Here is a 56,548-nt window from a genome sequence, read left to right as displayed (position 1 = left end):
CTGCCGATGAAGCAGCGTTACCGGGAAGTCATGCAATGCCTGGAGCACGTCCAGGATGCACTGGATGCCGCTGACATCCGGGCGGCGATTGCCTGCAAGCAGCTGTACACCGATCGCGAGGAAGTCACCTGCCATGTGCGGGTGCTGCATGCGGGGAGCTACCGGGTGCAATAGTCCGTGGCGCCTGGCAGTCTTATCGCGGCGGGACGCTGCTCCCACCGTTTCAGTACAGATCGCGCTTGCCCTGGTGGGAGCGGCGCCCCGCCGCGATGGAGCCCGGTAACTGGTAAGAGCCAATGCTTTTGCGGATAATCCCCGCATCGCAATACAGGACCAGCCCGACATGAGTAACGCCGTATCTCCACCTTCAGCACAACTCGATGCCCGTGGGCTGTTCTGCCCGGAGCCGGTCATGCTGCTGCACAATGCCGTGCGCGATCTGCCGGCGGGCGAGTGCCTGGAGGTGCTGGCCACCGATCCGTCCACCCAACGCGATATTCCGCGCTTCTGCAGCTTTCTCGGCCACCAGTTGCTCGAGCAGCAGGAAGTGGCCGGGGAGTTTCGCTATCTGATCCGCAAGGGCGCCGCCGCCTGACGCCCCCTCACTTGCGCAGCAGGTGGCTGCTGTCCAGCGGGAAGTTGCGCTTGCGCCGGCCACCGACTACCGCCAGGCGGATCGACAGGAACAGTGCCGCAGCTGTCAGGCCGATGATCAGGCCCTTCCAGAACCCCGCCGGCCCCTCGGCCGGCCCCCATAGATCGGTCAGACCCAGCACATAGCCACTGGGCAGCCCGATCAGCCAGTAGGCGATCATGGTCAACAGCATCGGGATGCGGGTGTCCTGGTAGCCACGCAGTGCGCCGGCGCAGGCCACCTGCACCGAATCGGAGAACTGGTAGAGGGCGGCATAGAGCAGCAGGCTGGTGGTCAGCGCCAGCACCTGCGGGTCATTGGTGTAGATGTACGGCAACACATCAGCCAGCAGGTAGATGAAGCAGGCCGCCAGGGTGGCGAACAACAGCGCCACGGCGATACCGACCTTGGCCGCGAACAGCCCGGCCCGGGCACCCTGCATGCCGAGGTTGTGGCCGACCCGTACGGTGATCGCCAGGCCCAGGCTGAAGGGCACCATGAACACCAGCGAGCTGAAGTTCAGGGTCACCTGGTGGCTGGCCACCACCACGGCGCCGAGGCTGCCGATCAGCAGGGCGATCAGCGCGAACATGCTGGTTTCGGAGAACAGCGAGATACCGATCGGCAGGCCCAGCCCCAGCAGGTTGCGCTGCACGCTCCAGCGCGGCCACTCGAAGCGCTCGAACAGACGGCAGGCGTCATAGATCCTGGTGCGCTTGAGATAGACCAGCATGCAGCCGAGCATGAACCACATCACCACGGTGGTGGCGACGCCACAACCGACGCCGCCCATGGCCGGGAAGCCGAGCTTGCCATAGATCAAGATGTAGTTGACCGGGACGTTGAGGATCAGCCCGAGAAAGCCGATCACCATGCTCGGCTTGGTGCGCGACAGCCCATCGGTCAGGCCGCGCAAAGCCTGGTACATGCCGATCGCCGGGAAACCCAGCGCCACGGCCCGCAGGTAGGCCACGGTCTTGGGCATCAGTACCGGATCGATCTGCGCCCAGTACAGTATCGGCTCCACGGCGCACAGCGCCAGACCGGAAAGGATGCCCAGGCACAGGCCGAGCCATAACCCCTGGCGCACCAGCGGGCCGGTGTCAGCAGGCCGGCCGGCACCGTTGCTGGCGGCGACCTTGGAGGTGACGATCATCAGCACGCCGGTCAGGAACAGGAAGGTCGGTACCCAGAACGAGTTGCCCAGCGCCACCGCCGCCAGGTCGACGGCACTGACCCGTCCGGCCATGGCGGTATCGACGAAGCCGATCAGGGTGTGCGACAACTGCGCTGCGATGATGGGCAGCGCGAGCCAGATCAGCGCGCGCAATTCTGTTACACTGCGGCGCCAGCGGGACGGGGTTTCTCGGATAGTCATCTGGGTACTACATCTGCGGGAAAAGCAGCCCATCCTATCAATTTGCCGGTTATTGTCCACCACTCGATGACACACCACTGCCAGGATCTGATCCGTCTGTTCGCCGCCTGCTTCGCCGATGAATTCAACACCCGGCTGGTCGGGGGTGGGGCCGAGCCGATCTACCTGCCGGCCGATGCGCACGAGCCGATGCACCGTATCATCTTCACCCATGATTATTACCGCAGTGCGCTGCACGAGATCGCCCATTGGTGCGTTGCCGGGCAGGCACGCCGTCAACTGGTCGATTTCGGCTACTGGTACGCGCCGGATGGGCGCAGCAGCGAGCAGCAGAACGCCTTCGAGCAGGTCGAGGTCAAGCCGCAGGCGCTGGAGTGGCTGTTCTGCGAGGCCGCCGGCCATCCGTTCCGCGTCAGCCTGGACAACCTGAGTGGCGAGGCCACCGATCCCGGCCCCTTCAAGTGGCGGGTCATCGAGCAGGTGCAGAGCTATCTGGATAACGGCATTCCGCAGCGTGCGGCGCGCTTCGTCGATGCGCTGCTGGGGCATTATCGTCCGGGTGCCACGCTGCAGCACCAGGCGTTCAGTTTCGAGCGGCTGTGACCCGATACGCCGGCGCCTGGCTGGACAGATGCCGGATGCCTTCCGACAATGCAATCAAACCCTGCGGAGCAGACACCGATGCACATAGTCGCTGATGAAAACATTCCCCTGCTGGATGAATTCCTCGCCGGATTCGGGCGCCTGACCCGGTTGCCCGGGCGCCTGATCGATCACACCTCGGTCAGCGACGCGGATGTGCTGCTGGTGCGCTCGGTGACCCAGGTCAGCGCCGCGATGCTGGCCGGCACGCCGGTGCGTTTCGTCGGTACCTGCACCATAGGTACCGACCACCTGGACCTGGCGGGGCTGGCGGCGGCGGGTATCGAGGTCGCCAGCGCGCCCGGCTGCAATGCACGGGGGGTGGTGGAGTATGTGCTCAGCTGCCTGCTGACCCTGTCCGAGCGCAGCGCCAGCGCCTGGCAGGACAGGACCGTCGGCATCATCGGGGTCGGCGAGGTGGGCGGGCGCCTGGCGACCACGCTGCAGGCACTGGGCATCCGCTGCCTGCTCTGCGATCCACCGCGTGCCGAGCGCGGCGAGCAGGGCTTTGTCAGCCTGGATGAGTTGCTCGGCCAGAGTGATGTGATCAGTTGCCATGTCCCGCTGACCTCCAGCGGCGCCCATGCCACCCGGCATCTGCTCGACGAGCAGCGCCTGCGTGCGCTGCGCCCCGGCACCTGGCTGATCAACAGCAGCCGCGGCCCGGTGATCGACAATACCGCCCTGTCCCGGGTGCTGCAGCAGCGCAGCGATTTGCTGGTAGCGCTGGACGTCTGGGAAGCCGAGCCGCTGGTCGATCCGCAGCTGGCGGCCCGCTGCGCACTGGCGACGCCGCATATCGCCGGCTACAGCCTCGATGGCAAGTTGCGTGGCACCGCCCAGATATACCAGGCGCTGTGCCGCTTCCTGGACGTGCCGGTTACGCTCAGCCTGGAGCAACTGGCACCGCGAATCGGAGCGGGGGAGTGGAGTGTGGAGCCGGGTACGCCGCCGGACTGGCTGCTGGCCAAGGCGCTGCGCCAGGTCTATGACGTGCGTGACGATGATGCCCGCCTGCGCGCCATGCTGGGGGGGGCGGCATCGGAGCAGGCCAGTCGGGAAGGGTTCGATCGGTTGCGCAAGGACTATCCGTTGCGCCGGGAATGCAATCTGCTGCGTATCAGGACCGCCGCATCCGAGCCACAGGTGGCCCGGAGATTGCTGGCGGCCGGGTTCGTGTCAGCGGGCTCCGACTGAGCGGGGCGCCACCCATTGCTGTTCCAGTGCTTCACAGGCCTGCTGGATCATGCGTTCGGTAATGGCAATCTCCCGACCGTGTTCATCCACCAGATAACCCCGTGCCTGCAGAGACGGGCGGGGTAGGTGATCGGTCAGGGAACGCTGCTTCTGCTGTACCTGTAGACTCATGGAATTTCTCCAGATCAGTTCTCATCGGGTAAGGTGTCGGCAGCTCTGCGGTGCCTGACACAAAGCAAAGCATAGACCAGTCTTGTGACTACCGGATGACAGAAAGTATCCCCGCAGGCGCTGTAGGACGCTGGTTTCAGGCTGCCAACCCAGGTCATGGTTCATCCGGTGACAAGCGAAACCGCAGGGGAATCAGTAGCTTGTCTTCAGAAGTTGCAGCAGAGGATGAGACTCTGAAAAAAAGCCCCCGCACAGGGCGGGGGCTGGTTTACCACTTGCTCGATCAGCGATAGTTGCCGGCGCGCAGTGCGGCGATACGCTGCTCCAGCGGCGGGTGGGTCATCAGCAGGCCGGCCAGCCCATTCTTCAGGTTGCCGTTGATGCCGAAGGCGGTCATCTCGCCCGGCATCTCCACCGGGATACCCTGTTCGGCGCGCAGGCGCTCCAGGGCGGCGATCATGTTGCCGCTGCCGGTCAGCTGCGCCGCGGCCGCATCGGCACGGAACTCGCGCTGGCGTGAGAACCACATGACGATGATGCTGGCCAGGATGCCGAGTACCAGTTCGGCAGCGATGGTCGCGATGAAGTAGCCGATACCGGGGCCGCTACCCTCGTTCTTGAATACCGCGCGGTCGACGAAGTTGCCGATGATGCGGGCGAAGAACATGACGAAGGTGTTCACCACGCCTTGGATGAGGGTCAGGGTGACCATGTCGCCATTGGCCACGTGGCCGACTTCGTGGGCCATGACCGCCTTGATCTCGTTCGGGCTGAAGCGCTGCAGCATGCCCTCGGAAACAGCGACCAGCGAGGCATTCTTGTTCCAGCCGGTGGCGAAGGCGTTGGAGGCGCGCGACGGGAAGATCGCCACCTCCGGCATGCCGATGTTGGCGTCGCGCGCCAGTTCGGCGACGGTATCCACCAACCACTGTTCCTGGCGGGTCTGCGGCTGGGTGATGACCCGGGCGCCGGTGCTGCGCTTGGCCATCCACTTGGACATGAACAGGGAAACGAAGGAACCGGCGAAGCCGATCACCGCACAGAAGATCAGCAGCGAGGTCAGGTTCATCCCGCCCTGGCCGTCGTGGATACTCCCCACGCCGAGCAGGCTCAGGGTAATGCTGGCAACCAGGACGATGGCAAGGTTGGTCGCCAGGAAAAGCAGAATACGCATCATGTAAGTGAAGCTCCTATGGATACATGGGGAGTATATTTGGGGCTGGCGGCACGGGATTCAATCGACAGTCTGTTTCAAAGCGTGTCGAGTCGGGTTGCTCACAACAGCCCCGGGTTGTCGAGCGCCTGCTCGACGACAGGTTTCAGCGCACTGGGAACAACAGGTGCAGCGCCTGAACGCGGGCCGGGGCGTTGACCCCGGGTTAGCGTGCGAGGGCTTGCAAGGCAATCTACTGCTTGTAGCTGTGCAGGAAATTGGCGATGCGCCCGATGGCCATTTCCAGGTCGTCCTTGCGGGGCAGCGAGACGATGCGGAAGTGGTCCGGCCACGGCCAGTTGAAGGCGGTACCCTGGACAATCAGGATCTTCTCCTGCAGCAGCAGGTCGAGCACCATCTTCTCGTCGTTGTGAATCGGATAGACCTTGGGGTCCAGCTTGGGGAACAGGTACAGCGCGCCCTTGGGCTTGGTGCAGCTGACGCCGGGGATTTCGTTGAGCAGTTCCCAGGCGGTATCCCGCTGCTCCAGCAGCCGGCCACCGGGCAGGATCAGGTCGTTGATGCTCTGGTAGCCGCCCAGCGCGGTCTGGATCGCATGCTGGGCCGGCACGTTGGCGCACAGGCGCATGGAGGACAGGATCTCCAGTCCTTCGATATAGCTGGCGGCGCGCTGCTTGGGGCCGCTGATGATCATCCAGCCGGAACGGAAGCCCGCCACCCGGTAGGACTTGGACAGACCGTTGAAGGTCAGGCACAGCAGGTCCGGTGCCACCGCCGCGAAGGAGTCGTGCTCGACGCCGTCGTAGAGAATCTTGTCGTAGATCTCGTCGGCCAGTACCAGCAGCTTGTGCTCGCGGGCGACCTCGGCCAGTTGCTCCAGTACCTCGCGCGGGTACACCGAACCGGTGGGGTTGTTCGGGTTGATCAGCACCATGGCCTTGGTGTTGGGGGTGATCTTGCTGCGGATATCCTCGATATCCGGATACCACTCCGATTGCTCATCGCACAGGTAATGCACCGGCTTGCCGCCGGACAGGCTGACGGCGGCGGTCCACAGCGGGTAGTCCGGCGCCGGGATCAGCACTTCATCGCCGTTGTTCAGCAGCGCCTGCATGGCCATCACGATCAGTTCGGAGACACCATTGCCGAGGTAGATGTCCTCGATACCGACACCCTGGATCTGCTTGGTCTGGCAATAGTGCATCACCGCCTTGCGCGCGGAGAACAGCCCCTTGGAGTCACTGTAGCCCTGGGCAGTGGAGAGGTTGAGAATCACGTCCTGGAGGATTTCCTCGGGCGCTTCGAAACCGAAGGGTGCCGGGTTGCCGATGTTCAGCTTGAGAATCCGGTGACCTTCCTCTTCGAGGCGCTTGGCATGGCGCAGGACCGGCCCGCGAATGTCGTAGCAGACATTGGCCAATTTGTTGGACTTGCTAACCTGCATGATACTTACCTGTAAATCATCGGTTGATGAGAATGGGGCTGTGACCGCGAAAGCAAAGCGAGCATGATACGACTGCGATTGCAGCGAAGAAAGCCCGAACGACAACCTTGTGGAGGAAATCATGGATAAAGTGATCAAAACGGACGATGCCTGGCGTGAACAGCTGAGCGACACGCAATATCAGGTGTGTCGTCTGAGGGGCACCGAGCGGCCTTTTTCCGGTGAGTACCATCGCAAGGGCGAACCGGGCCTGTACCACTGCGTGTGCTGCGATGCGCCGCTGTTCGATACCGACACCCAGTTCGATGCCGGGTGTGGCTGGCCCAGCTATTACGCTCCGGTCAGCGAGGACGCGGTCACCACCACCGAGGACTACAGCCACGGTATGCACCGCACCGAAGTGCTGTGTGCCCGCTGCGATGCCCACCTAGGTCACGTCTTCCCCGACGGGCCGCCGCCCACGGGGCTGCGCTATTGCATCAATTCGGTGTGCCTGCGGCTGGAACCGAGGGCGGCCTGAGCGGCTGTGGGGCAGGCGAGCCCGCTGGCTGTTGACCCACCGGTCGTTTTCCTCTTCCATAGCGGGCGCAACAGCACACCATCCACTTGCCAGGAAACCAGCCATGTCCGATATCACCACCGCCGACTTCATGCAGCGTGTCGTCCGCTTTCTCGATCGATACGAGCAGAGCCTGCCGCCGGTACAGCCGCAGATAGACTGGAGCGAGGTACGGGCGGCGCGTTGGGTCGGGCAGGGTGACAGCGGCTGGCTCAAGCCATTGCAGCTCACCGCCGGGCATGGACTGAGCGATCTGGTGGGAGTGGACCGACAGAAACAGCTGCTGCAGGCCAATACCGAGCAGTTCGTCAAGGGCCTGCCGGCCAACAACGCCTTGCTGTGGGGCGCACGGGGCACCGGCAAGTCGTCACTGGTTCGGGCACTGCTGGCCGCCTGGGCGGACCAGGGCCTGCGCCTGATCGAGATCGACAAGGGCGACCTGGTGCACCTGCCGGCGCTGGTGGCGCAGATCAGCGGGCAGCCGTGGCGCTTTCTGCTGTTCTGTGATGACCTGGCCTTCGAGGCCGGTGACAACGCCTACAAGACACTGAAGACGGTACTCGACGGCTCGGTCGAGGCGACCCCGGACAATCTGCTGCTGTATGCCACCTCCAACCGTCGCCACTTGCTGCCCGAGCAACGCAGCGACAACCTGGCTGCCAGCATGGTCGATGGCGAGCTGCATCCCGGCGAGGCGATCGAGGAGAAGATCGCCCTGTCGGACCGTTTCGGCCTGTGGGTGTCCTTCTACCCGTTCACTCAGGATCACTACCTGGATGTGGTACGCCACTGGCTGACCAGCATGGCGCAGGAACTCGGGCTTGAGTGGCAGTGGGACGAGGAACTGCAGAAGGAGGCCATCCGCTGGGCCCAGGCGCGCGGCAACCGCAACGGGCGCTGTGCCTGGCAGTTCGCACGGTCATGGATCGGTAAGGCGCTGCTGGTCGGGCACGACATTGACCGGCCGGGCCGCATATAAGCCAAAACCGAGCTGGAACAATTGCAACACCAGCATGCTGGCCAGTGCCCATTGCCAGTGACCACTGATATCGCGCAGCAGGCCGAGGGAGAAGGGCCCCAGTGCCGCGAGCAGGTAACCGATGCTCTGAGCCATGGCCGACAGCGCGGTGGCCTGGACCGGGTTGGCGGCCCGCAACACGAAGAACGACAGTGCCAGGCTGAGCGCGCAGCCACAGCCCACCCCGATCAACGAGGCCCACAATAGCGCCGCTGAAGGATGCAACCACAGCCCGGCAATGCCGACGAAGGAGGAGGCGAAGGTGCCCAGCACCAGCAGGCGCTGGTTACGCATCCTCGCCGCGAGCATGGGTACGAACAGGTTGAAAGGGATGCTCACCAGATTGATGAGCGCGGTAGCGGTGCCAGCCTGATGGGCATCAAGACCGCTTTCCAGCAGGATCTTGGGCAGCCAGGTGGCCATGGAATAGAAATAGAAGGATTGCAGTCCCATGAACAGGGTGATGGCCCAGGCTACCTTGTCGCGCCAGAGGCTGATCCGTGTCAGCTGGCCGAGCCTTTCCACACTCTTGACCCGGAGCATGGGCAGCCAGAACAGCAGGCAGAACAGCGGCAGCACTGCCCACAAGGCGACCGGATAGCGCCAACTGCCGAACTGCTCCATCAGCGGTACCGCCAGATACACTCCCAGGCCGGCTCCCAGACTCAGGGTTACCGAATACAGGCCAGTCATCAGCCCGACCTGGCGCGGGAAAAAGGATTTGACCAGGCCGGGAATCAGCACGTTGAGCACGGCGATCGCCGAGCCCAGCAGCAGCGTACCCAGAATCACCAAGGGGTACTGTTCCAGCAGGCGCAGGGTGACCCCGAGGCTGATCAGCAGCAGGCCGGCAATGGCCAGCTGTTGGGGAGCCCAGCGCCGGGACAGCCAGGGCACGGCTATGGACACCACGCCAAAGCACAGCAGCGGCAGGGTAGTCAGCAGGCTGAAGGCGCTGGCGTTGATGGCCAGGGTGTCGCGGATTTCCATCACCAGTGGGCCGACCACCACCAACCCGCCACGCAGGTTGGCGGCGGCCAGCAACAAGGCGGCAATGGCGAGAGTGGCAATGAGAGGGCGGCCGCTGAACGGACCACCGGGTCGGGTTGTTACTGTCATCGCTTGGGCCTTCAGGAGTGCGGAGTGGGCAGAGCGGGTATTGCGCAAGGTGCTGGATGGTACTCCCTCTGCCCCTTCAACTCCACAGGTTGCCGGCGGCGTTCAGTTCAGCAAGCGGGTGAGGCGCCGGACGATGTCATCGATCTGAGCGTCGCTGCAGATCAGCGGCGGCAGCAGGCGGATGGTTCTGCCCCGGGTGACGCTGATCAGCAGGCGCTCCTGCGCCAGCGCCCGGTACACCAGTTCCTCGCATGCTCGATCCAGTTCGATGCCGACCATCAGGCCCTGCCCGCGGATACCGACGATACCGGGGGCGCCATGCAGTCCGGCGCGCAGCCCCTGCAGCAGGCGCTCGCCCAGGCGAGCGGCACGCCCGGGCAACTGCTCACGCTGCATTACCTCGATGACCGCGCAGCCGACCCGGCAGGCCAATGGACTGCCACCGAAGGTAGAGCCATGGCTGCCAGGGGCCAGCAGGGTGGCGGCCTTGCCCCGAGCCAGGCAGGCGCCGATGGGGAAGCCATTGCCCAGCCCCTTGGCCAGGGTGATGACGTCCGGCAGCACAGCGCTGTGCTGATAGCCGAACCAGGCACCGGTGCGGCCCATACCGGTCTGCACCTCGTCGACCATGAACAGCCAGTTGTGCTCATCGCACAGCCGGCGCAGGGCCTGCAGGTAGGCTGGGGAAGCGGGACGCACACCACCTTCACCCTGCACCGGCTCGACCAGCACGGCGACGATATTCGGCGTGGCTGCGGCAGCCTGCTGCAGGGCCCCGATATCATCGTAGGGCAGGCGTACGAAGCCGGGCATCAGTGGCTCGAAGCCCCGGTGCACAGCAGGGTTGCCAGTGGCTGCCAGGGTAGCGAAAGTGCGCCCATGGAAGCTGTTTTCCATCACCAGCACCTGGGGCTGGGATATGCCCAGGCTGTTAGCGTGCAGGCGGGCCAGCTTGAGTGCGGTCTCGTTGGCTTCCGCGCCGGAATTGCAGAAAAAGCCCCGCTGCATACCGGAGAGTGCACAGAGCTGTTCGCTCAGTCGCTCCTGCCAGGGAATGCCGAACATGTTGGATGTGTGCAGCAACAGGTCGGCTTGCTCGGCAAGGGCGCGAGCTACCTCGGGGTGGGCATGGCCGATATTGGTGACCGCGACCCCGGCGATGGCATCGAGATACTCGATCCCATCCTCGTCCCACAGGATGGCGCCAAGGCCGCGCACGAAGGATAGCGGCTGACGGGTGTAGACGGGCATCAGAAAGGAAGAGGTAGCGGGCATGTTCAGCATTCTTTCGGCAGGTTGGCAGGTGTGAAGATCGGGTTGCTGTAGAGCACGCGCACGCCGTCAGGGCTGCTTTCCAGCACGCGCTGCTCGCTTCTGGCAACAAACAGCTCAAGGCGGTAGCCCTCCGTTTCCGGCAGGCGAAGGGCAAGCTCGGCTACGGCTTCCAGCGACCAGGGGAGGGAGGAGTCGAAATGGCCCAGCAGCCGGTCATGGCGATGGATTATGAGTCGATGGGTATGCATGGTGTCACTCTGTAGGCAAGGATGAGTAAGGGCTTCACTGCTCTGGTGCAGTCGGCCAGTAATGGCTGTCCGGCGTGGCGCGTGCACCGAATATCGCCTGGCCAACACGCACCACCGTGGCTCCTTCCTCGATGGCGATCTCGAAGTCACCGGACATGCCCATCGACAGCTCATCCAGCCCGATGCCGACAGGCGCGCCCTGTCGCAACCGATCACGCAGATTGCGCAGCAGCACGAAGCAGCGGCGCACCCGCTCGGCCTCGCTGGAGAACAGCGCCAGTGTCATCAGTCCGCGTACGCGCAGTGCCGAGAATGCAGGCAATGCCTGTAGGAAGGCCGGTACGTCCTCAGGGGACAGGCCGTACTTGCTGGCCTCGTCGGAGGTGTTGACCTGTACGAACACATCCAGCGAGCGCCCCTCGATCTGCAGGCGGCGATCGAGAGCTTCGGCGACTCGCAGACTGTCCAGCGCCTGGAATTCGCTGGCGAAGCGCGCCACCAGCTTGGCCTTGTTGGTCTGCAGATGGCCGATGACCGACCATTGCAGGTCGGTCAGGTCCTGCATCACCTGCCATTTCTGATGGGCTTCCTGCACCTTGTTCTCGCCCAGCATCCGGCAACCTGCCGCGTAGGCCAGCCGCAAACTGGCTTCGGGCTTGGTCTTGCTGACCGGCAGCAGGCGCACACTGGCCGGATCACGGCCGGCACGCTGGCAGGCCCGATCGATGCGCGCCTGCACCGCGGCCAGGTTATGGCGGAAATCCTCGACCGTGGTGGCCTGGGGATAACGGCCGTGCCGGTCATGATGGGTTTGGGTGTCGGAAGACTCGATCATCAGCTTGCTCGCCTGCAAATCAATAGATAGGTTGCAAAGGCTGTTTATAGCCCTAAAATGGACTGGTGTCGCCATCCACTTTTTCATGAAGATACAGACCAATTGTTCAGAAACGCCCAGCTTGAGTCGGTCAAGGCCTGGATCAACGATCCGGCGCAGGGGGCTTTGCCGCTGCATGCGCGCATCCAGCGGGCCATTCGGCAACTGATCCTCGACGGCGCGCTCGATGTGGGCAGGCCATTGCCTGCGTCACGTGCCCTGGCCAAGTCGCTGGAGGTCTCCCGGGATACGGTCGAGTCGGCCTACAGCCAGTTGCATGCCGAAGGTTTCATCGAGCGACGCGTCGGTAGTGGCAGTTTCGTGTCGGAGCGAGCGCAGCAATTGCCAGGACGGGGTAAGCCGCATCATGCCGCGGGCGGCAAGGCCTCGCCGCGTCTCAGCCAGCGCGGCAGTGCGATATTCAGCAGTGGTGGCCTGCGCGACTTCCTGACCCCACGTCCGTTTGCACCTGGCGTGCCGGAAACACGCAGCTTTCCATTGCAGACCTGGGAACGTCTCGAACGGCAGGTATTGAAGGAGTATGGCACCCGGATACTGCTGCACAGCCCACCCCAGGGTATGGAACCATTGCGCCGCGCCATCGCCGACTATGTCAATCTTGAGCGTGGCGCGCGGGCTACGCCGGATCGGGTGCTGGTGCTGACCAGTTCCCAGCAGGCACTGAGCCTGTGCGCGAGCGTGCTGCTCGATGCCGGCGAGCGGATATTCATCGAAGACCCCGCATACCACGGGGCACGCAAGGCATTCGATGCCGCCGGATTGGAATGCGTACCCATCCCTGTGGATGCCGACGGCTTGCGGGTGGAACATCTGGCCCAGGTGTCAGCCGCCACGAGGGAGGCGCCCAAAGCGGTATTCCTGACACCCTCACACCAGTTCCCGAGCGGGGCGACACTGGCACTGGACAGGCGGCTGGCTGTCATCGAATGGGCCAGGCAGCACGAAAGCTGGATCATCGAGGACGACTACGACAGCGAGTTCCACTACGAGGGCAAGCCGACCGCCTGCGTGCAAGGGCTCGATCCGCATGAGCGGACGATCTATATCGGTACCTTCACCAAATCGCTGTTCCCCGGCCTGCGCATCGGCTACATGGTGCTGCCATCGTCCCTGGTCACTCCCATGACCGTGGCGCGCACCCTGCTGGATGGGCACAGCGCGCCGATTCCGCAACTCACCCTGGCGCGTTTCATGGAGGGCGGACACCATGGTGCGCATATCCGGACGATGCGGGCCCTCTACGCCAAACGGCGCGACGTGCTGGCCCAACTGGTACACGAGTATCTGGCCGATTACCTGGAACCACGGGTACCGGCAGGGGGCATGCAGATGCCCTGCGTATTCACCCGCGATATTCCTGAGCGCGAAGCTGTGGCCTCGGCACGCCAGGCTGGCATAGACCTGTTGGGGTTGACGGCGCTGCATGCGTCCAGCCGGCACCAGGCGGGTTTTCTCATGGGATTTGCCGCCCATGCGCCACATGAGATGGAGGCCGCCGTGAAGACGTTGGTGAAGGTGTTGAGGGCGCTGACCAGCCAGTCACCCGCATAGCTCTGTTCGGGGTGTTGCCTGACCGTAGGTTTCTGAAAAAAGAGGAAGTGGAGCGGGTGAAGGGAATCGAACCCTCGTCGTAAGCTTGGGAAGCTTCTGCTCTACCATTGAGCTACACCCGCAGCGCGACGCATTTTACGCAGGTTTGTCCGGGTTCGGCAATCTATTGTGCCGGGCCGGTGGGACGTACCTGCTCGATGATGAAGCGGCTGTGGATGGTCGCTGGCATGCGTGACAGGGAAATCTCCAGATTCTGCGCCGGTACCTGGTAGGTCATGCGGGTGGTCAGCAGGTGCAGGGCGGATTTCAGCAGTTCGATGGTCAGCCATTCGCCCGCGCAGCGATGGCCGTGGGAATACTCGCCGCCACCCTGGGGGATGAAGTTGAAGGGGCTCTTGTCCCAGTTGGCGAACTGCTCGGGGCAGAAGCTGTCCGGTTGTGGCCAGGTTCGTGGGTCATGGTTGGTGCCATGCAGGTCCAGCAGCATCCAGTCGCCGGAGCGGAAATGATGGTCGCGCCAGGTGAATGGCTGGCGCACGAGGCCGCCGACCACCGGAAAGAATGGATAGAAGCGGCGGACTTCCTGGACGAATAGCTCGGCCAGGCCCGGCTCGCCATTGCCCAGGCGTTCCCGGTATTGCGGATGCTGGTGCAGGGCCAGGGCCGAGAAGGTGATATAGCGGGCCACGGCGACCACCGGGCGCAGCAGGTTCAGCAGCTCCACGGCGGCGGTCTTGTAGTCCGGATGATGGCCATGCAGCGCGGTATGGTGGGCGATGACTTCCAGTGGCGTATGCGGCCGGTCGCCGCTGGATTGGCTGCGTGCTGCGCGGATCTGCTGGCGTGCCCAGCGTTCGGTGCGCTGGCGCAGCAACTGGCCCTTCCAGTTGCGTGGGCCGATACTGCCGGCCCCTTCGATCATGGCTGTCAGTTCGGCGGTGCGCTGCTGGAGTTCATGTTCATCGAGGTGGATACCGACCCAGCGGCATACGCTGTGGCAGAGAATCCGCTCGACCTCATCCTGCAGAGTCACCGATGGCTGGCCCTGCCAGCGGGGTATCTGACGCTGCCATTGCTCCTCGAACAGCGTCATCAGCTGCGCCAGACGGGCCGGCCCCATCAGACCCATGAACATCTCCTTGCGTCGGGCATGTTCCTCGTCATCCAGCGTCAGCACGCTGCCGTGATCCTGCAGCAACGACAGGGTGGTCGGCGGCATGGCGCGCTGGCGGGTGAAGCGACCGGGGACGTAGAGCATGCGGGCGGCGTCCTCGCCGGTCAGGCAGTAGACCGGTCGCAGCATGATGCGGGTCTGAAAGATGTCGCTGCGGTACTCCCGACAGTGCTCGGAAATGAATCGATAGCCGTTGTCGAGGAACGCCTTGCTGCTGTCGAAGGCGGAGGTGCGGGGGATCTGCATAGCATGGCTCCCGGCAGGATGCGGTCGGTGGTCGTCAGAAATTTGGAAAAGAGGCTGGGAGCAAAGTTCGGTTTTTATGCGGACGCCGGCGGGTGCCGGGCCGTTGACGGGTATTGCGGGTCGCGTTGCCGGTGCAACCCGCAATAGCAGTGAGGCAGCCGTTGCGGTTTTACAGGCGTGCTGCCCGCATCAGCCGACGATAGCTGTCGCGGCGCTTGGCCTGGTCGTAGATGGGACTGTTGACGATCAGCTCGTCGGCACCGCTACGCTGCAGCAGGTCGGCCATCTGCTGGGCGACGCTCTGTTCGTCGCCGATCAGGGTGCCGGCCAGGGTCGAGAGCACCTGGTGGCGCTCATGGGGTTGCCACAGCGCGTCCATGTCTGGCACCGGTGGGCGCAGTTGCCCGCGTTCGCCGCGGATCATGTTGAGGAACGATTGCTGGTGCGAGCTGGCAAGGTAGTGCGCCTCGTCCCGGGTCTCGGCGACGAAGGCGTTGATGCCGAGCATGGCCAGTGGCTGTTGCAGCTCTGCCGAGGGCTGGAAGTTGTCACGGTAGTTGCGCATGGCGGCCATCATGTAATCGGGCGAGAACTGGCCGGCGAAGGCAAAGGGCAGGCCGAGGCTGGCGGACAACTGGGCGCTGAAGGTGCTGGAGCCGAGCAGCCAGATCGGGACGTTGAGGCCGGCGCCGGGTACGGCCACCAGTCGCTGACCGGGTTCCGGCTCGGCGAAGTAGTAGCGCAGTTCCTCCAGCATCTGCGGGAAGTCTTCCCCATCGGTGCGGCCGCGGCGCAGAGCGCGGGCGGTGGCCATGTCGGTACCCGGGGCGCGGCCCAGGCCCAGGTCGATACGGCCCGGATAGAGCGACTCCAGCGTGCCGAACTGTTCGGCGATCTGCAGTGGTGAGTGGTTCGGCAGCATGATGCCGCCCGAGCCGAGGCGAATGCGTTCGGTGCCGGCGGCCAGGTAGCCGATCACCACCGAGGTGGCGGCACTGGCGATGCCGGTCATGTTGTGATGCTCGGCGACCCAGAAGCGATGGTAACCCTCTTGCTCGGCGAAACGGGCCAGCTCCAGGCTGTTGCGCAGCGCCTGCGCCGGGGTCGAACCGAGGGTGACCGGGCAGAGATCGAGGATCGAGAGCGGTACGGCGGAAGTCATTATATTGGCTCCGGGACAACGGGATGTGTCGGCCATGCTAACCCTGTGGGGCGGTAGAGCATAGCCCTGGGCGGATATCCGAATGGCACTCTACTCCGTCATCCTCAGCGCAGGCTGAGGATCCAGGGTGTTGGTTGGCTCGGAGTGGCTGGTGGATCCTTCGCCTTCGCGAAGGATGACGGAAGTAGAGAGGGGGATGACGGGTGCAAGTGGAAGGTGACGGAGTGAGGGTGAGGACGGGGCACGCTGTGCCCTGCTCAGTTTTCTGGATATCTGGCTCGGTTCTTGCTTGAGTGAAGATGTGCGGAACTTTTGCGTCATTTTTTTGTTTCGGGGATCCTCAGGGTAATGGCCGTCAATCACAGTCAAGTCATCAATTCCATGCGCGGCAACCTGGCGGGGCTGCGCCATGGCAGCCTGGGCGTGCCGATCCTGCTGCTGGCGATGCTGGGCATGATGATGCTGCCGGTGCCGCCGTTTCTGCTCGACGTATTCTTCACCTTCAACATCGCGCTGTCGCTGGTGGTGTTGCTGGTCTGTGCCTATGCGCTGCGGCCGCTGGACTTCGCCGCTTTCCCGACCATCCTGCTGGTCGCTACTCTGCTGCGCCTGGCGCTCAACGTGGCCTCGACCCGGGTGGTGCTGCTGCACGGGCATGAGGGCGGGGATGCAGCAGGGAAGGTGATCGAGGCCTTCGGTGAGGTGGTGATCGGCGGTAACTTCGTGGTCGGTCTGGTGGTGTTCATCATCCTCATGGTGATCAACTTCGTGGTGGTGACCAAGGGCGCGGGGCGGATTTCCGAGGTCAGCGCGCGTTTCACCCTGGATGCCATGCCGGGCAAGCAGATGGCCATCGACGCCGACCTGAATGCCGGCCTGATCGATCAGGCGGAGGCCAAGACCCGTCGCCAGGAAGTCGCCCAGGAGGCGGACTTCTACGGCTCGATGGACGGTGCCAGCAAGTTCGTGCGTGGTGACGCCGTCGCTGGCCTGCTGATCCTGTTCATCAACGTCATCGGTGGTCTGGTCATCGGCATGGGGCAGCATGGACTGGGTTTTGCCGAGGCCGGCCGGATCTATATCATCCTGACCATCGGTGACGGCCTGGTGGCGCAGATTCCGTCGCTGCTGCTGTCCACCGCCGCGGCGATCATGGTTACCCGGGTGTCCACCTCCGAGGATATGGGCGGCCAGGTCAAGCGGCAGATGTTCGCCTCGCCCAAGGCGTTGGGTATCGCGGCGGCCATCATGATCGTCATGGGCCTGGTGCCCGGCATGCCGCACCTGTCGTTCCTCAGCCTGGGTGCCCTGGCGGCCGGCGGTGCCTGGTATATCGCCCAGCGTCAGAAGGCCAAGGCCGAGGAAGAGCAGGCCGCCGAGGAGCAGAAGGCGCAGCTGCCGGCGGCGCCGCGCCCGGAAACCCGTGAGCTGGGCTGGGATGACGTGACGCCGGTGGACATGGTCGGCCTGGAGGTTGGCTACCGGCTGATCCCGCTGGTCGACCGCAGTCAGGGTGGGCAACTGCTGGCGCGAATCAAGGGCATCCGCAAGAAGCTGTCGCAGGATCTGGGCTTCCTGATGCCCTCGGTGCATATCCGCGACAACCTGGACCTGGCGCCGAACGTCTACCGCATCACCCTGATGGGCGTCGGCGTGGCCGAGGCCGAGGTGTACGCCGACCGCGAACTGGCGATCAACCCCGGTCAGGTTTTCGGTGAGATCAAGGGTATTCCCGGCAAGGACCCGGCCTTTGGCCTGGAGGCGGTGTGGATCGAACCGATGCAGAAGGACCAGGCTCAGTCGCTGGGCTACACGGTAGTGGATGTCAGCACCGTGGTGGCCACCCATCTCAACCAGATCCTGCACAAGCACTCCCACGAGCTGCTCGGTCACGAGGAAGTTCAGCAACTGCTGAAAGTGCTGGCCAAGGCCTCGCCGAAACTGGCCGAAGAGCTGGTGCCGGGCATCATCTCGCTGTCCGGACTGCTCAAGGTATTGCAGGGCCTGCTGCAGGAGCAGGTGCCGGTGCGCGATATCCGCACTATCGCTGAGGCGATCGCCAACCAGTCGGGCAAGAGTCAAGATACCGGCGCGTTGATTGCTGCGGTGCGCGTCGCGCTGTCCCGCTCCATCGTCCAAGGCATTGTCGGGCTTGACTCCGAGCTGCCGGTGATCACCCTGGAACCAAGGTTGGAACAGATATTGCTTCAGAGTCTGCAGAAGGCCGGGCAGGGCAATGATGACGGTATTCTGCTGGAGCCGGGGATGGCGGAAAAGCTGCAGCGCTCACTGGCGGACATGGTGCAGCGCCAGGAAATGCAGGGCAAGCCGGCGATCCTGCTGGTGGCTGGACCGATCCGCAACATGATGGCGCGGTTCGTGCGTTACGCGGCTCCCGGCGCCCATGTGTTGTCCTACCAGGAAATACCGGACAGCAAGCAGGTCACCATCGTTGCCACGGTCGGACAGAATTGATTTAACAGGGTGAGATCAGGCCATGAGAGTCAAACGGTTTTTTGCGGCAGACATGCGTTCGGCAATGAAACTGGTGCGCGACGAGATGGGCGCCGATGCCTCCATCATCGCCAACCGGCGGGTGGCCGGTGGTGTCGAGCTGACGGCGGCGCTGGATTATGAAGCGCCACGGCTGACGCCGCCCACCCCTGGCCTGGATCTGGAGCTGAAGAAGACCCAGGAGCGCATCATCAGCGCCCGGGCCAGCCTGCAGGATGGCGAGCGCCCCAGCGAGGGGCCCAGCGTCAACCGTCAATTATTTGGTGACAGCATGCGTCAGGCTGCCGAGCAGGGCTCGTCCGTAGCCCGCGATCTGCTGCAGCGCCTGCACAGCGAGCGCGCCGCACCGCCTGCCGAAGCGCCGGTCCGGCCGGCTGCCGCGGCCTCCGGCGACAGTCTGGATGTGATGCGTGCGGAAATCGCCGGCCTGCGCGACCTGCTCGAATCGCAACTGGGCGGCCTGGCTTGGGGGCAGGTCAACCAGCAGCAACCACGTCAGGCCAGCCTGTGGCGCCGTCTGGTGCATCTTGGCCTGCCGGCCGAGCTGTGCAAGGAACTGCTGGCCAAGGTGGCTGATGTGGCCGATGTCCGCCAGGCCTGGCGGCTGCTGCTGGCGCACCTGGCGCAGGGCATTCCGGTGATGCGCGAGGAGTTGATCGAGCGCGGCGGGGTGATTGCCCTGGTCGGCCCGACCGGCGCTGGCAAGACCACTACCCTGGGCAAGCTGGCGGCGCGCTATGTACTCAAGCATGGCAGCCAGAATGTCGCGCTGGTGACCATGGATACCTACCGTATCGGCGCCCACGAGCAACTGCGCACCTTGGGCCGTATTCTCAATGTGCCGGTGCGGGTGGTCGATGAGCAGAACAGCCTGAGCGAGGTGCTGAACGAGTTCGGCAACAAGCGCCTGGTGCTGGTCGATACCGCCGGCCTGCAGGCGCAGGACCCGCAATTGCGCGGTCAGCTCAGCGAGCTGGCGGCGCAGGGCGCGCGCATCAGCACTTTGTTGGTGCTGGCGGCCACCAGCCAGTATCGGGTGCTCAAGGCGGCATGGCACAATTACCGCTGCTGCAATCTGGCCGGCTGCATTCTGACCAAGGTCGACGAGGCCGCCACCCTGGGTGAGTCGCTGGGGCTGGCCATGGAGCAGGGTCTCCCGGTAGCCTATGTGGCTGATGGCCAGCGCATTCCGGATGACCTGTCCCGCGGTGTCGGGCACCAATTGGTCAGTCGCGCCGTAGGTCTGGCAGGTAACGAGATGGCCGAGGACCAGACCATGGCCGACGTTTTTGCCGGTATACTGCATAGTCAGCGCGCAAGTTAACGATTTCGATAAGGGCGACAGCATAGATGGGCAATCATTCGGTTCAGGTAATCGCAGTGACCGGCGGCAAGGGTGGCGTGGGCAAGACCAATATCTCGGTCAATCTTGCCCTGGCGCTGGCCGAGCTCGGCCGTCGTGTGGTGCTGATGGATGCCGACCTCGGATTGGCCAACGTCGATGTGCAGCTCGGCCTGCGTCCCAAGGCCACGCTGGCGGATGTGCTGGCAGGCAACTGCGACCTGCGCGACGTGCTGGTGGCGGGGCCGGGCGGTATCCGCATCGTGCCGGCGGCCTCGGGCGCGGCGGACATGGTCAACCTGGGGCCACGCGAACATGCCGGGCTGATCCAGGCGTTCAGCGAGATCGGCGATGACCTGGACGTGCTGCTGGTCGATACCGCTGCCGGTATCGGCGATTCGGTGGTCAGCTTCGTGCGCGCCGCCCAGGAGGTGATCGTCGTGGTCTGCGACGAACCGACCTCGATCACCGATGCCTATGCATTGATCAAACTGCTCAACCGCGACCATGGCGTGACCCGTTTCCGGGTATTGGCGAACATGGTGCACAGCCCGCAGGAAGGGCATAACGTCTTCAACAAGCTGGTGCAGGTGACCGACCGCTTCCTGGAAGTGGCGCTGCAGTATGTCGGTGCGGTGCCCTATGACGAGTCGGTGCGCAAGGCGGCACAGAAGCAGCGGGCCATGTATGAAGCCTTTCCGCGCTGCAAGGCGGCCCTGGCGATTCGCTCGATCGCCCGCAAGGTCGACGCCTGGCCACTGCCGGTGACCCCACGTGGACACCTGGAATTCTTCGTCGAGCGTCTGGTACAGCGGACCGGAACCACGCTATGAATGTGGCTTCCGGCGGTGCGGGCATGTACGCACGGGCGAGGGGTGCGGCCAGCGAGCAGGATCGGCTGGTGCAGCAGTTCGCGCCGCTGGTTAAGCGTATCGCCTACCACATGCTCGCCCGGCTGCCCGCCAGTGTACAGGTCGAGGACCTGATCCAGGCCGGGATGATCGGCCTGCTGGAAGCCTCCCGCAAGTTCGACCATGGCAAGGGAGCCAGCTTCGAGACCTACGCCGGTATCCGTATCCGCGGTGCCATGCTCGATGATGTGCGCAAGGGCGACTGGGCTCCCCGCTCGGTCCACCGCAACAGCCGCCTGGTCAGCGGTGCGATTCGCGCCGTTGAAGCAAAACTGGGGCGTGACGCTAAAGATCACGAGGTTGCTGCCGAATTGGACATGAGCCTCGAAGATTATTACGCGATTCTCAATGACACTGCCGGCAGCAAGCTGTTCAGCTTCGAAGACCTGCTCGAAGCCGGTGCGCCTACCGAAGTCGGCGGCGAGCACGAGCCGTTCGACGGGCTGGAGGACGAACGTTTTCGCAAGGCCCTGGCCGATGCGATCGACAAGCTGCCCGAGCGGGAACGCCTGGTACTGTCGTTATATTACGACGAGGAGTTGAATCTCAAGGAAATAGGCGCGGTGCTCGGAGTGAGCGAGTCCAGGGTCAGCCAGTTGCACAGCCAGTGCGCCGCACGCTTGCGCGCACGCATGGCCGACTGGCGCGATAGCTGAATTGGTTCATCGTTCCTGATTGCTCAGTGGTAACAGTTTCGCGGAGTGCAGGTGGCAACAGGCCCCGGCACTTCTTCTGGTTTGTACGGAGGTCGACTTGGACAAGAACATGAAAATTCTCATCGTCGATGATTTCTCGACGATGAGGCGCATCATCAAGAACCTTTTGCGTGACCTGGGCTTCACCAACACGGCCGAGGCGGACGATGGCACCACGGCGCTGCCGATGCTGCAGAGTGGCAACTTCGACTTCCTGGTGACCGACTGGAACATGCCAGGCATGAGCGGCATCGACCTGCTGCGGGCAGTGCGTGCCGACGACCGGCTCAAGCACCTGCCAGTGTTGATGGTCACCGCCGAAGCCAAGCGTGACCAGATCATCGAAGCGGCCCAGGCCGGGGTAAACGGCTACGTGGTCAAGCCATTCACCGCACAGGCGCTCAAGGAAAAAATCGAGAAGGTCTTTGAGCGGGTCGAGGCCAGATAATCCCGGGGGCAGGACATGGCACTAAGCAGCAATCCCGGCCAGACCACCGCTGACGAGTTCGAGCATTCGCTGAAGAACAATGCCCGGAAACTGGTGGACCGCCTCGAAGAGGGCGACTACCGCGAGGCGGTACTGGTCATACACGAGATAAACCAGGCCCGCGACCGTGGCCTGTACTACGAGGTCGGCAAGCTCACGCGCGCGCTGCACAGCTCGATCGTCAGCTTTCAGCTCGATACCGCGCGTTCGTTCGACTCCGATGGATGCGACAGCTCGAAGATTTCCGATGCCTCCGACCGCCTGGACTACGTGGTCAAGCTGACCGACAAGGCCGCCAACCGCACCATGGACCTGGTCGAGAACAGTGCGCCTGTGGTCGCCCAGCTGGGTCAGGAAGCCGCCAGCCTGCGCGCCGAATGGCAGCGTCTGCAGCGCCGGGAAATGAGCGCCGAGGAGTTCCGTGGCCTGTCGCGCGACATCCTCGACTTTCTCGAGCGCAGCGAGCGGCACAGTAGCGAGGTGTCGAGCAACCTGAACGATATTCTCATGGCCCAGGATTACCAGGATCTGACCGGTCAGGTGATCAAGCGCGTGATCAACCTGGTGCACGATGTCGAGGAAAGCCTGCTGAATCTGGTGCGCATGGCCGGCCAGGTCGATCGCATGGCCGGCATCCAGCACAACCTTCCCGACCCCGAGGCAAAAAAACCTGTCTCCCAGGGTGAAGGTCCGCAGATTCATGCCGATAAGAGGGATGATGTGGTATCGGGGCAGGATGAGGTCGATGACCTGCTGTCGAGCCTGGGGTTCTAGAGGCTGTGGTCTGAGGGAGCACTGAATGAGCTTTGATGCGGATGAAGAGATTCTCCAGGACTTTCTGGTGGAAGCCGGAGAAATCCTGGAGTTGCTGTCGGAACAGCTGGTCGAACTGGAAAACCGCCCTGGCGATACCGATCTGCTCAATGCCATTTTCCGTGGTTTCCATACGGTCAAGGGCGGTGCCGGCTTTCTCCAGCTCGACGCCCTGGTTGCCTGTTGCCATATTGCCGAGAATGTCTTCGACATCCTGCGCAAGGGTGAGCGGCAGGTCGATGCCGAGCTGATGGATGTGGTGCTGCAGGCACTGGATACCATCAACAGCATGTTTGCCGAAGTGCGTGAAGGTGAGGAGCCGACCCCGGCCGAGCCGCAACTGCTGAGTTCGCTGTCGGCGCTGGCGCAGCCGGCCGCAGCAACCGCCGTCGAACCGGCGGAGTCCGCCGCGCTGCCGGTGGTGGTCGAGGACAGCGCTGCAGTTGCTGACAGCACCGAGGCCACGGAAACCGAAGCAGGGGATATCACCGACGATGAGTTCGAGCTGCTGCTCGAGGCTCTGCACGTCACCCCGGACGAGGATTCAGTGGCAGCCGATACCGCCGTTACCTCCAGTGACGAAATCACCGATGATGAATTCGAGGCGCTGCTCGACCAGTTGCACGGCACCGGCAAGGGGCCGGGCGGCACTGACGATACGCCGCCACCGGCGACCGCGAGCGCGCCGGCCGCTGACGCGGAACTGATCACCGACGATGAGTTCGAGGCGCTGCTGGACGAGCTGCACGGCACCGGCAAGGGGCCGGGCACAGGTGTGGCCGCATCCCCGGCTGCCAGCAGTCCACCACCAGCGGCCGCCGCCCCATCACCAGCACCCCAGCCCAAGCCTCAGTCCGCCCCCGTGCCGGCTGCTGCGCCCCGGGCGGAAAAGAAGGCCGACTCCGCTGCCGAGGCGCCAGCCAGCGAAACCACGGTACGGGTGGATACCGCCCGGCTGGACGAGATCATGAACATGGTCGGCGAGCTGGTGCTGGTGCGCAACCGCCTGGTGCGCCTGGGCGTGGGTAGCGATGATGAGGAGCTGGCCAAGGCGGTCGGCAACCTGGATGTGGTCACCGCCGACCTGCAGGCCTCGGTGATGAAGACCCGCATGCAGCCGATCAAGAAGGTGTTCGGGCGTTTCCCGCGGGTGGTGCGTGACCTGTCGCGCAACCTGAAGAAGGAAATCACCCTGGAGTTGATCGGTGAGGACACCGACCTGGACAAGAACCTGGTCGAAGCACTGGCCGATCCACTGGTGCACCTGGTGCGCAACTCGGTCGACCATGGCATCGAGCTGCCTGATGAGCGCGAGGCTGCCGGCAAGCCGCGGGTCGGCCAGATGGTGCTTGCCGCACGTCAGGAAGGTGACCATATTCTGCTGACCATCACCGATGACGGGCGTGGCATGGACCCCGAGGTGCTGCGCGCCAAGGCGGTGGAGAAGGGCATGATGGATCGCGATGCCGCCGAGCGGTTGAGCGAGAGCGAGTGCTTCAATCTGATCCTGGCTGCCGGCTTCTCGACCAAGACCGAGGTTTCCGATGTGTCCGGCCGGGGTGTCGGCATGGACGTGGTCAGAACCCGCATCGCCCAGCTCAATGGCACCATCGCCATCGAGTCGACCAAGGGCAAGGGCACGCAGATCTCGATCAAGGTACCCTTGACCCTGGCCATCATGCCGACGCTGATGGTCATGCTCGGTGACCAGGCCTTCGCCCTGCCGCTGGTCAGCGTTAACGAAATCTACAGCCTGGACCTGTCGCGTACTAACGTGGTCGATGGTCAGGAAGTGATAGTGGTGCGCGACAAGGCGTTGCCATTGTTCTGGCTCAAGCGCTGGCTGATGCCGGGCGCCGAGGGCAGCGCCGATCGCTCCGCTGCCAGCGTGGTGATAGTGTCGGTGGGTACGCAGCGGGTCGGCTTTGTCGTCGACCAGTTGGTCGGGCAGGAAGAGGTGGTGATCAAGCCGCTGGGCCGCATGCTGCATGGCACGGCCGGCATGGCTGGAGCAACCATTACCGGTGATGGACGCATCGCGCTGATCCTGGATATTCCCGGATTGCTCAGGCGTTACGCGCGACGCGCTTAGGAGGATAGGGGTGGTCAAGGTTCTGGTGGTTGATGATTCGGGATTCTTTCGCCGCCGGGTGACGGAAATACTCAGTGCCGATCCGCAGATCCAGGTGGTGGGCACCGCCACCAATGGCAAGGAGGCGGTGGAGCAGACCCTGGCCCTGCATCCGGACGTGATCACCATGGATTACGAGATGCCGGTCATGGACGGCATCACCGCGGTGCGCCAGATCATGCAGCGCCAGCCGACCCCGGTGCTGATGTTCTCCTCGCTGACCTACGAAGGGGCTCGGGTGAGCCTGGACGCGCTGGATGCCGGTGCCGCCGACTACCTGCCGAAGAACTTCGAGGATATTTCGCGCAACCCGGACAAGGTGCGGCAACTGCTGTGCGACCGGGTACATGCACTGGCGCGCAGCAACCGCCGCTCGCTGGGTTTCACTGCGCCGGCCGCGGTTGCCGCGCCGGCACCTGGTGCCACTACGCCGGCTACCCGCACACCGCGCATGACTGCAACGTCGGCCGCGGCTGCGCCGGTGCCAGCCGAGCCGGCCAAGCGCAGCCCGGCACCGCGCAAGCGCAACTACAAGCTGGTCGCCATCGGCACCTCGACTGGCGGCCCGGTAGCGCTGCAGCGGGTGCTGACCAAACTGCCTGCCAGTTTTCCGGCGCCGCTGCTGCTGATCCAGCATATGCCCGGCGCCTTCACCAAGGCCTTCGCCGAACGCCTGGACAAGCTGTGCCAGATCACCGTCAAGGAAGCCGAGGACGGTGACACCCTGCGTCCCGGCCTGGCGCTGCTGGCTCCCGGTGGCAAGCAGATGATGCTCGACAGCCGTGGCGTGGTACGCATCCTGCCGGGGGATGAGCGGCTCAACTACAAGCCCTGTGTCGATGTCACCTTCGGCTCGGCGGCCAAGGTACTGCAGGACAAGGTGCTGGCCATCGTGCTGACCGGCATGGGCGCCGATGGGCGCGAGGGTGCGCGTATGCTCAAGCAGGCCGGCAGCTCGGTCTGGGCCCAGGACGAGGCCAGTTGCGTGATCTACGGTATGCCGATGGCGGTGGCCAAGGCCAACCTGGCCGACGGTATCTATGATCTCGACGAGATCGGCCGCTACCTGGCGGAGCTGGGCTGATGGATATCCTCAGCCTGATCGGGGTGATCCTTGCGTTCGTCGCCATCATCGGTGGCAACTACCTGGAAGGCGGGCACATCAGTGCGCTGCTCAATGGCCCGGCAGCGCTGATCGTGCTCGGCGGTACCCTGGGGGCCGCGTTCATCCAGACCCCGCTGCCGGTGTTCAAGCGCGCCCTGGTCCTGTTCCGCTGGGTATTCTTCGCCCCGCCGACGCCGCTGCGCGAAGGCATCGGCCAGGTGGTCAACTGGAGCAACATCGCCCGCAAGGACGGTCTGCTCGGCCTGGAGGCGATCGCCGACCTGGAGCCGGACCTGTTCGCCCGCAAGGGCCTGCAACTGCTGGCCGATGGCTGCGAGACCGAGACCCTGCGCAGCATCCTCGAAGTCGAACTGGTCAGCCGCGAGAACAACGACCTGCGCGCCGCCCGGGTATACGAAAGCATGGGCGGCTATGCGCCGACCATCGGCATCATCGGTGCGGTGATGGGACTGATCCACGTGATGGGCAACCTGGCCGATCCGTCGATGCTCGGCAGCGGTATCGCCGTGGCCTTCGTGGCGACCATCTACGGTGTGGCGCTGGCCAACCTGTTGCTGCTGCCGATCGCCAACAAGCTCAAGGCGGTGGTGCTGGAGCAGTCCTGCTATCGCGAGATGCTGCTGGAGGGGCTGCTGTCGATTGCCGAAGGGGAAAATCCACGTTCCATCGAAATGAAGCTGGAAGGCTTCCTGGACTGAAGCATGCGTCGTCGCCGCGAACAGGAACATGAAAACAACGAACGCTGGATGGTGCCCTATGCCGACTTCATTACCCTGTTGTTCGCTTTTTTCGTGGTCATGTACTCGATTTCCTCGGTCAACGAAGGCAAGTACAAGGTGCTGACCGAGTCGTTGATCGGGGTGTTCAGCCAGGCGCCGAAAACCGTCGACCCGATCCAGATCGGCGAGGATACGCCGCGCTCCCCGGCGCCCCAGTCTCCGGCTGCGCCGCAGCAGTCGGCGACGGGCGAGGCCGGAGCGGCCGTACAGGAGCCGCTGGAGAGCATCGCCGAGGCCATGCAGGCGGCCTTCGGTGAGCTGATTTCGGTCGGTGACCTGCGCGTGCATGCCAACGAGCTGTGGATCGAGATCGAACTGAGTTCCGGGCTGCTGTTCCCCAGTGGCGATGCATTGCCGCTGGACACCGCCTTTGCCTTGGTCGAGAGGATCGCCGGCATCCTGGCACCCTACGACAATCCGATCCATGTCGAGGGCTTTACCGATAACGTGCCGATCCGCTCCCGTGTCTATCCGACCAACTGGGAGCTGTCGGCGGCCCGCGCCGCCAGTGTGGTGCGCATGCTCAGTGCCGGCGGCATCGATGCCGGGCGGCTGGCGGCGGTGGGCTATGGCGAGCATCGCCCGGTGGCTGACAACACCACCGCGGCCGGACGCCGCGCCAACCGCAGGGTGGTGCTGCTGGTGTCGCGCTATACCGACCGGCGTCATGAGCGCGCGGAGGATGGGCCAGCTGACATGCAGGATATGCGTCAGGCGCGCGCGGTGACCGGTGATGGCGCGGGGCCAGGCTGATGCAGGTGCTGACAATGGGTATAACGGCAACAGGGCGGGAGCGACAGGCATGAGAGTGTGGGCTGTAGCCAATCAGAAGGGCGGGGTCGGGAAAACCACCTCGGCTGTAGCGCTTGCCGGTCTGCTGGCGGACCAGGGCAAGCGTGTGCTGGTGGTTGATCTGGACCCGCATGGCTCGATGACCAGCTATTTCGGCCACGACCCGGATCGCCTGACCAGCAGCGTGTTCAACCTGTTCCAGCATCAGGGCCAGGTGCCGGCGGGGCTGGCCGAGGCGCTGCTGCTCGACACCTCGCATGAGACCATTCGCCTGTTGCCCTCCAGTACCTCGCTGGCGACCCTGGAGCGCCAGTCGGCGGCGCAGGGCGGCTTTGGCCTGGTCGTCTCCCGGGCGCTGGCGCAGCTGCGTCATGATTTCGACTTCGCCATCATCGACAGCCCGCCACTGCTCGGGGTCTCGATGATCAACGCGCTGGCAGCCTGCGAACAGCTGGTGGTGCCGGTGCAGACCGAGTTCCTGGCCATGAAGGGGCTGGAACGCATGGTGCATACGCTGAACATGGTCAATCGCTCGCGCCGCCAGGCGTTGCCATTCACCATAGTGCCGACCCTGTTCGACCGCCGCACCCAGGCCTCGCTGAGCACCCTGCGCATGTTGCGCAAGGATTACGCCGACCAGCTGTGGCAGGCCTATATCCCCATCGATACCAAGCTGCGCGATGCCAGCCTGGCCGGAGTGGTGCCGTCGCGTCTGGAAAGCAACGCCCGCGGCGTGCTGGCCTACCGTGCGCTGTTGCGCTACCTGCTGGTGCAGGCCCAGCCGAAACCGAAGGAAGTGGCCTGACGCGCCTCATGATCGGCCTGCGGCTGCCGATAAGCTGATAGACCCGGATTGCCGGCTTTGCAGATCAACCCGAACCACAGGCGATACATGAACGACTCCTTGCCCGTACAGCACTACGTACCCGAGCAGACCATCCAGTCCTATCTGGATGCGTTGTTGCAGGATGCCGCTGCGGAACTGGCTCTGGCCGAGGCCGAGGTCGAGGTCGAGCAACCGGCACTGCCAGCTGCGGCGCCGGTACTCGAAGTGGTGGTGACGAAGGAGCGGGTGCCGGTGCCGGTGGAGGAGATCGTCGAGCCGCCGGCGGAGGAGCCCGCGCCGCCGGTGGTCATTCCTGCCTGGCGTGAGCAACCGTTCGAAGCGCTGTTGTTCGATGTGGCTGGCCTGACCCTGGCCGTACCGCTGGTGTCCCTCGGCACCATCCATGCCCTGGAAGATACCATCACCCCGCTGTTCGGCCAGCCGGACTGGTTCCTCGGCATCCTGCCGACCCAGGCCGGCAATCTCAAGGTGCTGGACACGGCACGTTGGGTCATGCCCGAGCGGTACCGGACGGAGCTGCGCGACAACCTGCGCTTTGTCATTTCCGTGCAGGGCTATGACTGGGGCATGGCCGTGCACGGCGTGAGCCAGTCGATTCGCCTGGACCCCGAGCAGGTGAAGTGGCGCTCGGGGCAGGGCAAGCGGCCGTGGCTGGCCGGGACCGTGATAGAACACATGTGCGCCTTGCTGGATGTCGAGGCGCTGGCGCAAATGATTGCTGCGGGTGCTGGCAAAGACGCCAGTGCCCGATTAGGATGAGACCATCAAGATCGAGAACAGAGACCGATGAAAAACAACACCGCACAGAGCAGTGATGATCCGATCCTGCAATGGGTAACCTTCCGCCTGGATAATGAAACCTACGGCATCAACGTGATGCAGGTGCAGGAAGTGCTGCGTCATTCCGAGATCGCGCCGGTGCCAGGGGCGCCGTCCTATGTGCTGGGCATCATCAACCTGCGTGGCAACGTGGTCACCGTGATCGACACCCGCCAGCGCTTCGGCCTGGAGCCGGCGCCGGTCACCGACCAGACCCGTATCGTCATCATCGAAGCTGACCGCCAGGTGGTGGGCATCCTGGTCGACAGCGTGGCCGAGGTGGTCTATCTGCGCCAGTCGGAAATCGAAACGGCACCGAACGTCGGCACCGACGAGTCGGCCAAGTTCATCCAGGGCGTCAGCAACAAGAATGATGAACTGCTCATTCTGGTCGATCTGGAAAAGATGATGACCGAAGATGAGTGGGCCGAGCTGCAGGATATCTGACGCGCATGGATGAGCGCTCGCTGCTGCTGTTGCTGGGTCTGCTGCTGGGTGTGCTGGTCGCCGCCATGATCGGCGGCATCCTGGCCCAGCGGCGGCTGGCGCAGCGCCAGCTGGAGCAGGAGGCGCGTCTCAGTGGACGGCTGGACAAGCTGGCGCAGAAACTGACCGAGTACCAGCAGAGCAATATCCGCATGGGTGAGGAACTGATCACCCTGCGCGAAAAGATCACCCACCTGGAAAACAAGCAGCAGCGTCTGGAGCAGCAGGACCTGCACACCATGCCCTACAACCAGGCCAGCCGCCTGGTCGGCATGGGCGCCAGCCTCGACGACCTCATGCAATCCTGCGGCCTGACCCGCAGCGAAGCCGAGCTGATGTTGAAGTTGCACGGCAACAAGTAAGCGGTCTGCCGGCAAGTCCCTTATCACCCACGGCGGTGCGGCGACCCGGCGAGGCTCCCACGCTCTCATGCAGCAGCCGGGGTGTGGCGCGCCTGCGCCACGCCTGCGGCCTCCGAGCCACTATGTCGTCGAGTCGATCGCGACACGGTCAACGTGACCCGGTCCAATCGCGGCCCGAGGCGCTCGACAACCCGATGTTGAGTGGCGCCCCGTCAGATAGCCGCACCGCCCGAGGCAGCGGGGGCTATCAATCTTGCTCCGGCGGCACGAACCCCTCCGGCGCCTTGCCCTTCAGGTGCCAGGCGAAGGCGATGATCTCGGCGATGGTGCGGTACAGTGCCTCGGGGATCTGGTCGCCGAGTTCCATGCGTGTGAGCATGCTGGCCAGGTCGGCGTTTTCGTAGATAGGTACTTCATATTCCATGGCCAGCTCGATGATGCGCTCGGCCAGTTCGCCTTCGCCCTTGGCGGTGATGCTCGGGGCCTCGCTGCCGCCTTCATATACCAGGGCGATGGCTTCGCGCTGTTCGCTCATCTCAGGTCACCTCGTCTATCCAGCGTTGCTGTACCGCCTGGCGCGGCTGCGGTGGGCTGCCGCGGTGGACGCTCAACTCGCCGATCTCCAGGCCGCGGGTCAGCAGGCGGTCGCGCAGTTGTCCCAGTTCGTTGTTGACCAGTTGCAGGGTGCCGGCCTGTTCGGCCCAGAACTCGCTGCTGACCCGGCCCTTGTACAGGCGGGCGACAGCCTGCAGCGGACCCAGGTGTTCCAGATTGAAGGCCAGGCGTATTTCCCATTGCGGCGTCTGCTCGGCCTTGTGCTTGTCCGGCGCCTGCTGGTCGCGCTGGATGCGCATCTGGACCTGGGTGAACTGCTGACCATCGCGTAGCGGCACGTCCAGTTGCCAGACCGTCTGGCTGCTGCCGTCGGTAAAGGTCTGGGTCTGGCCCATGCTCTGGAACTGGTGGTGCTGGATGCGCGACAGCAGGGCGGCGGTCAGGCGCAGCAGGCTGCCGAGGTCGGGAGCATCGGTCAGCGCCTGCACCGCCCGCGAGGGCAGGGGGAACAGGCCAGGCCTGACTGCCAGCGCCTGCTGCCAGGGACCGGGCGGCAGGCTCAGGGCCTTGCCGGCATCCGGCGGCAGTTGTTGCTGCAGGGTGATCAGCAGGGTCATCAGGCTGGCCTTGAAATCGGCACCAGGTAGCGGCTCGGTTCCCGGTGGCGTGGCCAGACTCGACAGCAGCGGCAGCAGCCGTGCCAACGGCGGCAATTGCCCGACTGGCGCCGGTTCGGCGTTTGCCGGGCTGGTGCTCCCGGTACTGGCGGCGGGGCTGCGCAGGGCCTGTTGCAGCTGCTGGAGGCTGGCTTCCAGGAACAGCCCGCTCTGGCGTATCGCCTGGGCTACACCGGCGGTGCTGCTCAGGTGCTCGGGGGTGGCGACATGCGCCAGTACCTGGCGCATGCTGGCCTGCAGCAGCGGCGGCAGGTCCGGCAGCGCTGCGAGCTTGTCGAGCATGCGCAGCATGGGTTCGGCGCTCGCCTGTGCCTGCAGGCTGGTGCGCATGCCCTGCAGCAGATCCAGTTGCCGTATCTGTTCGCTGGTGGAGGTCACCTGCAGGCTGCCATTGTCGGCCACCACGGCGGTGAGCAGGCTGCCCGGGGTGGCCGGGCGGAGGCTGTCCAGGTTCAGCAGGGTGCCGGAGGCCGGGCCCTGGAGTATCCTGGCCAGTATCGCAAAGCGCGCCTGCTCACCGGCATTCTGCAGCGGCTGGCTGTCCACGATGCGTGCCTGCACTACGCTACCCTGGGGAAACAGCTGCGGATCCAGGCTGCTGATGGTCCGCTGCGCCGCCGGCTGGCCGAGTGTGGCATCGAATACCGCCAGCAGCCGGGTAGGGCTGACCGACTGTACCGTGGCGGTGCTGCCCGGCTCCAGCGACTGGCGGCTGAGTACGCTGATCTCGGCTGGCGGCGATCCGGCCTTGGCCAGGCGCAGCAGCACTTCGAACTGACCGGCCTGGGCCTTGCTGTCGAGCACCTCGGCACGGGCACTTTCCCCTGGTGCCAGGGTCGCTGCGGCAATCGGACGCAGCAGCTCCAGAGCCACTGCGGAGGCGCTTTCAGATGGGCTGGAAGGCCCTGTTCTGGGGCTGCTGGCGGTGATCGGTGGCAGGTTCAGATCCGGCGTCATGTGTGTCACATATTGATGTAAATCAGAACCCTCAGGGTAGGGGGCGTATGTATAATGGCGCCATTAAACAGCATGCCTGACGCCCATCCAGTATAGCGGCAGGCTGCCGATAAACATGAGTCGACCGTGATTCGTTCTGCTGGTTTGGAGTAAAGGTGAAGCCACTGCCTGTTGAGTTGGACAGTCTGGCCTGCGAGCGCGACCAGCGCGAGCTGTTCGCTTCGCTGTCGCTGCAACTCGAGCCGGGTGAGGTGCTGCAGGTGGCCGGTCCCAACGGCTCCGGCAAGACCAGCCTGCTGCGCATCATGGCTGGCCTGCTGCCACCTTCGGCAGGCGACATGCGCTACGGTGGCGAGTCGGTGTTCAGTGGTGTCGGCCGGGAGAACTGGCGACAGCAGCGACTGTATATCGGTCATGCACCGGCGGTGAAGGGCGCACTGACCGCCGAGGAAAACCTGGCCTGGTTGTGTGCACTGAGCCGTCCGGTGGCCAATGATCACATCTGGCAGGCGCTGGAGCAGGTCGGCCTGCGTGGCTTCGAGGATGTCCCCTGCCATAATCTGTCGGCCGGCCAGCAGCGTCGCGTGGCCCTGGCCCGCCTGTATCTGGAACAGCATCCGGTGTGGATTCTGGACGAGCCTTTCACCGCCATCGACAAGGCCGGGGTCGCCGCGTTGGAGACGCATATCCTGCAACATGCGGCCCGCGGCGGACTGGTGATCATGACCACCCACCATGGCCTCGAGCATCTGCCGGGGGTGCGTTGTCTGGACCTGGGGCAGGTAGGCTGATGCGGCAGATCGTCTGGCTGTTGTTCTGTCGCGAGTGGCGCCTGGCCTGGCGCCGCCCGGGTGACCTGCTCAACCCGCTGGTGTTCTTCGCCCTGGTGGTGAGCCTGTTCCCGCTGGCGGTTGGCCCCGAGCCCTCGATGCTGCGGGCCATGGCGCCGGGCGTGATCTGGGTCGCGGCGCTGCTGGCGACGCTGTTGTCGCTCGATGGCCTGTTTCGCAGTGACTACGAGGACGGCTCGCTGGAGCAATGGGTGCTGTCACCGCATCCGCTGGCACTGATGGTGCTGGTCAAGGTACTGCATCACTGGATGATGTCGGGGCTGGCGATGGTGTTGCTGGCACCGCTGTTCGGGCTGATGCTGGCACTGCCGCTGTCCTCGTTGCCGGTGCTGGCGCTGACCCTGCTGCTGGGTACGCCGATACTCAGCCTGCTGGGTGCGGTGGGTGCGGCGCTGACGGTGGGTTTGAAGAGCGGTGGTGTGCTGCTGGCGCTGCTGATACTGCCGCTGTACATACCGGTACTGATTCTGGGCACCGGGGCGATGGATGCGGCGCTGCAGGGTATGCCGGTCACCGGGTTTGCGCTGTGGCTTGGCTGCCTGGCGGTACTGGCGCTGACGCTGGCGCCGATAGCCATCGCCGCCGGGCTGCGCATTGGAGTAAGCGAATGATTGGTCGAGCAGGTAACGCATGAACTGGAGTTTCTTCCACAAGCTGGGTTCGCCCAAATGGTTCTATGACATCAGCGGTCGCTGGCTGCCGTGGTTCGCCGTGGCCGGTGTGGCCCTGCTGGTGGTGGGCAGCATCTGGGGGTTGTTCTTCGCGCCCCAGGATTACCAGCAGGGCAACAGCTTCCGCATCATCTACATCCATGTGCCGGCTGCCTTCGTCGCCCAGTCCTGCTACATGATGCTGGCGGTGGCCGGTGTGGTCAGCCTGGTCTGGCGCATGAAACTGGCGGACGTGGCGCTCAAGTGCGCGGCACCGATCGGCGCCTGGATGACTTTCGTTGCCCTGCTCACCGGCGCCATCTGGGGCAAGCCGACCTGGGGCACCTACTGGGTATGGGATGCGCGCCTGACCTCGATGCTGATCCTGCTGTTCCTGTATTTCGGCATCATCGCCCTGGGCCAGGCGATCAGCAACCGCGAGACCTCGGCCAAGGCCACCGCGGTGCTGGCGATCGTCGGCACGGTGAACATCCCGATCATCAAGTATTCGGTGGACTGGTGGAACACCCTGCACCAGCCGGCGACCTTCAAGGTCACCGCGAAACCGGCCATGCCGGTGGAAATGTGGTTGCCGCTGCTGTTGATGGTGCTGGGCTTCTATGCCCTGTTCACCGTCAGCCTGCTGATGCGCATGCGGCTCGAGGTCCTGCGTCGTGAGCAGAAGACCCGCTGGGTGCGCGAGACGTTGGAGAAACTGTCATGAACAGCCTGAGTGACATGCTGGGCATGGGCGGGCACGGCATCTATGTCTGGTCGTCCTATGCCATAACCCTGTTCGTATTGGCGCTGAATGTGGTGCAGCCGTGGCTGGCCCGTCGGCGCCTGGTCAATGAAGAGGCGCGCCGCCGCCGTCGGGAGGTGATGTAATGCATCCGCAGCGCAAGAAACGCCTGGTGCTGGTTCTGTTGGTCGTGTTCGGGGTCGGCGTCGCCGTGGCCCTGGCACTCGGTGCCCTGCGGCAGAACATCAACCTGTTCTACACGCCAACCGAGATCGCCACCGGCGTGGCACCGGAGGAGGCGCGCATTCGCGCCGGCGGCATGGTGGTGGCCGGCAGTGTGCGGCGCTCCAGCGACAGCCTGGATGTGACCTTCGACGTCACCGATGGCGCCGAGCAGGTGACCATTTCCTACAGCGGCATCCTGCCGGACCTGTTCCGTGAAGGGCAGGGCATAGTCGCCCTGGGCCGGCTGAACCAGGACCGCGTGCTGATCGCCGACGAAGTGCTGGCTAAGCACGACGAGGAATACATGCCGCCGGAAGTGGCCCAGGCCCTGGAAAAGGTCGAACACATGAAGGTGGACGGCTACACGCCGCCCGCCGCCAACTGATCCGGAGGCCGCATGATTCCCGAGCTTGGACAGATCGCGCTGATCATCGCGCTGGTACTGGCGCTGCTGCAGGCCACCATACCGCTATACGGCGCCTGGCGTGGCGACAGCCTGGCGATGGGCTTCGCCCAGCCGGCGGCACTGGCCCAGTGCCTGTTCGTGCTGTTCGCCTTCATCTGCCTGGTGCATGCCTTCGTCAGCAACGACTTCAGCGTGACCTACGTGGCGCTGAACTCCAACTCCGCACTGCCCTGGTACTACCGCGTCAGCGCGGTATGGGGCGGGCATGAAGGCTCGCTGCTGCTGTGGGCGTTGATTCTCGCGGGCTGGACCTTCGCCGTGGCGATCTTCTCCCGCGACCTGCCCGAGGAGATGCTCAGCCGCGTACTGGCGGTGATGGGCATGATCAGCGTCGGCTTCCTGCTGTTCATGCTGATGACCTCCAACCCCTTCGACCGCCAGCTGCCGTACTTCCCGGCGGACGGCAACGACCTCAACCCGCTGCTGCAGGACTTCGGCCTGATCGTGCACCCGCCGATGCTGTACATGGGCTATGTCGGTTTCTCGGTGGCCTTCGCCTTCGCCATCGCCGCGCTGCTCGGCGGACGGCTGGACGCGGCCTGGGCACGCTGGTCGCGGCCCTGGACCATCGTCGCCTGGGCGTTCCTCGGCCTGGGCATCGTGCTCGGCTCCTGGTGGGCCTACTACGAGCTGGGCTGGGGTGGCTGGTGGTTCTGGGACCCGGTGGAAAATGCCTCCTTCATGCCCTGGCTGGTGGGCACCGCGCTGATCCATTCGCTGGCGGTGACCGAGAAACGTGGGGTGTTCAAGAGCTGGACGGTACTGCTGGCCATCGCCGCCTTCTCCCTGAGCCTGCTGGGGACCTTCCTGGTGCGTTCCGGGGTGCTGACCTCGGTCCACGCCTTCGCTACCGATCCGGAGCGTGGGGTGTTCATCCTCGGCTTTCTGCTGGTGGTGGTCGGCGGCTCGCTGGCGCTGTATGCGCTGCGTGCACCGGTGGTCAAGAGTCAGATCGGCTTTGCCCTGTGGTCACGGGAAACCCTGCTGCTGATCAACAACGTGATCCTAGTGGTGGCGACCCTGATGGTGCTGCTGGGCACCCTGTACCCGATGGCGCTGGATTCGCTGACCGGCACCATGGTCTCGGTCGGCCCGCCGTACTTCAATGCGCTGTTCGTGCCCTTGATGGCGGTACTGATGCTGGCGCTGGGCGTCGGCGTGCTGACCCGCTGGAAGGACACCCCGGTCAAGTGGCTGGTGGGTCAGCTGAAGTGGGTGCTGATCCTCTCGGCGATCGGTGCCGTGGCCCTGGCGATCTGGATCGGTGACCATCACCTGGCAGTCGGCAGCATGCTGTTCCTGGTGTTCTGGGTGACCGGCGCCAGCCTGCGCGACATTCTCGACAAGTCGCGCAACAAGGGACTGGTACGTGGCATGCGGGCGTTGCCGCGCAGCTACTGGGGCATGACCATGGCGCATATTGGCATCGCCGTCTGTGCGGTCGGCGTGGTCGGCGCCAGCCTGTTCGACAGCCAGCGCGACCTGCGCATGGCGCCGGGCGATACCCTGGAACTGGGCGGCTACAGCTTCCTGTTCACCGGCGCAACGCACCGCGAAGGGCCGAACTGGATCTCCGACAAGGGGCATGTCGAGGTTTACCGCAATGACCGGCGCATCACCGTGCTGAACCCGGAGAAGCGCCTGTACACCGTGCAGAACATGCCGATGACCGAAGCCGGCATCCAGGCCGGGTTCACCCGCGACCTGTTCGTCGCCATGGGCGAGCCGCTGGAAAATGGCGCCTGGGCCATTCGCGTGCATATCAAGCCGTTCGTGCGCTGGATCTGGGGTGGCGGTCTGCTGATGACCCTCGGTGGCCTGCTGGCGGCCAGTGACAAGCGCTATCGCCTGCGGGTGCGCCAGCGCCGCACCGCACCGCAGGCGGCAACCGGGGAGGTGGTCTGATGCGCAGATCTTGGATGCTGATTCCGCTGGTACTGTTCGTGCTGTTGCTGGCGCTGTTCATGAAGACGCTCAACGACAAGAAGACCCAGCAGGATCTGGCTATCGATCCCAGCGCGCTGCCTTCGGCGCTGATCGGCAAGCCGGTGCCTGACTTTGCCCTGCCTTCACTGGATGAGCCTGGGCGGATCATCAGCCAGGACGATTTCAAGGGGCAGGTCGCACTGATCAACGTCTGGGCTACCTGGTGCCCGACCTGTCGTGCCGAACACAGCTTTTTCAATAAGCTGGCCGAGCAGGGCGTGGTGATTCATGGGGTCAACTATAAGGACAACAGCGAAGCCGCACGTAGATGGTTGGATGAGCTGGGCAACCCCTATCAGCTCAACGTCGAGGATCCCCAGGGCAGCCTGGGTGTCAATCTGGGCGTGTATGGGGCACCGGAAACCTTCCTGGTCGATACCGCCGGTGTTATCCATTACAAATACATAGGTGCAGTGGACGACCGGGTGTGGAACGACGAGCTCGGCCCGCGCTACCAGGCACTGCTGGACAGGGCCGGGCAGGAGGCACAACCATGAGCAGACGTATCTGGCTGGTATTGCTGGTACTGCTGGCGCCGATGGCACTGGCCGCCATCGACACCTACGACTTCGAGACCGAGGAGCAGCGCAAGCGTTTCTACGCAATCAGTAGCGAACTGCGTTGCCCCAAATGTCAGAACCAGAACATCGCCGACTCCGATGCGCCGATCGCCACCGACCTGCGCCGGGAGGTGCACCGCATGCTCGGCGAAGGCAGGAGCAACCGGGAAATCGTCGACTTCATGGTCGAGCGTTACGGCGAGTTCGTACGCTACAAGCCCGCCCTGACGCCCGCCACCATGGTGCTGTGGTTCGCTCCGGCGGCCATGCTGCTGGGCGGATTCGTCTTCCTGCTGGTGCTGCTGCGCCGTCGCCAGCGGGCCCTGCGGGCATCCGCCACGCAGCACCTGAGTAAGGACGAGCAACAACGTCTGCAATCCCTGCTGGAAAGAGAAGAAGACGCCTGATGACAGATTTCTGGTTGTATAGCGCGCTGCTGATGCTGGCGGGCATGCTTATTGTGGTCTGGCCGGTATGGAAGCTGCGCGGCCAGAGCAGGATCGATCGCACCGGCCTCAACGTGGCGCTGTATGAAGAGCGCCTGACTGAACTGGATGCGCAACTGGCGGCTGGCGAACTGACAGCCGAACAGCACGCCGCGGCCAAGGAAGAAGCCGGCAAGCTGCTGCTGGAAGATACCGCCAGGGCCGACGAGGCACGCCGGCCACTGCACCGCGGTGGGCCCTGGCCGCTGATCCTGGCCGCCGGTGCGTTGCCGCTGGTGGTCATCGCCCTGTACATGAGCTGGGGCAACCCGGCCGGCCTGTCGCTGCTGCGGGAAATGGAACACAACCCGATGCCGGACAGCCTGGCCGGCTATATCGACCGCATGGAGCGGATCACCGAGGTGCAGCCGGCTAATGGTGAGGCCTGGTACATGCTCGGTCGCGCCTATCTGACTGACCAGCGGCCCGATGAAGCCGTGCAGGCGTTCGGCAACAGCCTGCAGCGCATCGGTGAACGGCCCGAGGTGCTGGCGCAACTGGCACAGGCACGGTTCTTTGCCAACGCCAATGCGCTGGACAGCGAGGCGACCGCTGCACTGGATCGAGCCCTGGAGCTGAATCCCTTCGAGCCGACAGCGCTGGGACTGCTGGGTATTGCCGCGTTTGAGTCCGGTCAATATGTCAACGCCATCGACTACTGGGAGCGTCTCAAGGCCGGCATGCCGCCTGACAGCGATGGCGCTCGCGCCATCCAGGGCGGTATCGACCGTGCCCGTGAGCGCATGCAGCAAACCAGTGAGCCGGCCGATGCGACCGCTGCCGAGGAACAACCGCAGATCAGCCTGCGTGTGGAGCTGGCCGACGAGCTGGCGGCGCAGTTTGACGACAGCGCCGTGGTATTCATTTCCGCCCGGGCGCCCGATGGCCCGCCGATGCCGCTGTTCGCCGAACGCCTGAGCAAGGACAGCCTGCCGGCGCAGGTGGTGTTGGACAGCAGTGACGCACTGATGCCCGGCGTCACCCTGCAGCCGGGGCAGGCGCTGCAGGTGAGCGCGCGTATCTCGGCCAACAGCGATGTGATGCAGGCCACCCATGCGGCCCAGGCCGTGGATACGGTCGTCGGCGAGCAAGGCCAGGACATCGTCCTGCGTATCGACCAGCCCCTCTGATCTTCCTTCTGGCAGCCCGCTTCGCGCCGAGGCGGCGCTCCCACGGGGCGCGCTGCCTGCCAGTCCCGGTACTCGAACCAGATTGCATGAAACCATGGACGGTGCTGCCATACGAGCGCGGTCATATGGGCGTGCGGCATCCGAGCCGCTGCGTCGTCGAGTCGATCGTGGCCCGAGGTGCTCGACAACCCGATGTTGTGGGAGCACCGCCTCGGCGCGAAGGGTGCTGGCAGCAACCCCATAGCCGCCAGGGCAGGTGAACTTGCCCCCATAAAAAAACCGCCGTCACGAGGACGGCGGTTTTGATCTTGCCCGGCAGAACTGGCTCAGAGCCCGAATACCCAGAACATCAGGTAGTAGGCCAGCAGGCCGACGATGATGACGCCGGCGATGTTCAGCTTGAAGCCGGCGGATATCATGTCGGTGATCTTCATGTGGCCGGTACCGAAGACGATGGCATTCGGAGGCGTGGCCACCGGCATCATGAAGGCGCAGCTGGCGGCAACCGCGGCCGGTACTGCGTACAGGATCGGCGATACGTCCTGGGCCATGGCCAGGGCGCCCATCAGCGGCAGGAAGGCTGCAGCGGTTGCAGTGTTACTGGTGATCTCGGTGAGGAAGATGATCACCGCGGTAATCACCAGTACGATGGCCAGGGTCGGCAGCATACCTATCACGGACAGGGACTCGGCGATCCAGACCGCCAGGCCGGAGGAGGTGATCACTGCCGCCAGGGACAGGCCACCACCGAACAGCAGCAACACACCCCAGGGCATCTTCGACGCGGTTTCCCAGTCCATCAGGTTGCCCTTTTCACGGTCGACCGGAATCAGGAACATGATGATCGCTGAAGCGATAGCGATGCTGGTGTCGTTCAGCCAGGGAATCAGCGAGCTGGACAGCAGCGGCTGGAAGATCCACGCAGCGGCGGTCAGCAGGAATACGACGCCCACGGTTTTCTCGCCGCGGCTCATCGGTCCCAGGTCGGCAAGCTGTTTCTGCAGCAGTTCGCGACTGTTGTTTTCGGCCTTGAGCCCGAAATCCTTGCGAGCCAGCAGGAACCATACGGTAGCCAGCATCAGTACCGAAATCGGCACCCCGATCAACATCCACTGACCGAAGCCGACGTGGATATCATGGTTGTCAGCCAGGTAGGCGACCAGCAGCGCATTCGGCGGTGTACCAATGATGGTACCGATGCCGCCGAGACTGGCCGCATAGGCGATGGCCAGCAGCAGAGCGGTGGCATACTTGCGAACCGCCGCCGGATCGTCATTTTCGAACATGCTGATCACGGACAGGCCGATCGGCAGCATCATGATGGCGGTGGCGGTGTTGCTTACCCACATGCTGAGGAAGCCCGTGGCGATCATGAATCCACCGATCTGGTGACTGGGCTTGCTGCCCACCGCCAGCAGGGTCATGAGCGCGATACGCTTGTGCAGGTTCCAGCGTTGCATGGCCAGGCCCAGCACGAAACCACCCATGAACAGGAAGATGGTCGGATTCGCGTAGGGGGCAGTGGCCTGGCCCACGGTGCCGATGCCCAGGGCGGGAATCAATACGATCGGTGCCAGCGAGGTGGCCGGAATCGGAATCGCCTCGGTAGCCCACCAGGCGGCCAGCAGCATCATGAGGCCGGCGGCTTTCCAGGCTGCCTCGCTCATGCCGGCTGGCGCAGGGAGCAGAAGGGTCATGACCAGCAGCACAATGCCGATGATCAGGCCCAGGGTTCGGCTGAAGGTCCAGCCGCTAGCTAATGGTTGGTTTGTTGTCGTGGCAGACATTCTCTTATCCAGTATCGAATTTATCTTGGCTTCACTTTCGCAACAGCGCGCTTGCCATGGCGCTGCCAACCCCCAGTAAAGCCTATTGCGTGGCAACCTGCTCAACCGAATGGGCCTTTCTCAGGCAATGGATATCAATGCCTGGTCGTGGGGCTTCTATTCAGGAAGTAATACAGGTAAAAAGGGACGTTTCTCACTTCTGCAAGCCCGCCGGATGACTGTCAGACACTCACCGACGGCAAGGGACAGACATTTTTCAATGCGACTCAAGTGCATCAAACTGGCGGGTTTCAAGTCCTTTGTGGATCCTACCACAGTTTTCTTTCCCACTAATATGGCGGCGGTCGTGGGGCCAAACGGCTGCGGCAAGTCGAATATCATCGACGCGGTACGCTGGGTGATGGGGGAGAGTTCGGCCAAGAACCTGCGTGGCGAGTCGATGACGGATGTGATTTTCAATGGCTCCAATAGCCGCAAGCCAGTAGGGCAGGCGTCTATCGAGTTGGTTTTCGACAACAGCGACGGCACTTTGCAGGGTGAATATGCCGGCTATAACGAGATATCCATTCGCCGCAAAGTCACCCGTGAAGCACAGAATCAGTATTTTCTCAATGGGACCAAATGCCGACGTCGGGATATCACTGATATCTTCCTCGGCACCGGCCTGGGACCGCGCAGCTACTCGATCATCGAACAGGGCATGATCTCCAAGCTGATCGAGGCCAAGCCCGATGAGCTGCGCCTGTTCATCGAAGAGGCGGCCGGCATCTCCAAATACAAGGAGCGCCGCCGCGAGACGGAGAACCGCATCCGTCGCACCCACGAGAACCTCGAACGCCTGACCGACCTGCGCGAGGAACTGGAGCGGCAACTGGCGCACCTGCATCGCCAGGCCCAGGCCGCGGAAAAATACAAGGCGTACAAGGCTGATGAGCGTCAGCTCAAGGCACAGCTGCAGGCGCTGCGCTGGCAGACCCTGGATGCGCGCACCAGCGAGCGCGAACAGCAGGTGCGCAGCCTGGAGGTGGCGCTGGAGGCGATCATCGCCGAGCAGCGTAACGCCGACAGCGAGATCGAAAAGCAACGCGACCAGCACAGCGAACTGAACGACAGTTTCAACCAGGTGCAGGCCCGTTACTACAGCATCGGTGCGGAGATCAGCCGCATCGAGCAGACGCTGCAGTTCAACCGCGACCGGCAGCGCCAGCTGCGCGATGACCTGCAGCAGACCGAACAGGCCTGGCAGGAAGCGCAGAGTCATCTGACCCAGGACCAGGCGCTGCTCGCCGACCTGAATGCCGAACTGGCCAGCAGCGAACCGGAGCTGGAGATGGCCGGTGCTGCCGATGAGGATACGGCGATCCAGATGCAGGTCGCCGAAGAGGCCATGCAGCACTGGCAGGGCGAGTGGGACGAGTTCAACCAGCAGGCCAGTGCGCCGCGCCAGCAGGCCGAGGTGGAGCAGTCGCGTATCCGTCATCTGGAGCAGAGCGTCGAGCGCTTCGGGGATCGTATTCAGCGCCTGGAGGATGAGCGGGCAGGGTTGTCCGCCGGCACGCTGGACGAGGAACTGGATGAGCTGGCCGAACAACTGGCCGAGCTGGAGTTGCGCAGCGAGACCGATCAGCAGCAACTGGACGACCTCAGCGAGACCCTGCAGCAGGAGCGCGAAACCCTCAATGCGCTGACCCAGGAGCTGGACATCCGGCGTGGCGAGTACCAGCGCCATGGCGGACGTCTGGCCTCGCTGGAAGCATTGCAGCAGGCGGCGCTCGACCAGGGTGTTGGGGTGCAGGGCTGGTTGCGCGAGCAGGGGCTGGATGGCGCGGCGGTGCTGGCCGGGCAGTTGCGCGTCGAGTCCGGCTGGGAGCGGGCGGTGGAGGTGGTGCTCGCCGATGACCTGCAGGCGGTCAGCCTGGCCTCGCTGGATGAGCTGCCGATCGACAGCTTCCACCACGGCCACCTGCGCCTGGTAGAGCTGGCGGCCATGGCTGGCACGGTCGATGCGCCCGGTGATCGGCTGCTGGGCAAGGTTGACTCGGTGCTGGACCTGGCGCCCTGGCTTGGCAACATCTATATAGCCGCCGACCTGCAGCAGGCCCTGGGCATGCGTGGCGCGCTGGCCAGTCATGAGTCGGTGGTCACGCCGGCGGGCCACTGGCTGGGGCCGAACTGGCTACGTTTTCGCAATGGTGACGAGCAGGAGGCCGGTGTGCTGGCCCGCCAGCAGGAAATGGAACAGCTGCAGGCCAGCCTGGAGCTGCAGCAGGACCAGCTTGATGCCGGTGAGCAGCGGGTAGCCGGGCTGCGTGAACGTATCCGCGAGCTGGAACTGCAGCGCGATGGCCTGCAGCAGAGTATTGCCCGTCTGGGCCGTGAGCAGGGCGAACTCAAGGCGCAGAACTCGGCCAAGCAGGTACGCCTGGAACAGATCAACGCCCGGCGCCAGCGCATTGCCGCCGACCTGGAAGATATCAAGGCCCAGCGCGCCGATGAACTGGAGCAACTGGGCGAGGCGCGCCTGACCCTGCAGGATGCCCTCGAGCGCATGGCCGACGATACTGCCCGCCGCGAGGCACTGCTGCAGCAGCGCGAACAGGTGCGCGAGCAACTGGAACAGGCCCGCCAGCAGTCACGCCAGCACAAGGACCGCGCCCACCAACTGGCGCTGCGGGTACAGTCGCTGCGCGCGCAGCTCGACTCCACCAGCCAGGGCCTGGAGCGCTTGCACACCCAGGCCGAACGCCTGGCCGAACGCCGTGAGCAACTGCAGATGTCCCTGGAGGAAGCCCAGGGGCCGGAGGACGATCAGCGCATCGAGCTGGAAGCCTTGCTCGAACGCCGGCTGCAGGCTGAGCAGGACCTGGGGCAGGCCCGCCAGGCCCTGGAGCAGGTCGACCAGCAGATGCGTGAACAGGAGCGGCGGCGCCACCAGGCCGAGCAGCAGGCGCAGGTATTGCGCAGCCAGCTGGATGAACAGCGCCTGCAGGCCCGCGACATGCAGACCCGCCGCCAGGGCCTGCAGGAACAGTTGCTGGAGGCCGGCTATGATCTGCAGGGGGTGATCGCCACGCTGCCGGACGGCGCCAGCGAGAGCGACTGGGAGCAGCAACTGGCCCGGCTGGATGGGCAGATCCAGCGGCTCGGCGCGATCAACCTGGCGGCCATCGAGGAGTACCAGCAGCAGTCCGAGCGCAAGCGCTACCTGGATGCGCAGAATGCCGACCTGGTGGAGGCGCTGGATACCCTGGAGCAGGTCATCCGCAAGATCGACAAGGAGACCCGCAGTCGCTTCAAGGAGACCTTCGACAAGGTCAATGGTGGCCTGCAGCACCTGTTTCCCAAGGTCTTCGGTGGTGGCAGCGCCTGGCTGGAGCTGACCGGCGACGACCTGCTGGATACCGGCGTGACCATCATGGCGCGGCCGCCCGGCAAGAAGAACAGCACCATTCACCTGCTGTCCGGTGGCGAGAAGGCGTTGACTGCGATCGCCCTGGTGTTCTCCATCTTCCAGCTCAACCCCGCGCCGTTCTGCATGCTCGACGAGGTGGACGCGCCGCTGGATGACGCCAACGTCGGGCGTTACGCGCGCATGGTGAAAGAGATGTCGAGCCGGGTGCAATTCATTTACATTACCCACAACAAGATCGCCATGGAAATGGCCGATCAGTTGATGGGTGTGACTATGCATGAACCAGGATGCTCCCGGCTTGTCACAGTCAATGTTGAAGAGGCGGTGGCACTGGCGGACGTGTAGAATCGATCGGTGCAAAAGCACGGGCGGGCGTGTTACTGTCTCGCATGAATTCCGGGTATGGCATTAAAGCGACATGCCCCTCATTGTCTACGGCATAACGGGAACAGCATATTCATGGATTTTGGTTTGCGTGAGTGGCTAATCATCATCGGCCTTCTGGTCATTGTGGGGATTCTTTTTGATGGCTGGCGGCGTATGGGTGGCCGTTCCCGCATCCGCTTCAAGCTCGAACGCAACTTGAAGGACCTGCCTGACACCCCCGACAATGATGAGCTGCTCGGCCCGGCGCGGGTGATCGGGCGTGGCGAGCGGGAGGAACCGTCCTTCGGTGATGACCTGGTTGATGACATCGCCATCAGCGCCACCAGGCAGCCCGAGCAGGCCGGCCTGGATCTCGACGAGCCGCAACCCGAGCCGCAGCCGACACCACGTGCGGAGCCGGCAGCCAGTGCACGCAAGGTACGTGAGGCGAGCGCCGAGCCGGTCATGACCGCCAGTCCGACCGCCGCAGCGCCGGCTGCCGAACCGCCGCCGGTCGAGGAAGTGTTGATCATCAACGTGGTGGCGCGCAGCGAGGAAGGCTTTCCCGGCGCGGCCATGTTGCAGAGCCTGATGGAAAGTGGCCTGCGTTACGGCGACATGAACATCTTCCATCGCCATGAAAGCATGACCGGCAACGGTGATGTGCTGTTCTCCATGGCCAATGCGCTGAAACCGGGCATCTTCGATCTGGACGAGCTGGAGCACAGCCATGTGCGTGCAGTGAGCTTCTTCATGGGCTTGCCCGGCCCGCGGCACCCCAAGCAGGCGCTGGACCTGATGATCGCCTCGGCGCGCAAGCTGGCCCAGGAACTGGGCGGCGACCTGAAGGACGAGAACCGCAGCGTGCTGACCGCCCAGACCATAGAGCACTATCGCCAGCGCATCGCCGAGTTCGAACGCAAGCGCTTCGGCCTGCGTCGCTGAGATCCTGCGGGGCTGACATCCTGCTGGGCTGCTAGAGCCCCGTCATCCTTCGCGAACGACTGCATGGATGCAGGAGTTAGAGCGACGCAGGAAGCCAAAGCCGAGGCGAAGGATCCAGGGTGCCGGCTGACTTGGTGTAGCCTGTGGATCCTTCGCCTTCGCGAAGGATGACGGTATGGCTGGAAGGATGACAGTGTAGGAAGGATGACGGTGTAGATAATGGTTGCTCCACCCTTGTGGAGGTTGTGCTCCGTCGCCAGTGCTGCGGGGTTCCCTGCTACAATCACCGCCTTTGTTCCATCTTCGACGATTTGACCGCCCATGACCGTGACTCCCGACCCGGCGCTGCTCGCGCAACAGCTGCGCAAGCAGATCGACCAGCACAACTACAGCTACTACGTGCTCGACGAGCCGACAGTACCCGACGCCGAGTACGATCGCCTGTTCAACGAGCTGCGGGCGCTGGAGGAGGCCAATCCGGACATCATCACCGCCGATTCACCGACCCAGCGGGTCGGCGGCATGGCCTCCTCGGCCTTCGGCCAGGTGCGCCACGATGTGCCCATGCTGAGCCTGGGCAATGCCTTTGCCGAAAGCGACATGCTGGACTTCGACCGCCGGGTGCGGCGGGGGCTGGACCTGCCGGAGGGTGATCTGCTGGACGGCGGGACGCAGGTCGAATACTGCTGTGAACCCAAGCTCGACGGGCTGGCCATCAGCCTGCTGTACGAGAACGGCATCCTGGTGCGTGGCGCCACCCGCGGTGATGGCACCACCGGCGAGGACATTACCGCCAACGTGCGTACCGTACGCAATATCCCGCTGAAGCTGCGCGGCAGCGGCTGGCCGGCAGTGCTGGAGGTGCGTGGCGAGGTGTACATGACCAAGGCCGGCTTCGAGCGCCTGAACGAGAGCGCCCGGGACACCGGTGGCAAGACCTTCGCCAACCCGCGCAATGCCGCGGCCGGCTCGCTGCGCCAGCTGGACGCCAGTATCACTGCCCAGCGCCCGCTGGAATTCTGCTGCTACGGCATCGGCCGCTTTGAAGGCGAGCTGCCGGACACCCAGGTCGGCATCCTGCAGCAGTTGCGCGACTGGGGGCTGCTGATCAGCCGCGAAATGAAACTGGTCAAGGGTATCGACGGGTGCCTGGACTACTACCGTGATATCGGCGAGCGGCGCAACGCGCTGCCCTACGAGATCGATGGCGTGGTGTTCAAGGTCAACGATCTGGGCTGGCAGCGTGAGCTGGGCTTCCGTGCCCGCGAGCCGCGTTGGGCGATCGCCCACAAGTTTCCCGCCAGCGAGGAAATGACCGAGTTGCTGGATGTGGAATTCCAGGTCGGGCGTACCGGCGCGGTGACCCCGGTGGCGCGCTTGAAGCCGGTACAGGTAGCCGGTGTCACCGTATCCAACGCCACCTTGCACAATATGGACGAGGTGCAGCGCCTGGGGGTGATGATCGGTGATACCGTCATCATCCGCCGCGCCGGGGACGTCATCCCGCAGGTCATGCAGGTGGTCAGCGAACGGCGCCCGGCAGATGCGCGGCCGGTGCATATTCCCGAGCAGTGCCCGGTGTGCGGTTCTGCGGTGGAGCGTACCCAGCTGGTCAAGCGCGGTCGTGGCAAGCAGACGGTGACCGAGGGGGCGGTGTATCGCTGCGTCGGTCGGCTGGCCTGCAAGGCGCAACTGAAGCAGGCGATCATCCACTTCGTATCCCGCCGCGCGCTGGATATCGATGGCCTGGGCGAGAAGATCGTCGAGCAACTGATCGAGCGGGAGATGATCGCCTCACCCGCCGACCTGTTCGCCCTGACCCATGACCAGGTGATCACCCTGGAAGGCTTCGCCGAGGTATCGACCAACAATCTGCTGCTGGCGATTCAGGAGAGCAAGCAGGTGACCCTGGCGCGCTTCATTTATGCCCTGGGTATTCCCGATGTGGGCGAGGAAACCGCCAAGCTGCTGGCGCGCGCGCTGGGCAGGCTGGAACGTATCAGCCAGGCGCTGGCGGAGGTGCTGATGTTCCTGCCGGAGATCGGCGCGGAGGTGGCCCATGAGATCACCGCGTTCTTCGAGGACGAACACAACCAGACGGTGATCCGCCAGTTGCTTGAACGTGGCGTGCAGTTGCAGGAGGAGGGTGAACTGGCCGCCGAGTTCGCCGCCAGTGTCAGCCTCGGCGCCTTCCTGGCGCGGCTGGAAATCCCCTCGGTGGCCAATACCGGGGCCGAGCGCCTGGCCAGTACCTTCGGCAGCCTGCAGGCAATCATGCAGGCGGACTGGCTCGACCTCAAGCAGGTCGAGCGGCTCAACGAGAAGGCGATCAAGAGCCTGCGTGAGTATTTCCAGGATGCGCAGCGGCGCGAGCGGGTCGAGCGCATCGAACAGCAGTTGAAGGACTTCGGCATGCACTGGGACAGCCCCCGGGCGCAGTCCGCCGGCTTGTCACTGGGCGGCCAGACCTGGGTGCTGACCGGCACCCTGGAACGCTTTTCCCGGGATGTGGCCAAAGAATATCTGGAAAGCCTGGGCGCCAAGGTCGCCGGTAGCGTATCGGCCAAGACCCATTGTGTGGTCGCCGGGCCGGGGGCGGGCAGCAAGTTGGCCAAGGCCGAACAGCTGGGCGTGCCGGTGATGGACGAGGCCGGGTTGCTCAAGCTGTTGGCCGACAACGGCATCCAGCCATGAACCACGGCATCATCCTGGCGCCGATGGAAGGGCTGGTGGACGCCCCGCTGCGCGATATCCTCACCCGCATCGGTGGCATCGATCGTTGTGTCAGCGAATTCATCCGGGTTACCGAGGGGCAGCTGAACATCGGCAGCATCCGGCGCATCGTGCCGGAAAGCCTGCAGGACTGGAAAACCGCCACCGGCGTGCCGGTGCATCCGCAACTGCTCGGCTCCGACCCACGCTGGCTGGGGCATAACGCGGCGCTGCTGGCGGAGCTGGGCGCTCCGGCGGTTGACCTGAATTTCGGTTGCCCGGCCAAGACCGTCAATCGCCACCGGGGTGGTGCGACCCTGCTGCGCGAGCCGGACACGCTGTATCACATAGTTGCGGCGGTACGTGCTGCGCTGCCGGCGCAGATACCGGTCACCGCCAAGATGCGCCTGGGCTACAGCGATACCAGCCAGACCCTGGACTGCGCCAGTGCCCTGGCCGCGGCCGGCGCGGCGGAAATCGCCGTGCACGCCCGCACCAAGATGGATGGCTACAAGCCGCCGGCACACTGGGAATGGCTGGCCCGGGTGCGCGAGGCGGTGAAGGTGCCGGTGATCGCCAATGGTGATGTGACGGACGTGGCCGATTACCAGCGCATCCGCCAGGTCAGCGGCTGCCAGCAGGTGATGATAGGTCGCGGACTGGTCGCGCGCCCGGATCTGGGGCGGAGCATCCAGCTCATGCAGCAGGGTGCAGCGGCGCAGGCAATGACCTGGGCCGAACTGCAACCCTGGTTGGTGGATTTCTATAGCCAGGTGCGCTCGCGGGTCGCCGATCGTCACGCGCCGGGTCGCCTCAAGCAATGGCTGGGCTTTCTGGCGCGCAACTATCCCGAGGCCCAGGTACTGTTCGACCAGGTACGCCGGCAGACCTGTGCCGATACGCTGCAGACGCGGCTGGCCAGCGAGATAGCTGCCGCTGCCTGAACTACCCGCTGGTAGTCCGCTTCGTGCCGGGGCGGCACTCCCACACCATCGGGTTGTCGAGCGCCTCGGGTCGCGATCGACCGGGTCACGTTGACCGGGTCACGGTCGACTCGACGACAGAACGTATATTGCCCCCCCGCCAACGATCAGCCCCACCTTTCTCAAGCAACGAAAATCGCCTTTAATCAGGACAGCGGACCGTGAAGACGGGGCCGCTTTTGTCATGATTGGAAACCGTCATAGTTCAAAATGATAATTCCGCATCCTATTCACTGATGCCATGTTTTCGAAATCGACTTTCGCAGTGCGAACCTGATAGTCTTCCGAAGAGTCCACTGACGTACCGGAGAGCCTAGTGCTGAATAACAATAACTACCCATCCACGCCGCGTGCCTGGTTCACCGTTGCCATCCTGTTGATGGCCTATGTGTTGTCATTCGTTGACCGGCAGATTCTCAATCTGCTGGTGGGTCCCATTCGTGCCGATCTGGGTATTTCCGATACGCAGATGAGCCTGCTGATGGGCCTGTCTTTCGCCATCTTCTATACCATTGCCGGTATCCCGCTGGGCCGGGTGGCCGACACTCGCAGTCGCCGTGGGCTGATCGCCTGGGGCATCCTGTTCTGGAGTCTGATGACCGCGGCCTGTGGTCTGGCCAAGCAGTACTGGCATTTTGTGCTGTTCCGTATCGGCGTCGGTGCCGGGGAGGCGGCGCTGTCTCCGGCGGCTTATTCCCTGATGGCCGACAGCTTCCCGCCGGAGAAGCGCGCCACCGCCATCAGCGTGTATTCCATGGGTATCTATCTGGGCGCCGGCATGGCCTTCCTGCTTGGCGGCATCGTCATTACCTGGGCCAATGCCCGTGGTGACATGGTCCTGCCACTGCTCGGCACGGTGCGGCCCTGGCAGGTGATTTTCCTGGTGCTGGGTGCCGCCGGTGCTCTGTTCAGTCTGGTGCTGCTGGCCATCCGCGAGCCGAGCCGCAAGGGCGTGGGTGCCGGTGTGGCGGTGCCGCTGAAGGATGTCGGTGCCTACCTGCTGAGCATCCGCAAGGCGGTGATTTGCCACAACTTCGGTTTCGCCTGCCTGTCGTTCGCCTCCTATGGCGCCTCGGCGTGGATCCCGACCTTCTTCATCCGCAATCACGGCCTGACCGCCGGCGAGGTGGGCATCTACTACGGCTCCCTGGTGATGTTCGCCGGCTCGCTGGGCATCGTGTTCGGCGGACGCCTGTCCGACTATCTGTCGCGTCGTGGCTACAAGGACTCGAACATGCGTGTCGGCCTGCTGTCGGCGGTGCTGACGCTGATGTGCAACGCGGTGTACCTGGTCGACAACATGACCGTGCTGTGGATCATCATGTTCTTCAATGTCTTCACCGTGGCCATGCCTTTCGGTGTCGCACCGGCAGCGATCCAGGAAGTGATGCCCAACTCCATGCGCGGGCAGGCTTCGGCGATCTATCTGTTCGTCATCACCCTGATCGGCCTGGGTATCGGCCCGACCGCTGTGGCCCTGGTAACCGACTATGTGTTCCAGGACGACATGGCCATACGTTATTCGATTTTCTGGGTAGCCAGCATCATCACCATCGGTGCCGTGGTGCTGCTGTGGATGGGAATCAAGCCCTACCGCGAGGCGCGAGAAACGCTCGCCGCCTGGGGGGCGAAGCAGGAACAGACGGCCTGAACCGTCATCACTCGATATGTGGCGCCTCCGGGCGCCCGGCTTGAAAACAGGAGCTGAACCATGACTGATGCAGTAATCGTATCCACGGCCCGTACCGGCCTGGGCAAATCCTACCGCGGCGCTCTCAACGACACCCACAGTGTCGACATGGCCGGCTTCGTCATCGAGGAAGCGGTCAAGCGCGCCGGTATCGACCCGGCACTGGTCGAGGATGTGATCCTCGGCGCCACCTTCCATGAAGGTGCCCAGGGCAAGAACATGGCACGCCTGGCGGCCATCCGCGGCGGCCTGCCGGTCACTACCGCCGGCATGTCGCTGAACCGCTTCTGCAGCTCGGGTCTGCAATCCATCGCCATCGCTGCACAACGTGTAGTCAGCGAGAAGATCCCGGCCATCGTCGCCGGCGGCGTCGAGTCGATCAGCCTGTGTCAGAACGACAAGATCAACATGTTCCGCGGCACCAACGAGTGGATCATGAAGAACAAGCCGGAGCTGTACCTGTCCATGATCGAAACCGCTGACATCGTGGCTGCCCGCTACAACGTCAGCCGTGAATCCCAGGACGAATATTCGCTGATCAGCCAGCAGCGCGTGGCCGCTGGCCAGGAGTCGGGCAAGTTCGACGACGAGATCGTGCCTTTCACCACCAGCATGAAGGTGCAGAACAAGGAAACCGGCGAAATCTCCGATCAGCAGGTCACCCTGACCCGTGACGAGTGCAACCGTCCGCAAACTACCCTCGAAGGTCTGGCCTCGCTGAACCCGGTACGTGGTCCTGAGCACTTCATCACTGCCGGTAACGCCAGCCAGCTGTCCGATGGCGCCTCGGTGTGCACCGTGATGAACGGCAAGGTCGCCGAGCAACTGAACATCGAGCCCATGGGTATCTTCCGTGGCTTCGCCGTGGCCGGTTGTGAGCCGGACGAGATGGGTATCGGCCCGGTCTTCGCCATCCCGCGTCTGCTCGAGCGCAACGGCCTGAAAATGGACGATATCGGCCTGTGGGAACTGAACGAAGCCTTCGCTTCCCAGGTTGTCTACTGCCGTGACCGTCTGGGCATCCCGATGGAAAACCTCAACGTCAACGGTGGCTCCATCGCCATCGGCCACCCCTATGGTGTGACTGGCTCGCGTCTGACCGGCCACGCACTGATCGAAGGCAAGCGCCGTGGCGTCAAGTACGTGGTAGTGACCATGTGCATCGGCGGCGGCCAGGGTGCAGCTGGTCTGTTCGAGATCGTTTGATCCTGCGATAGATTGTAGGTTGCTACTCGCAAGCGAACCCGAGCTCTGCTCGGGTTTTGCTTTTTGGTTGAACCTGTTTGTTTCAAGCTGACCCGGAGCATTTTTTCATGACACAGAAGATCATCAACACCGACGATCTCGCCTTTCTGTTGTACGAGCTGCTGGACGTCGAGCGCTTTACCGAATTTTCCCGCTATGCCGATCACAGCCGCGATACCTTCGATGCGGCGATCGAGCTGGCCCTCAAGGTCGGTGCCGAGACCTTCGCACCGCACAACCACCTGTGCGACGGCGATGAGCCCCGTTTCGAAAACGGCAAAGTGGTGATCCGCCCGGAAGTGTCCGAGGCGCTGGCGGTGCTGCGCGATACCGGCCTGATGGCCGCCTCCCAGGATTACGAGCGTGGCGGCATGCAGTTGCCGTCGGTCATCGCCCAGACCTGTATCGGCCTGATCAAGGGCGCCAACGTCAGTACCCAGGCCTATGCCGGGCTGACAATCGCCGCCTGCAACCTGATCATGGCCCATGGCAGCGAGGAGTATAAGCGCCGTTTTGCCGAGCCGATGATGGCCGGGCGCTTCTTCGGCACCATGTGCCTGACCGAGCCGCAGGCCGGCTCGTCGCTGGCTGACATCAAGACCCGCGCGGTACCCGCCGGTGATGGCAGTTACCGCATCAGTGGTAACAAGATCTTCATCTCCGCCGGTGACCACGAGCTGAGCGAGAACATAGTGCACCTGGTGCTGGCCAAGTTGCCGGATGCGCCCGCTGGGGTGAAGGGCATCTCGCTGTTCATCGTGCCCAAGTTCCTGGTCAATGAGGATGGCAGCCTGGGCGAGCGCAACGACGTGACCCTGGCCGGCCTGATCCACAAGATGGGCTACCGCGGCACCACCTCGACCATGCTCAACTTCGGCGAACGGGGCGGGGCGGTTGGCTATCTGGTCGGCGAGCCGCATCAGGGGCTGGCGCAGATGTTCCACATGATGAACGAGGCGCGCATCGGTGTGGGGCTGGGTTCGGTGATGCTCGGCTACACCGGCTACCTGCACGCGCTGGAATACGCCCGCGAGCGTCGCCAGGGCCGTCCGCTGAAGGAGCGCGATCCGCAGAGTCCGATGATTCCGCTGATCCAGCATGCCGATATCCGGCGCATGCTGCTGTCGCAGAAGGCCTTCGTCGAAGGTGGCCTGTCGCTGTGCCTGTATGCCGCGACCCTGTCGGATGAGAAGAAGCACGCCGACGACCCGCTGCTGCGCGAGGAGTCGGCCGGGCTGTTGGAGCTGTTGATCCCCATCGTCAAGTCCTGGCCGTCGCAGTTCTGCGTCGAGGCCAACAGCCTGGCGATCCAGGTGCATGGTGGCTACGGCTATACCCGTGAGTATCCGGTGGAACAGTTCTACCGCGACAACCGCCTGAACCCGATCCACGAAGGCACCCACGGCATCCAGGGCCAGGACCTGCTGGGCCGCAAGGTACCCATGCAGGAAGGGCGCTTCTACAAGGCACTGCTGCAACGCATCCGCACCACCATCAGCGAATGTGCCGAGGCCAGTGAACTGCAGGCTTCCAGCAGCCTGCTGGCCGATGCGCTGGATACCCTGCAACAGGTAACCGAGTCGCTGCAGTCGGTGCGCAGGGAGGATGTCGAGCGCGGCCTGGCCAATGCCTATCTGTATATGGAGTGTTTTGGCCATGTAGTGGTTGGCTGGATGTGGCTGCGCCAGGCCCAGGTTGCATTGCGCGGCCTGCAGCAGGGCGGCGACCGACCGAAGGCCTTCTACGAAGGCAAGCTCAGGACCTGCGAATACTTCCTGCGTTACGAGTTGCCCAAGCCACTGGCGCTGGCCAGGGTGCTGGGGGAGGCGGATCGCTCTACGCTGGATATGCCCGAGGCCTGTTTCTAGGCTCATGCCGACTGGTCAGCTGTGCTGGCCAGTCGGTGTTTCTTTGGTCCACTCGTCTTCCCATCAGATACTCTGAATCACCGGCTCAGCCAGTAACAACAGGGCAATGCCGGCCATCGCCGTACCGGAAATACGGCTGACCAGCCTGGCCGCTGCAGGTCTGGTTTGCAGCACCCATTGCGCTCCGTAGCCCACCACCAGATAAACCACAGCGCAGCCGAGCAGGTGGATGCCGCCCAGGGTCAGCATCTGCACCGGCAGCGGCCAGTTGCTCTGCGGGTCGGAGAACTGTGGCAGCAAGGCCAGGAACAACAGCAGCACCTTGGGGTTCAGGCCACTGATACCGGCGCCCTTGAGCAGCCACTGCCGGGTGCTGTCGGGTGTATTGCTAGCAGCACTGGCGGGCGAGGCCGGGCTACGAATCAGCGCCACGCCGAGCCACAGCAGGTAGGCACCGCCGAGCACGGTCAAGGTATTGAGCAGTATGGGCAGCTGCATCATCAGCGCGCCGACCCCGGCGGCGACCAGCAGGATGGCCGCCATATGGCCCAGCAGCATGCCACCGACCGCAGGGAGCACCACTTTGCCGCGAATGCCGGCTGAAATGGCGTAGGCCCAGTCCATGCCGGGGGTGATGATGAGCAGGAAGGACACCACCCAGAACATTGCAATGATTTCGGTAGACACGTGGGTTGCCTGGCAGCTTCTGAACAGGAGGGAAGGATATCCCTGTTCTGCTAGAATTTGTTTTCAAATAAGGTTGTTATGGCAGGCGTAATTGGAAGGAAAGTGGTAATGGATAGGGTTGATAAGAATATTCTTTCCGAGCTGCAGAAAAATGGGCGGTTGTCGGTGACCGAGCTGGCGGAGCGGGTCGGCCTGAGCCTGTCGCCCTGTCACCGCCGTCTCAAGGCATTGGAGGAATCCGGGGCGATCCGCGGCTACCGGGCGCAGCTCGACCCGCTGGCGCTCGGGTTGGGTTTTTCCGCGCTGGTGTTCGTCACCCTGCGCGATGGCAGCCAGGCGGGTGTCGCTGGGCTGGAAGCCGCGGTCATCGAGATACCCGAGGTGATCGAGGCGCAGCGGTTGTTCGGTGATCCGGACTATATGCTGCATGTGGTGGCCAAGGATTTGCCGGCCTTCCAGAAACTGTATGACGAAAAGCTCTCGGCGATGCCGGGGGTACAACGGCTGACCTCCACGCTGGTGATGAAGAATGTGATCCAGAACCGGGTGCTGCCGTTGTGATTTGGTGGGGGGCTATGGTGGATGTGGCTGCACCAGCTTCTTTGTTTGTGTGGGCTTCGCTCCCCCTCTCCCCAGCCCCCCCTCCGGGCCCCGGCCCTTCGCAGAGCTCAGGGCGTTCAGGCGGGCGAAGCAGTGCTTCGCTATTTCCGCCTTCACCCCGCAAGGGGAGAGGGGGCAGCATTGTGGCTGCTGAACCTACTTTGTACTTCTGATCGCACTATATGGTCAGGAATATATCGAAGCTTCTGTTTGCACAAACCGGCTCCCTCTCCCCTTGCGGGAGAGGGCTGGGGAGAGGGGGAAAAGAAAGCCAAACTCAACCACCAGCCAGCCGCCGCTCCAACTCGATCAACTTCTTCTTGCGCTCAACACCCCAGCGATACCCGGAAATCCCGCCATCACTGCGCAGCACCCGGTGGCAGGGCACCACCATCGCCAGCGGGTTGGCGGCGCAGGCGCCGGCTACGGCGCGTACTGCGGCGGGGTTGCCTATGCGTTTGGCCAGTTCGGTATAGGTGATCGTCTGGCCGGCTGGTACCTTGGCCAACTCGGCCCAGACCTTCTTCTGAAACGCGCTGCCATGGGCGGCCAGCGGATGTTGCAGGTTCAGCTTGCCCAGCGGGTGATCCACGTAGTGCAGCAGGGTCTGCATGTCCTGCTGCAGCCCGGTGCGGTCTTCTTCCAGTGTGGCCTTGGGGAAGCGTTGCTGCAGGTCAGCCACCATGGCGCCATCGTCATCGCCAAGCAATATCGCCGCCGTCCCCGCAGCGCAAACGGCCAGCAGGAAGCCGCCGAACTGGCAATGGCCGGTGGTGTAGCGCAGGTGGTCTGGCAGGGTTTGCATGGCTGGCTCCGTGGCTGGTCAGATAGGCTCATCTTAGTCGCCGGGCCGAGTCCGGGAAAGGTGGAGTTGCCGGAACCCTGGGGGTGTAGCGCGCCTGAGACTGTGAAAGTATCTCAGTTGTTCGGTAGGCTGGAGGTTGTTTTCCCTCTCACCGGTATGAAGCATGAGCCAAC

Annotated in this window: 53 protein-coding genes and 1 tRNA gene (1 of these 54 cut by a window edge); 38 read left to right on the top strand and 16 right to left on the bottom strand. The window is 63.9% G+C overall.

From position 1 onward, the window contains the following. Window positions 1–174 carry the end of a 23S rRNA (cytidine(2498)-2'-O)-methyltransferase RlmM gene (gene rlmM, locus H6X51_RS03830; protein WP_185266303.1) on the top strand. 903 nt of this gene lie to the left of the window's left edge, so the window shows 174 of its 1,077 coding nt (coding positions 904–1,077); its start codon lies beyond the left edge, outside the window; it ends in the stop codon at window positions 172–174. Between the two features lie 169 nt (window positions 175–343). Next, a complete protein-coding gene (gene tusA / locus H6X51_RS03825) occupies window positions 344–595 on the top strand; it encodes a sulfurtransferase TusA (protein ID WP_185266191.1) in 252 nt (83 codons plus the stop codon). Between the two features lie 7 nt (window positions 596–602). Here tusA and H6X51_RS03820 read toward each other — a convergent pair whose 3' ends face one another. Continuing rightward, on the bottom strand, window positions 603–2,012 hold the full coding sequence (locus H6X51_RS03820; protein WP_185266190.1) for an MATE family efflux transporter: 1,410 nt from the start codon (window positions 2,010–2,012) through the stop codon (window positions 603–605). A 66-nt stretch (window positions 2,013–2,078) separates the two neighbouring features. Here H6X51_RS03820 and H6X51_RS03815 point away from each other — a divergent pair, with 66 nt between their 5' ends. After that, window positions 2,079–2,615: an elongation factor P hydroxylase gene (locus H6X51_RS03815; protein ID WP_185266189.1), complete on the top strand. Its 537-nt coding sequence runs from the start codon at window positions 2,079–2,081 to the stop codon at window positions 2,613–2,615. A 78-nt stretch (window positions 2,616–2,693) separates the two neighbouring features. Further along, window positions 2,694–3,851 (top strand): 4-phosphoerythronate dehydrogenase PdxB, encoded by a 1,158-nt coding sequence (gene pdxB / locus H6X51_RS03810; RefSeq protein ID WP_185266188.1) that lies wholly within the window; start codon window positions 2,694–2,696, stop codon window positions 3,849–3,851. On the opposite strand, the gene H6X51_RS03805 is transcribed toward pdxB, so the two are convergent. The 3 genes from H6X51_RS03805 to H6X51_RS03795 all read right to left on the bottom strand — a co-directional run bounded on the left by H6X51_RS03805 (window position 3,834) and on the right by H6X51_RS03795 (window position 6,640). Beyond that, the gene (locus H6X51_RS03805) at window positions 3,834–4,022 is read right to left on the bottom strand and encodes a PA1571 family protein (RefSeq protein ID WP_185266187.1); all 189 of its coding nucleotides are present in this window, start codon (window positions 4,020–4,022) and stop codon (window positions 3,834–3,836) included. The two genes, pdxB and H6X51_RS03805, sit on opposite strands and share 18 nt — an antisense overlap. Before the next feature lie 283 nt (window positions 4,023–4,305). Continuing rightward, complete coding sequence (gene htpX / locus H6X51_RS03800; RefSeq protein ID WP_185266186.1) at window positions 4,306–5,199, bottom strand: protease HtpX; 894 nt, start codon at window positions 5,197–5,199, stop codon at window positions 4,306–4,308. A gap of 229 nt (window positions 5,200–5,428) precedes the next feature. Beyond that, window positions 5,429–6,640 (bottom strand): pyridoxal phosphate-dependent aminotransferase, encoded by a 1,212-nt coding sequence (locus tag H6X51_RS03795; RefSeq protein ID WP_185266185.1) that lies wholly within the window; start codon window positions 6,638–6,640, stop codon window positions 5,429–5,431. A gap of 121 nt (window positions 6,641–6,761) precedes the next feature. Between H6X51_RS03795 and msrB the strand changes: the two genes are divergently transcribed. Both msrB and H6X51_RS03785 read left to right on the top strand, forming a co-directional pair. Next, on the top strand, window positions 6,762–7,160 hold the full coding sequence (msrB, locus tag H6X51_RS03790; protein ID WP_185266184.1) for a peptide-methionine (R)-S-oxide reductase MsrB: 399 nt from the start codon (window positions 6,762–6,764) through the stop codon (window positions 7,158–7,160). A 103-nt stretch (window positions 7,161–7,263) separates the two neighbouring features. Then, window positions 7,264–8,178 (top strand): ATP-binding protein, encoded by a 915-nt coding sequence (locus H6X51_RS03785; RefSeq protein WP_407925940.1) that lies wholly within the window; start codon window positions 7,264–7,266, stop codon window positions 8,176–8,178. On the opposite strand, the gene H6X51_RS03780 is transcribed toward H6X51_RS03785, so the two are convergent. From H6X51_RS03780 to H6X51_RS03765, 4 genes are all read right to left on the bottom strand, one after another. Further along, complete coding sequence (locus H6X51_RS03780) at window positions 8,119–9,336, bottom strand: CynX/NimT family MFS transporter (RefSeq protein ID WP_185266183.1); 1,218 nt, start codon at window positions 9,334–9,336, stop codon at window positions 8,119–8,121. The genes H6X51_RS03785 and H6X51_RS03780 overlap by 60 nt on opposite strands. Window positions 9,337–9,438: 102 nt before the next feature. Next, window positions 9,439–10,611 (bottom strand): aspartate aminotransferase family protein, encoded by a 1,173-nt coding sequence (locus H6X51_RS03775; protein ID WP_185266182.1) that lies wholly within the window; start codon window positions 10,609–10,611, stop codon window positions 9,439–9,441. 2 nt (window positions 10,612–10,613) lie between these two features. After that, window positions 10,614–10,859, bottom strand: a complete 246-nt coding sequence (locus H6X51_RS03770) for a cytoplasmic protein (RefSeq protein ID WP_185266181.1) — start codon at window positions 10,857–10,859, stop codon at window positions 10,614–10,616. Window positions 10,860–10,893: 34 nt separating this feature from the next. Continuing rightward, complete coding sequence (locus H6X51_RS03765) at window positions 10,894–11,694, bottom strand: YggS family pyridoxal phosphate-dependent enzyme (protein WP_185266180.1); 801 nt, start codon at window positions 11,692–11,694, stop codon at window positions 10,894–10,896. 102 nt (window positions 11,695–11,796) lie between these two features. Here H6X51_RS03765 and pdxR point away from each other — a divergent pair, with 102 nt between their 5' ends. Next, complete coding sequence (gene pdxR / locus H6X51_RS03760; protein ID WP_185266179.1) at window positions 11,797–13,305, top strand: MocR-like pyridoxine biosynthesis transcription factor PdxR; 1,509 nt, start codon at window positions 11,797–11,799, stop codon at window positions 13,303–13,305. Window positions 13,306–13,353: 48 nt separating this feature from the next. On the opposite strand, the gene H6X51_RS03755 is transcribed toward pdxR, so the two are convergent. The 3 genes from H6X51_RS03755 to H6X51_RS03745 form a co-directional block, all read right to left on the bottom strand. Continuing rightward, window positions 13,354–13,427, bottom strand: a tRNA-Gly gene (locus tag H6X51_RS03755). Window positions 13,428–13,468: 41 nt separating this feature from the next. Next, on the bottom strand, window positions 13,469–14,725 hold the full coding sequence (locus H6X51_RS03750) for a cytochrome P450 (RefSeq protein ID WP_185266178.1): 1,257 nt from the start codon (window positions 14,723–14,725) through the stop codon (window positions 13,469–13,471). Window positions 14,726–14,894: 169 nt separating this feature from the next. Further along, window positions 14,895–15,887, bottom strand: a complete 993-nt coding sequence (locus H6X51_RS03745; protein ID WP_221627206.1) for an LLM class flavin-dependent oxidoreductase — start codon at window positions 15,885–15,887, stop codon at window positions 14,895–14,897. Between the two features lie 348 nt (window positions 15,888–16,235). Here H6X51_RS03745 and flhA point away from each other — a divergent pair, with 348 nt between their 5' ends. The 14 genes from flhA (at window position 16,236) to H6X51_RS03675 (ending at window position 29,991) form a co-directional block, all read left to right on the top strand. Further along, the gene (gene flhA, locus H6X51_RS03740; protein ID WP_185266176.1) at window positions 16,236–18,362 is read left to right on the top strand and encodes a flagellar biosynthesis protein FlhA; all 2,127 of its coding nucleotides are present in this window, start codon (window positions 16,236–16,238) and stop codon (window positions 18,360–18,362) included. A 22-nt stretch (window positions 18,363–18,384) separates the two neighbouring features. Continuing rightward, window positions 18,385–19,725 (top strand): flagellar biosynthesis protein FlhF, encoded by a 1,341-nt coding sequence (flhF, locus tag H6X51_RS03735; RefSeq protein WP_185266175.1) that lies wholly within the window; start codon window positions 18,385–18,387, stop codon window positions 19,723–19,725. Window positions 19,726–19,751: 26 nt separating this feature from the next. Further along, window positions 19,752–20,576: a flagellar synthesis regulator FleN gene (fleN, locus tag H6X51_RS03730; RefSeq protein ID WP_185266174.1), complete on the top strand. Its 825-nt coding sequence runs from the start codon at window positions 19,752–19,754 to the stop codon at window positions 20,574–20,576. Next, a complete protein-coding gene (locus tag H6X51_RS03725; RefSeq protein ID WP_407925939.1) occupies window positions 20,573–21,310 on the top strand; it encodes an RNA polymerase sigma factor FliA in 738 nt (245 codons plus the stop codon). The genes fleN and H6X51_RS03725 overlap by 4 nt, the downstream gene beginning before the upstream one ends. A gap of 109 nt (window positions 21,311–21,419) precedes the next feature. Beyond that, a complete protein-coding gene (locus tag H6X51_RS03720; protein WP_185266173.1) occupies window positions 21,420–21,797 on the top strand; it encodes a chemotaxis response regulator CheY in 378 nt (125 codons plus the stop codon). A gap of 15 nt (window positions 21,798–21,812) precedes the next feature. After that, a complete protein-coding gene (locus H6X51_RS03715) occupies window positions 21,813–22,610 on the top strand; it encodes a protein phosphatase CheZ (protein ID WP_185266172.1) in 798 nt (265 codons plus the stop codon). Between the two features lie 25 nt (window positions 22,611–22,635). Then, the gene (locus H6X51_RS03710; RefSeq protein WP_185266171.1) at window positions 22,636–24,741 is read left to right on the top strand and encodes a chemotaxis protein CheA; all 2,106 of its coding nucleotides are present in this window, start codon (window positions 22,636–22,638) and stop codon (window positions 24,739–24,741) included. 10 nt (window positions 24,742–24,751) lie between these two features. After that, window positions 24,752–25,864 (top strand): protein-glutamate methylesterase/protein-glutamine glutaminase, encoded by a 1,113-nt coding sequence (locus H6X51_RS03705; RefSeq protein WP_185266170.1) that lies wholly within the window; start codon window positions 24,752–24,754, stop codon window positions 25,862–25,864. After that, window positions 25,864–26,604: a flagellar motor protein gene (locus tag H6X51_RS03700; protein WP_185266169.1), complete on the top strand. Its 741-nt coding sequence runs from the start codon at window positions 25,864–25,866 to the stop codon at window positions 26,602–26,604. Before H6X51_RS03705 ends, H6X51_RS03700 begins: the two co-directional genes overlap by 1 nt. A 3-nt stretch (window positions 26,605–26,607) precedes the next feature. Next, window positions 26,608–27,438 (top strand): flagellar motor protein MotD, encoded by an 831-nt coding sequence (gene motD, locus H6X51_RS03695; protein ID WP_185266168.1) that lies wholly within the window; start codon window positions 26,608–26,610, stop codon window positions 27,436–27,438. A 49-nt stretch (window positions 27,439–27,487) separates the two neighbouring features. Then, the gene (locus H6X51_RS03690; protein WP_185266167.1) at window positions 27,488–28,282 is read left to right on the top strand and encodes a ParA family protein; all 795 of its coding nucleotides are present in this window, start codon (window positions 27,488–27,490) and stop codon (window positions 28,280–28,282) included. Window positions 28,283–28,369: 87 nt separating this feature from the next. Beyond that, a complete protein-coding gene (locus tag H6X51_RS03685; RefSeq protein WP_185266166.1) occupies window positions 28,370–29,083 on the top strand; it encodes a CheW domain-containing protein in 714 nt (237 codons plus the stop codon). Between the two features lie 27 nt (window positions 29,084–29,110). After that, entirely contained in the window at window positions 29,111–29,590 is a 480-nt protein-coding gene (locus tag H6X51_RS03680) for a chemotaxis protein CheW (protein WP_185266165.1), read from the top strand. A 5-nt stretch (window positions 29,591–29,595) separates the two neighbouring features. Then, window positions 29,596–29,991 (top strand): DUF2802 domain-containing protein, encoded by a 396-nt coding sequence (locus H6X51_RS03675; protein ID WP_185266164.1) that lies wholly within the window; start codon window positions 29,596–29,598, stop codon window positions 29,989–29,991. A gap of 247 nt (window positions 29,992–30,238) precedes the next feature. Here H6X51_RS03675 and H6X51_RS03670 read toward each other — a convergent pair whose 3' ends face one another. After that, window positions 30,239–30,526, bottom strand: a complete 288-nt coding sequence (locus tag H6X51_RS03670; protein WP_185266163.1) for an EscU/YscU/HrcU family type III secretion system export apparatus switch protein — start codon at window positions 30,524–30,526, stop codon at window positions 30,239–30,241. Between the two features lies 1 nt (window position 30,527). Next, complete coding sequence (gene fliK / locus H6X51_RS03665) at window positions 30,528–32,180, bottom strand: flagellar hook-length control protein FliK (RefSeq protein WP_185266162.1); 1,653 nt, start codon at window positions 32,178–32,180, stop codon at window positions 30,528–30,530. Window positions 32,181–32,335: 155 nt separating this feature from the next. Here fliK and ccmA point away from each other — a divergent pair, with 155 nt between their 5' ends. Genes ccmA through ccmI form a run of 9 tightly spaced genes read left to right on the top strand, consistent with a single transcriptional unit; the run spans window position 32,336 to window position 39,275 of the window. Continuing rightward, on the top strand, window positions 32,336–32,971 hold the full coding sequence (ccmA, locus tag H6X51_RS03660; RefSeq protein WP_185266161.1) for a cytochrome c biogenesis heme-transporting ATPase CcmA: 636 nt from the start codon (window positions 32,336–32,338) through the stop codon (window positions 32,969–32,971). Further along, the gene (gene ccmB, locus H6X51_RS03655) at window positions 32,971–33,642 is read left to right on the top strand and encodes a heme exporter protein CcmB (RefSeq protein WP_185266160.1); all 672 of its coding nucleotides are present in this window, start codon (window positions 32,971–32,973) and stop codon (window positions 33,640–33,642) included. Before ccmA ends, ccmB begins: the two co-directional genes overlap by 1 nt. A gap of 19 nt (window positions 33,643–33,661) precedes the next feature. Further along, the gene (locus H6X51_RS03650) at window positions 33,662–34,405 is read left to right on the top strand and encodes a heme ABC transporter permease (protein WP_185266159.1); all 744 of its coding nucleotides are present in this window, start codon (window positions 33,662–33,664) and stop codon (window positions 34,403–34,405) included. Next, window positions 34,402–34,569, top strand: a complete 168-nt coding sequence (gene ccmD, locus H6X51_RS03645; RefSeq protein WP_185266158.1) for a heme exporter protein CcmD — start codon at window positions 34,402–34,404, stop codon at window positions 34,567–34,569. The genes H6X51_RS03650 and ccmD overlap by 4 nt, the downstream gene beginning before the upstream one ends. After that, on the top strand, window positions 34,569–35,033 hold the full coding sequence (ccmE, locus tag H6X51_RS03640) for a cytochrome c maturation protein CcmE (protein WP_185266157.1): 465 nt from the start codon (window positions 34,569–34,571) through the stop codon (window positions 35,031–35,033). The genes ccmD and ccmE overlap by 1 nt, the downstream gene beginning before the upstream one ends. Before the next feature lie 12 nt (window positions 35,034–35,045). Beyond that, window positions 35,046–37,019: a heme lyase CcmF/NrfE family subunit gene (locus H6X51_RS03635; RefSeq protein WP_185266156.1), complete on the top strand. Its 1,974-nt coding sequence runs from the start codon at window positions 35,046–35,048 to the stop codon at window positions 37,017–37,019. After that, window positions 37,019–37,597: a DsbE family thiol:disulfide interchange protein gene (locus H6X51_RS03630; RefSeq protein WP_185266155.1), complete on the top strand. Its 579-nt coding sequence runs from the start codon at window positions 37,019–37,021 to the stop codon at window positions 37,595–37,597. The genes H6X51_RS03635 and H6X51_RS03630 overlap by 1 nt, the downstream gene beginning before the upstream one ends. Beyond that, on the top strand, window positions 37,594–38,067 hold the full coding sequence (locus H6X51_RS03625; RefSeq protein ID WP_185266154.1) for a cytochrome c-type biogenesis protein: 474 nt from the start codon (window positions 37,594–37,596) through the stop codon (window positions 38,065–38,067). The genes H6X51_RS03630 and H6X51_RS03625 overlap by 4 nt, the downstream gene beginning before the upstream one ends. Next, window positions 38,067–39,275 carry a c-type cytochrome biogenesis protein CcmI gene (gene ccmI, locus H6X51_RS03620; protein WP_185266153.1) on the top strand — a complete coding sequence of 403 codons (1,209 nt, stop codon included), beginning with the start codon at window positions 38,067–38,069 and terminating at the stop codon, window positions 39,273–39,275. Before H6X51_RS03625 ends, ccmI begins: the two co-directional genes overlap by 1 nt. A gap of 326 nt (window positions 39,276–39,601) precedes the next feature. Here the strand turns inward: ccmI and H6X51_RS03615 are convergent, their stop codons facing one another. Next, window positions 39,602–41,062, bottom strand: coding sequence for an SLC13 family permease (locus tag H6X51_RS03615; RefSeq protein WP_185266152.1), 1,461 nt, complete (start codon window positions 41,060–41,062; stop codon window positions 39,602–39,604). A gap of 259 nt (window positions 41,063–41,321) precedes the next feature. Here H6X51_RS03615 and smc point away from each other — a divergent pair, with 259 nt between their 5' ends. The 7 genes from smc (at window position 41,322) to H6X51_RS03580 (ending at window position 54,283) form a co-directional block, all read left to right on the top strand. After that, the gene (gene smc, locus H6X51_RS03610; protein WP_185266151.1) at window positions 41,322–44,819 is read left to right on the top strand and encodes a chromosome segregation protein SMC; all 3,498 of its coding nucleotides are present in this window, start codon (window positions 41,322–41,324) and stop codon (window positions 44,817–44,819) included. A gap of 114 nt (window positions 44,820–44,933) precedes the next feature. After that, complete coding sequence (zipA, locus tag H6X51_RS03605) at window positions 44,934–45,785, top strand: cell division protein ZipA (RefSeq protein ID WP_185266150.1); 852 nt, start codon at window positions 44,934–44,936, stop codon at window positions 45,783–45,785. Between the two features lie 321 nt (window positions 45,786–46,106). Next, window positions 46,107–48,479 carry an NAD-dependent DNA ligase LigA gene (gene ligA / locus H6X51_RS03600; RefSeq protein WP_185266149.1) on the top strand — a complete coding sequence of 791 codons (2,373 nt, stop codon included), beginning with the start codon at window positions 46,107–46,109 and terminating at the stop codon, window positions 48,477–48,479. After that, the gene (locus H6X51_RS03595) at window positions 48,476–49,441 is read left to right on the top strand and encodes a tRNA dihydrouridine synthase (protein WP_185266148.1); all 966 of its coding nucleotides are present in this window, start codon (window positions 48,476–48,478) and stop codon (window positions 49,439–49,441) included. The genes ligA and H6X51_RS03595 overlap by 4 nt, the downstream gene beginning before the upstream one ends. 355 nt (window positions 49,442–49,796) lie before the next feature. After that, window positions 49,797–51,131: a spinster family MFS transporter gene (locus H6X51_RS03590; RefSeq protein WP_328795614.1), complete on the top strand. Its 1,335-nt coding sequence runs from the start codon at window positions 49,797–49,799 to the stop codon at window positions 51,129–51,131. Window positions 51,132–51,191: 60 nt separating this feature from the next. Next, window positions 51,192–52,376 carry an acetyl-CoA C-acyltransferase gene (locus tag H6X51_RS03585; protein WP_185266147.1) on the top strand — a complete coding sequence of 395 codons (1,185 nt, stop codon included), beginning with the start codon at window positions 51,192–51,194 and terminating at the stop codon, window positions 52,374–52,376. 107 nt (window positions 52,377–52,483) lie between these two features. Beyond that, the gene (locus tag H6X51_RS03580) at window positions 52,484–54,283 is read left to right on the top strand and encodes an acyl-CoA dehydrogenase (RefSeq protein WP_185266146.1); all 1,800 of its coding nucleotides are present in this window, start codon (window positions 52,484–52,486) and stop codon (window positions 54,281–54,283) included. 63 nt (window positions 54,284–54,346) lie between these two features. On the opposite strand, the gene H6X51_RS03575 is transcribed toward H6X51_RS03580, so the two are convergent. Further along, window positions 54,347–54,970, bottom strand: coding sequence for a LysE family translocator (locus H6X51_RS03575; RefSeq protein ID WP_185266145.1), 624 nt, complete (start codon window positions 54,968–54,970; stop codon window positions 54,347–54,349). Window positions 54,971–55,078: 108 nt separating this feature from the next. Between H6X51_RS03575 and H6X51_RS03570 the strand changes: the two genes are divergently transcribed. Then, complete coding sequence (locus H6X51_RS03570; RefSeq protein ID WP_185266144.1) at window positions 55,079–55,531, top strand: Lrp/AsnC family transcriptional regulator; 453 nt, start codon at window positions 55,079–55,081, stop codon at window positions 55,529–55,531. 316 nt (window positions 55,532–55,847) lie between these two features. Here the strand turns inward: H6X51_RS03570 and H6X51_RS03565 are convergent, their stop codons facing one another. Continuing rightward, window positions 55,848–56,375 (bottom strand): methylated-DNA--[protein]-cysteine S-methyltransferase, encoded by a 528-nt coding sequence (locus H6X51_RS03565; RefSeq protein ID WP_185266143.1) that lies wholly within the window; start codon window positions 56,373–56,375, stop codon window positions 55,848–55,850. Window positions 56,376–56,548: the final 173 nt, after the last annotated feature.

Source organism: Halopseudomonas xiamenensis, from assembly GCF_014219065.1.
Classification (GTDB): Bacteria; Pseudomonadota; Gammaproteobacteria; order Pseudomonadales; family Pseudomonadaceae; genus Halopseudomonas; species Halopseudomonas xiamenensis.
This window is presented reverse-complemented; position numbering and strand designations above follow the sequence as displayed.

Bases quoted from the DNA above. Each gene is read 5' to 3' on its own strand.
- msrB (WP_185266184.1), top strand. From the start codon at position 6,762: ATGGATAAAGTGATCAAAACGGACGATGCCTGGCGTGAACAGCTGAGC.
- H6X51_RS03770 (WP_185266181.1), bottom strand. From the start codon at position 10,859: ATGCATACCCATCGACTCATAATCCATCGCCATGACCGGCTGCTGGGC.
- flhA (WP_185266176.1), top strand. From the start codon at position 16,236: ATGGCCGTCAATCACAGTCAAGTCATCAATTCCATGCGCGGCAACCTG.
- tusA (WP_185266191.1), top strand. From the start codon at position 344: ATGAGTAACGCCGTATCTCCACCTTCAGCACAACTCGATGCCCGTGGG.
- H6X51_RS03580 (WP_185266146.1), top strand. From the start codon at position 52,484: ATGACACAGAAGATCATCAACACCGACGATCTCGCCTTTCTGTTGTAC.
- H6X51_RS03585 (WP_185266147.1), top strand. From the start codon at position 51,192: ATGACTGATGCAGTAATCGTATCCACGGCCCGTACCGGCCTGGGCAAA.
- ccmD (WP_185266158.1), top strand. From the start codon at position 34,402: ATGAACAGCCTGAGTGACATGCTGGGCATGGGCGGGCACGGCATCTAT.
- H6X51_RS03750 (WP_185266178.1), bottom strand. From the start codon at position 14,725: ATGCAGATCCCCCGCACCTCCGCCTTCGACAGCAGCAAGGCGTTCCTC.
- ccmB (WP_185266160.1), top strand. From the start codon at position 32,971: ATGCGGCAGATCGTCTGGCTGTTGTTCTGTCGCGAGTGGCGCCTGGCC.
- H6X51_RS03700 (WP_185266169.1), top strand. From the start codon at position 25,864: ATGGATATCCTCAGCCTGATCGGGGTGATCCTTGCGTTCGTCGCCATC.
- H6X51_RS03775 (WP_185266182.1), bottom strand. From the start codon at position 10,611: ATGCCCGCTACCTCTTCCTTTCTGATGCCCGTCTACACCCGTCAGCCG.
- H6X51_RS03595 (WP_185266148.1), top strand. From the start codon at position 48,476: ATGAACCACGGCATCATCCTGGCGCCGATGGAAGGGCTGGTGGACGCC.
- H6X51_RS03785 (WP_407925940.1), top strand. From the start codon at position 7,264: ATGTCCGATATCACCACCGCCGACTTCATGCAGCGTGTCGTCCGCTTT.
- ccmI (WP_185266153.1), top strand. From the start codon at position 38,067: ATGACAGATTTCTGGTTGTATAGCGCGCTGCTGATGCTGGCGGGCATG.
- ligA (WP_185266149.1), top strand. From the start codon at position 46,107: ATGACCGTGACTCCCGACCCGGCGCTGCTCGCGCAACAGCTGCGCAAG.
- H6X51_RS03720 (WP_185266173.1), top strand. From the start codon at position 21,420: ATGAAAATTCTCATCGTCGATGATTTCTCGACGATGAGGCGCATCATC.
- H6X51_RS03745 (WP_221627206.1), bottom strand. From the start codon at position 15,887: ATGACTTCCGCCGTACCGCTCTCGATCCTCGATCTCTGCCCGGTCACC.
- H6X51_RS03625 (WP_185266154.1), top strand. From the start codon at position 37,594: ATGAGCAGACGTATCTGGCTGGTATTGCTGGTACTGCTGGCGCCGATG.
- H6X51_RS03630 (WP_185266155.1), top strand. From the start codon at position 37,019: ATGCGCAGATCTTGGATGCTGATTCCGCTGGTACTGTTCGTGCTGTTG.
- H6X51_RS03680 (WP_185266165.1), top strand. From the start codon at position 29,111: ATGAAAAACAACACCGCACAGAGCAGTGATGATCCGATCCTGCAATGG.
- pdxB (WP_185266188.1), top strand. From the start codon at position 2,694: ATGCACATAGTCGCTGATGAAAACATTCCCCTGCTGGATGAATTCCTC.
- H6X51_RS03725 (WP_407925939.1), top strand. From the start codon at position 20,573: ATGAATGTGGCTTCCGGCGGTGCGGGCATGTACGCACGGGCGAGGGGT.
- H6X51_RS03780 (WP_185266183.1), bottom strand. From the start codon at position 9,336: ATGACAGTAACAACCCGACCCGGTGGTCCGTTCAGCGGCCGCCCTCTC.
- ccmE (WP_185266157.1), top strand. From the start codon at position 34,569: ATGCATCCGCAGCGCAAGAAACGCCTGGTGCTGGTTCTGTTGGTCGTG.
- motD (WP_185266168.1), top strand. From the start codon at position 26,608: ATGCGTCGTCGCCGCGAACAGGAACATGAAAACAACGAACGCTGGATG.
- H6X51_RS03765 (WP_185266180.1), bottom strand. From the start codon at position 11,694: ATGATCGAGTCTTCCGACACCCAAACCCATCATGACCGGCACGGCCGT.
- H6X51_RS03670 (WP_185266163.1), bottom strand. From the start codon at position 30,526: ATGAGCGAACAGCGCGAAGCCATCGCCCTGGTATATGAAGGCGGCAGC.
- H6X51_RS03715 (WP_185266172.1), top strand. From the start codon at position 21,813: ATGGCACTAAGCAGCAATCCCGGCCAGACCACCGCTGACGAGTTCGAG.
- H6X51_RS03565 (WP_185266143.1), bottom strand. From the start codon at position 56,375: ATGCAAACCCTGCCAGACCACCTGCGCTACACCACCGGCCATTGCCAG.
- H6X51_RS03690 (WP_185266167.1), top strand. From the start codon at position 27,488: ATGAGAGTGTGGGCTGTAGCCAATCAGAAGGGCGGGGTCGGGAAAACC.
- H6X51_RS03650 (WP_185266159.1), top strand. From the start codon at position 33,662: ATGAACTGGAGTTTCTTCCACAAGCTGGGTTCGCCCAAATGGTTCTAT.
- fleN (WP_185266174.1), top strand. From the start codon at position 19,752: ATGGGCAATCATTCGGTTCAGGTAATCGCAGTGACCGGCGGCAAGGGT.
- H6X51_RS03570 (WP_185266144.1), top strand. From the start codon at position 55,079: ATGGATAGGGTTGATAAGAATATTCTTTCCGAGCTGCAGAAAAATGGG.
- H6X51_RS03820 (WP_185266190.1), bottom strand. From the start codon at position 2,012: ATGACTATCCGAGAAACCCCGTCCCGCTGGCGCCGCAGTGTAACAGAA.
- H6X51_RS03675 (WP_185266164.1), top strand. From the start codon at position 29,596: ATGGATGAGCGCTCGCTGCTGCTGTTGCTGGGTCTGCTGCTGGGTGTG.
- smc (WP_185266151.1), top strand. From the start codon at position 41,322: ATGCGACTCAAGTGCATCAAACTGGCGGGTTTCAAGTCCTTTGTGGAT.
- zipA (WP_185266150.1), top strand. From the start codon at position 44,934: ATGGATTTTGGTTTGCGTGAGTGGCTAATCATCATCGGCCTTCTGGTC.
- H6X51_RS03795 (WP_185266185.1), bottom strand. From the start codon at position 6,640: ATGCAGGTTAGCAAGTCCAACAAATTGGCCAATGTCTGCTACGACATT.
- flhF (WP_185266175.1), top strand. From the start codon at position 18,385: ATGAGAGTCAAACGGTTTTTTGCGGCAGACATGCGTTCGGCAATGAAA.
- H6X51_RS03635 (WP_185266156.1), top strand. From the start codon at position 35,046: ATGATTCCCGAGCTTGGACAGATCGCGCTGATCATCGCGCTGGTACTG.
- htpX (WP_185266186.1), bottom strand. From the start codon at position 5,199: ATGATGCGTATTCTGCTTTTCCTGGCGACCAACCTTGCCATCGTCCTG.
- H6X51_RS03685 (WP_185266166.1), top strand. From the start codon at position 28,370: ATGAACGACTCCTTGCCCGTACAGCACTACGTACCCGAGCAGACCATC.
- H6X51_RS03815 (WP_185266189.1), top strand. From the start codon at position 2,079: ATGACACACCACTGCCAGGATCTGATCCGTCTGTTCGCCGCCTGCTTC.
- H6X51_RS03805 (WP_185266187.1), bottom strand. From the start codon at position 4,022: ATGAGTCTACAGGTACAGCAGAAGCAGCGTTCCCTGACCGATCACCTA.
- H6X51_RS03615 (WP_185266152.1), bottom strand. From the start codon at position 41,062: ATGTCTGCCACGACAACAAACCAACCATTAGCTAGCGGCTGGACCTTC.
- fliK (WP_185266162.1), bottom strand. From the start codon at position 32,180: ATGACGCCGGATCTGAACCTGCCACCGATCACCGCCAGCAGCCCCAGA.
- H6X51_RS03710 (WP_185266171.1), top strand. From the start codon at position 22,636: ATGAGCTTTGATGCGGATGAAGAGATTCTCCAGGACTTTCTGGTGGAA.